This is a genomic window from Flavobacterium sufflavum (genome assembly GCF_004016525.1).
Taxonomy (GTDB): domain Bacteria; phylum Bacteroidota; class Bacteroidia; order Flavobacteriales; family Flavobacteriaceae; genus Flavobacterium; species Flavobacterium sufflavum.
Genome location: NZ_SACJ01000006.1, coordinates 115343 through 172163, shown reverse-complemented (window position 1 = coordinate 172163; position 56821 = coordinate 115343). Strand labels below are relative to the sequence as shown.

The 56821-nt window shown below is 33.1% G+C and carries 67 protein-coding genes and 1 pseudogene (2 of these 68 cut by a window edge); 41 read left to right on the top strand and 27 right to left on the bottom strand.

Annotation, left to right across the window (positions count from 1 at the left end; all coding sequences use genetic code 11):
• The 4 genes from EOD40_RS11555 to EOD40_RS11540 all read left to right on the top strand — a co-directional run.
• Positions 1-21: the 3' end of an isocitrate lyase/PEP mutase family protein gene (locus tag EOD40_RS11555; protein ID WP_128195677.1), read on the top strand. It extends 807 nt beyond the left edge of the window; 21 of the gene's 828 nt are visible here — the last part of the coding sequence; the start codon falls outside the window, past its left edge; it ends in the stop codon at positions 19-21.
• Between the two features lie 8 nt (positions 22-29).
• Positions 30-515 (top strand): nucleoside deaminase, encoded by a 486-nt coding sequence (locus EOD40_RS11550; RefSeq protein ID WP_128195675.1) that lies wholly within the window; start codon positions 30-32, stop codon positions 513-515.
• Positions 516-581: 66 nt separating this feature from the next.
• On the top strand, positions 582-1106 hold the full coding sequence (locus tag EOD40_RS11545; RefSeq protein ID WP_128195673.1) for a DinB family protein: 525 nt from the start codon (positions 582-584) through the stop codon (positions 1104-1106).
• Between the two features lie 746 nt (positions 1107-1852).
• The gene (locus EOD40_RS11540) at positions 1853-2929 is read left to right on the top strand and encodes a hypothetical protein (protein ID WP_164905476.1); all 1077 of its coding nucleotides are present in this window, start codon (positions 1853-1855) and stop codon (positions 2927-2929) included.
• Here the strand turns inward: EOD40_RS11540 and EOD40_RS17960 are convergent.
• Complete coding sequence (locus tag EOD40_RS17960) at positions 2906-3076, bottom strand: hypothetical protein (RefSeq protein ID WP_164905475.1); 171 nt, start codon at positions 3074-3076, stop codon at positions 2906-2908. The genes EOD40_RS11540 and EOD40_RS17960 overlap by 24 nt on opposite strands.
• A 423-nt stretch (positions 3077-3499) precedes the next feature.
• Here EOD40_RS17960 and EOD40_RS11535 point away from each other — a divergent pair, with 423 nt between their 5' ends.
• From EOD40_RS11535 to EOD40_RS11430, 21 genes are all read left to right on the top strand, one after another.
• Positions 3500-3805, top strand: coding sequence for a helix-turn-helix domain-containing protein (locus tag EOD40_RS11535; protein ID WP_128195669.1), 306 nt, complete (start codon positions 3500-3502; stop codon positions 3803-3805).
• A gap of 146 nt (positions 3806-3951) precedes the next feature.
• Positions 3952-4863 (top strand): transcriptional regulator, encoded by a 912-nt coding sequence (locus tag EOD40_RS11530; protein WP_128195667.1) that lies wholly within the window; start codon positions 3952-3954, stop codon positions 4861-4863.
• Positions 4793-5458 carry a P-loop NTPase family protein gene (locus EOD40_RS11525; protein ID WP_128195665.1) on the top strand — a complete coding sequence of 222 codons (666 nt, stop codon included), beginning with the start codon at positions 4793-4795 and terminating at the stop codon, positions 5456-5458. The genes EOD40_RS11530 and EOD40_RS11525 overlap by 71 nt, the downstream gene beginning before the upstream one ends.
• A gap of 65 nt (positions 5459-5523) precedes the next feature.
• Positions 5524-6153, top strand: a complete 630-nt coding sequence (locus EOD40_RS11520; protein WP_128195663.1) for a hypothetical protein — start codon at positions 5524-5526, stop codon at positions 6151-6153.
• A 162-nt stretch (positions 6154-6315) separates the two neighbouring features.
• On the top strand, positions 6316-7026 hold the full coding sequence (locus EOD40_RS11515; protein ID WP_128195660.1) for a DUF3800 domain-containing protein: 711 nt from the start codon (positions 6316-6318) through the stop codon (positions 7024-7026).
• Positions 7026-7511 carry a hypothetical protein gene (locus tag EOD40_RS11510; RefSeq protein ID WP_128195657.1) on the top strand — a complete coding sequence of 162 codons (486 nt, stop codon included), beginning with the start codon at positions 7026-7028 and terminating at the stop codon, positions 7509-7511. The genes EOD40_RS11515 and EOD40_RS11510 overlap by 1 nt, the downstream gene beginning before the upstream one ends.
• Before the next feature lie 445 nt (positions 7512-7956).
• Positions 7957-8328, top strand: a complete 372-nt coding sequence (locus EOD40_RS11505) for a hypothetical protein (protein ID WP_128195655.1) — start codon at positions 7957-7959, stop codon at positions 8326-8328.
• 395 nt (positions 8329-8723) lie between these two features.
• Entirely contained in the window at positions 8724-9329 is a 606-nt protein-coding gene (locus EOD40_RS11495; RefSeq protein WP_128195653.1) for a heavy metal-binding domain-containing protein, read from the top strand.
• Between the two features lie 56 nt (positions 9330-9385).
• A complete protein-coding gene (locus EOD40_RS11490; protein WP_128195651.1) occupies positions 9386-9898 on the top strand; it encodes a DUF3347 domain-containing protein in 513 nt (170 codons plus the stop codon).
• A 1-nt stretch (position 9899) separates the two neighbouring features.
• The gene (locus tag EOD40_RS11485; RefSeq protein WP_128195649.1) at positions 9900-10358 is read left to right on the top strand and encodes a heme-binding domain-containing protein; all 459 of its coding nucleotides are present in this window, start codon (positions 9900-9902) and stop codon (positions 10356-10358) included.
• A gap of 17 nt (positions 10359-10375) precedes the next feature.
• Positions 10376-11656, top strand: a complete 1281-nt coding sequence (locus EOD40_RS11480; RefSeq protein ID WP_128195647.1) for an efflux RND transporter permease subunit — start codon at positions 10376-10378, stop codon at positions 11654-11656.
• Between the two features lie 11 nt (positions 11657-11667).
• Positions 11668-13605, top strand: coding sequence for an efflux RND transporter permease subunit (locus EOD40_RS11475; protein WP_128195645.1), 1938 nt, complete (start codon positions 11668-11670; stop codon positions 13603-13605).
• A complete protein-coding gene (locus EOD40_RS11470) occupies positions 13592-14848 on the top strand; it encodes a TolC family protein (RefSeq protein ID WP_128195643.1) in 1257 nt (418 codons plus the stop codon). The genes EOD40_RS11475 and EOD40_RS11470 overlap by 14 nt, the downstream gene beginning before the upstream one ends.
• Entirely contained in the window at positions 14845-16092 is a 1248-nt protein-coding gene (locus EOD40_RS11465) for an efflux RND transporter periplasmic adaptor subunit (protein WP_128195641.1), read from the top strand. The genes EOD40_RS11470 and EOD40_RS11465 overlap by 4 nt, the downstream gene beginning before the upstream one ends.
• Complete coding sequence (locus EOD40_RS11460) at positions 16092-17312, top strand: efflux RND transporter periplasmic adaptor subunit (protein WP_231129618.1); 1221 nt, start codon at positions 16092-16094, stop codon at positions 17310-17312. The genes EOD40_RS11465 and EOD40_RS11460 overlap by 1 nt, the downstream gene beginning before the upstream one ends.
• A gap of 175 nt (positions 17313-17487) precedes the next feature.
• Entirely contained in the window at positions 17488-17964 is a 477-nt protein-coding gene (locus EOD40_RS11455) for a DUF3659 domain-containing protein (protein ID WP_128195639.1), read from the top strand.
• Between the two features lie 207 nt (positions 17965-18171).
• Complete coding sequence (locus tag EOD40_RS11450; RefSeq protein ID WP_128195637.1) at positions 18172-18735, top strand: Crp/Fnr family transcriptional regulator; 564 nt, start codon at positions 18172-18174, stop codon at positions 18733-18735.
• Positions 18736-18806: 71 nt separating this feature from the next.
• Positions 18807-19913 carry an MBL fold metallo-hydrolase gene (locus EOD40_RS11445; RefSeq protein WP_128195635.1) on the top strand — a complete coding sequence of 369 codons (1107 nt, stop codon included), beginning with the start codon at positions 18807-18809 and terminating at the stop codon, positions 19911-19913.
• A gap of 11 nt (positions 19914-19924) precedes the next feature.
• The gene (locus EOD40_RS11440) at positions 19925-21148 is read left to right on the top strand and encodes an MFS transporter (RefSeq protein ID WP_128195634.1); all 1224 of its coding nucleotides are present in this window, start codon (positions 19925-19927) and stop codon (positions 21146-21148) included.
• A gap of 1437 nt (positions 21149-22585) precedes the next feature.
• The gene (locus tag EOD40_RS11435; protein WP_128195632.1) at positions 22586-23008 is read left to right on the top strand and encodes a DUF6943 family protein; all 423 of its coding nucleotides are present in this window, start codon (positions 22586-22588) and stop codon (positions 23006-23008) included.
• A gap of 28 nt (positions 23009-23036) precedes the next feature.
• Positions 23037-23216, top strand: a complete 180-nt coding sequence (locus tag EOD40_RS11430) for a hypothetical protein (RefSeq protein ID WP_128195630.1) — start codon at positions 23037-23039, stop codon at positions 23214-23216.
• Positions 23217-23299: 83 nt separating this feature from the next.
• Here EOD40_RS11430 and EOD40_RS17955 read toward each other — a convergent pair whose 3' ends face one another.
• Positions 23300-23467 carry a hypothetical protein gene (locus EOD40_RS17955; protein ID WP_164905474.1) on the bottom strand — a complete coding sequence of 56 codons (168 nt, stop codon included), beginning with the start codon at positions 23465-23467 and terminating at the stop codon, positions 23300-23302.
• Positions 23468-23472: 5 nt separating this feature from the next.
• Positions 23473-23631 carry a hypothetical protein gene (locus EOD40_RS11425; protein WP_196781436.1) on the bottom strand — a complete coding sequence of 53 codons (159 nt, stop codon included), beginning with the start codon at positions 23629-23631 and terminating at the stop codon, positions 23473-23475.
• 119 nt (positions 23632-23750) lie between these two features.
• Here EOD40_RS11425 and EOD40_RS11420 point away from each other — a divergent pair, with 119 nt between their 5' ends.
• The gene (locus EOD40_RS11420; RefSeq protein ID WP_128195628.1) at positions 23751-24020 is read left to right on the top strand and encodes a hypothetical protein; all 270 of its coding nucleotides are present in this window, start codon (positions 23751-23753) and stop codon (positions 24018-24020) included.
• Positions 24021-24255: 235 nt separating this feature from the next.
• On the opposite strand, the gene EOD40_RS11410 is transcribed toward EOD40_RS11420, so the two are convergent.
• From EOD40_RS11410 to EOD40_RS11400, 3 genes are read right to left on the bottom strand one after another with little or no spacing between them, the layout of a single operon-like run.
• Entirely contained in the window at positions 24256-24477 is a 222-nt protein-coding gene (locus tag EOD40_RS11410; protein WP_128195625.1) for a hypothetical protein, read from the bottom strand.
• Between the two features lie 11 nt (positions 24478-24488).
• Positions 24489-24884 (bottom strand): DUF5675 family protein, encoded by a 396-nt coding sequence (locus tag EOD40_RS11405; protein WP_128195623.1) that lies wholly within the window; start codon positions 24882-24884, stop codon positions 24489-24491.
• A 4-nt stretch (positions 24885-24888) separates the two neighbouring features.
• A complete protein-coding gene (locus EOD40_RS11400) occupies positions 24889-25647 on the bottom strand; it encodes a hypothetical protein (protein ID WP_128195621.1) in 759 nt (252 codons plus the stop codon).
• Between the two features lie 276 nt (positions 25648-25923).
• Between EOD40_RS11400 and EOD40_RS11395 the strand changes: the two genes are divergently transcribed.
• The 5 genes from EOD40_RS11395 to EOD40_RS11375 all read left to right on the top strand — a co-directional run bounded on the left by EOD40_RS11395 (position 25924) and on the right by EOD40_RS11375 (position 30076).
• Entirely contained in the window at positions 25924-26127 is a 204-nt protein-coding gene (locus EOD40_RS11395; protein WP_128195619.1) for a hypothetical protein, read from the top strand.
• Positions 26128-26466: 339 nt separating this feature from the next.
• Complete coding sequence (locus EOD40_RS11390; RefSeq protein WP_128195617.1) at positions 26467-26739, top strand: hypothetical protein; 273 nt, start codon at positions 26467-26469, stop codon at positions 26737-26739.
• 237 nt (positions 26740-26976) lie between these two features.
• Positions 26977-27960 (top strand): helix-turn-helix domain-containing protein, encoded by a 984-nt coding sequence (locus tag EOD40_RS11385; protein ID WP_128195615.1) that lies wholly within the window; start codon positions 26977-26979, stop codon positions 27958-27960.
• A gap of 119 nt (positions 27961-28079) precedes the next feature.
• On the top strand, positions 28080-29153 hold the full coding sequence (locus tag EOD40_RS11380; protein WP_128195613.1) for an alkene reductase: 1074 nt from the start codon (positions 28080-28082) through the stop codon (positions 29151-29153).
• Positions 29153-30076 carry an NADP-dependent oxidoreductase gene (locus EOD40_RS11375; protein WP_128195611.1) on the top strand — a complete coding sequence of 308 codons (924 nt, stop codon included), beginning with the start codon at positions 29153-29155 and terminating at the stop codon, positions 30074-30076. The genes EOD40_RS11380 and EOD40_RS11375 overlap by 1 nt, the downstream gene beginning before the upstream one ends.
• An 85-nt stretch (positions 30077-30161) precedes the next feature.
• Here the strand turns inward: EOD40_RS11375 and EOD40_RS11370 are convergent, their stop codons facing one another.
• Positions 30162-31610, bottom strand: coding sequence for an FAD-dependent oxidoreductase (locus EOD40_RS11370; protein ID WP_128195609.1), 1449 nt, complete (start codon positions 31608-31610; stop codon positions 30162-30164).
• Between the two features lie 220 nt (positions 31611-31830).
• On the opposite strand from EOD40_RS11370, the gene EOD40_RS11365 reads away from it, so the two are divergent.
• Positions 31831-32832, top strand: coding sequence for an LLM class flavin-dependent oxidoreductase (locus EOD40_RS11365; protein WP_128195607.1), 1002 nt, complete (start codon positions 31831-31833; stop codon positions 32830-32832).
• A gap of 162 nt (positions 32833-32994) precedes the next feature.
• Here the strand turns inward: EOD40_RS11365 and EOD40_RS11360 are convergent, their stop codons facing one another.
• The 11 genes from EOD40_RS11360 to EOD40_RS11310 all read right to left on the bottom strand — a co-directional run bounded on the left by EOD40_RS11360 (position 32995) and on the right by EOD40_RS11310 (position 41602).
• A complete protein-coding gene (locus EOD40_RS11360) occupies positions 32995-33276 on the bottom strand; it encodes a YXWGXW repeat-containing protein (RefSeq protein WP_128195605.1) in 282 nt (93 codons plus the stop codon).
• Between the two features lie 120 nt (positions 33277-33396).
• A complete protein-coding gene (locus EOD40_RS11355) occupies positions 33397-33867 on the bottom strand; it encodes a nuclear transport factor 2 family protein (protein ID WP_128195603.1) in 471 nt (156 codons plus the stop codon).
• A gap of 128 nt (positions 33868-33995) precedes the next feature.
• Positions 33996-34517: a hypothetical protein gene (locus EOD40_RS11350; RefSeq protein ID WP_128195601.1), complete on the bottom strand. Its 522-nt coding sequence runs from the start codon at positions 34515-34517 to the stop codon at positions 33996-33998.
• A gap of 10 nt (positions 34518-34527) precedes the next feature.
• Positions 34528-35004, bottom strand: a complete 477-nt coding sequence (locus EOD40_RS11345; RefSeq protein WP_128195599.1) for a hypothetical protein — start codon at positions 35002-35004, stop codon at positions 34528-34530.
• On the bottom strand, positions 35001-35687 hold the full coding sequence (locus tag EOD40_RS11340) for a peptidoglycan DD-metalloendopeptidase family protein (protein WP_128195597.1): 687 nt from the start codon (positions 35685-35687) through the stop codon (positions 35001-35003). The genes EOD40_RS11345 and EOD40_RS11340 overlap by 4 nt, the downstream gene beginning before the upstream one ends.
• Positions 35688-35787: 100 nt before the next feature.
• Positions 35788-36528: an acyl-[acyl-carrier-protein] thioesterase gene (locus tag EOD40_RS11335; protein WP_128195595.1), complete on the bottom strand. Its 741-nt coding sequence runs from the start codon at positions 36526-36528 to the stop codon at positions 35788-35790.
• Positions 36529-36562: 34 nt separating this feature from the next.
• Positions 36563-37486: a tRNA (adenosine(37)-N6)-dimethylallyltransferase MiaA gene (miaA, locus tag EOD40_RS11330; RefSeq protein WP_128195593.1), complete on the bottom strand. Its 924-nt coding sequence runs from the start codon at positions 37484-37486 to the stop codon at positions 36563-36565.
• Between the two features lie 85 nt (positions 37487-37571).
• The gene (locus tag EOD40_RS11325; RefSeq protein ID WP_128195591.1) at positions 37572-38933 is read right to left on the bottom strand and encodes an exonuclease domain-containing protein; all 1362 of its coding nucleotides are present in this window, start codon (positions 38931-38933) and stop codon (positions 37572-37574) included.
• A 54-nt stretch (positions 38934-38987) separates the two neighbouring features.
• Entirely contained in the window at positions 38988-39653 is a 666-nt protein-coding gene (locus EOD40_RS11320; protein ID WP_128195589.1) for a YggS family pyridoxal phosphate-dependent enzyme, read from the bottom strand.
• A 12-nt stretch (positions 39654-39665) separates the two neighbouring features.
• Positions 39666-40559, bottom strand: coding sequence for a 3-hydroxyacyl-CoA dehydrogenase family protein (locus tag EOD40_RS11315; RefSeq protein WP_128195587.1), 894 nt, complete (start codon positions 40557-40559; stop codon positions 39666-39668).
• A gap of 77 nt (positions 40560-40636) precedes the next feature.
• Positions 40637-41602, bottom strand: coding sequence for a Gfo/Idh/MocA family protein (locus EOD40_RS11310; RefSeq protein WP_128195585.1), 966 nt, complete (start codon positions 41600-41602; stop codon positions 40637-40639).
• Between the two features lie 122 nt (positions 41603-41724).
• Between EOD40_RS11310 and EOD40_RS11305 the strand changes: the two genes are divergently transcribed.
• On the top strand, positions 41725-42366 hold the full coding sequence (locus EOD40_RS11305; RefSeq protein WP_128195583.1) for a protein-L-isoaspartate(D-aspartate) O-methyltransferase: 642 nt from the start codon (positions 41725-41727) through the stop codon (positions 42364-42366).
• Positions 42367-42377: 11 nt separating this feature from the next.
• Here EOD40_RS11305 and smpB read toward each other — a convergent pair whose 3' ends face one another.
• Positions 42378-42833 (bottom strand): SsrA-binding protein SmpB, encoded by a 456-nt coding sequence (smpB, locus tag EOD40_RS11300; RefSeq protein WP_128195581.1) that lies wholly within the window; start codon positions 42831-42833, stop codon positions 42378-42380.
• 70 nt (positions 42834-42903) lie between these two features.
• On the opposite strand from smpB, the gene EOD40_RS11295 reads away from it, so the two are divergent.
• Positions 42904-43131 carry a VF530 family protein gene (locus EOD40_RS11295; RefSeq protein ID WP_128195579.1) on the top strand — a complete coding sequence of 76 codons (228 nt, stop codon included), beginning with the start codon at positions 42904-42906 and terminating at the stop codon, positions 43129-43131.
• 5 nt (positions 43132-43136) lie between these two features.
• Here the strand turns inward: EOD40_RS11295 and EOD40_RS11290 are convergent, their stop codons facing one another.
• Together EOD40_RS11290 and EOD40_RS11285 are read right to left on the bottom strand one after the other, a co-directional pair.
• Positions 43137-43694, bottom strand: a complete 558-nt coding sequence (locus EOD40_RS11290; RefSeq protein ID WP_128195577.1) for a DUF3575 domain-containing protein — start codon at positions 43692-43694, stop codon at positions 43137-43139.
• 128 nt (positions 43695-43822) lie between these two features.
• Positions 43823-44677, bottom strand: coding sequence for an aldose 1-epimerase family protein (locus tag EOD40_RS11285; RefSeq protein WP_128195576.1), 855 nt, complete (start codon positions 44675-44677; stop codon positions 43823-43825).
• Between the two features lie 156 nt (positions 44678-44833).
• On the opposite strand from EOD40_RS11285, the gene EOD40_RS11280 reads away from it, so the two are divergent.
• From EOD40_RS11280 to EOD40_RS17950, 6 genes are all read left to right on the top strand, one after another.
• Positions 44834-47092: a M1 family metallopeptidase gene (locus EOD40_RS11280; RefSeq protein ID WP_128195574.1), complete on the top strand. Its 2259-nt coding sequence runs from the start codon at positions 44834-44836 to the stop codon at positions 47090-47092.
• 156 nt (positions 47093-47248) lie between these two features.
• Positions 47249-47935 carry a (d)CMP kinase gene (gene cmk / locus EOD40_RS11275; RefSeq protein ID WP_128195572.1) on the top strand — a complete coding sequence of 229 codons (687 nt, stop codon included), beginning with the start codon at positions 47249-47251 and terminating at the stop codon, positions 47933-47935.
• Positions 47936-48722: 787 nt separating this feature from the next.
• On the top strand, positions 48723-49481 hold the full coding sequence (locus EOD40_RS11265; RefSeq protein WP_128195568.1) for a hypothetical protein: 759 nt from the start codon (positions 48723-48725) through the stop codon (positions 49479-49481).
• A 15-nt stretch (positions 49482-49496) separates the two neighbouring features.
• A complete protein-coding gene (locus EOD40_RS11260; RefSeq protein WP_128195566.1) occupies positions 49497-49889 on the top strand; it encodes a DUF5675 family protein in 393 nt (130 codons plus the stop codon).
• A 50-nt stretch (positions 49890-49939) separates the two neighbouring features.
• On the top strand, positions 49940-50155 hold the full coding sequence (locus EOD40_RS11255) for a hypothetical protein (RefSeq protein WP_128195564.1): 216 nt from the start codon (positions 49940-49942) through the stop codon (positions 50153-50155).
• Positions 50142-50318: a hypothetical protein gene (locus EOD40_RS17950; protein WP_164905473.1), complete on the top strand. Its 177-nt coding sequence runs from the start codon at positions 50142-50144 to the stop codon at positions 50316-50318. Before EOD40_RS11255 ends, EOD40_RS17950 begins: the two co-directional genes overlap by 14 nt.
• 73 nt (positions 50319-50391) lie before the next feature.
• On the opposite strand, the gene EOD40_RS11250 is transcribed toward EOD40_RS17950, so the two are convergent.
• Both EOD40_RS11250 and EOD40_RS18340 read right to left on the bottom strand, forming a co-directional pair.
• Positions 50392-50571, bottom strand: coding sequence for a hypothetical protein (locus EOD40_RS11250; protein WP_128195562.1), 180 nt, complete (start codon positions 50569-50571; stop codon positions 50392-50394).
• 25 nt (positions 50572-50596) lie between these two features.
• Positions 50597-51019 (bottom strand): annotated as a pseudogene (locus tag EOD40_RS18340) (DUF6943 family protein).
• 1 nt (position 51020) lies between these two features.
• Here EOD40_RS18340 and EOD40_RS11240 point away from each other — a divergent pair.
• Positions 51021-51260, top strand: a complete 240-nt coding sequence (locus tag EOD40_RS11240; RefSeq protein WP_128195560.1) for a hypothetical protein — start codon at positions 51021-51023, stop codon at positions 51258-51260.
• Between the two features lie 1238 nt (positions 51261-52498).
• On the opposite strand, the gene EOD40_RS11235 is transcribed toward EOD40_RS11240, so the two are convergent.
• The 4 genes from EOD40_RS11235 to EOD40_RS11220 all read right to left on the bottom strand — a co-directional run.
• On the bottom strand, positions 52499-53398 hold the full coding sequence (locus EOD40_RS11235) for a hypothetical protein (RefSeq protein ID WP_128195558.1): 900 nt from the start codon (positions 53396-53398) through the stop codon (positions 52499-52501).
• A gap of 159 nt (positions 53399-53557) precedes the next feature.
• A complete protein-coding gene (locus tag EOD40_RS11230) occupies positions 53558-55249 on the bottom strand; it encodes an amidohydrolase family protein (RefSeq protein ID WP_164905472.1) in 1692 nt (563 codons plus the stop codon).
• 136 nt (positions 55250-55385) lie between these two features.
• Positions 55386-56120, bottom strand: coding sequence for a hypothetical protein (locus EOD40_RS11225; RefSeq protein WP_128195554.1), 735 nt, complete (start codon positions 56118-56120; stop codon positions 55386-55388).
• Positions 56121-56126: 6 nt separating this feature from the next.
• Positions 56127-56821 carry the 3' portion of a trypsin-like serine peptidase gene (locus tag EOD40_RS11220; protein ID WP_128195553.1) on the bottom strand. The gene runs 73 nt beyond the window's last position, so 695 of the gene's 768 nt are visible here — the last part of the coding sequence; its start codon lies off the right edge, out of view; its stop codon occupies positions 56127-56129.

The following is a 56821-nucleotide window of genomic DNA, read 5'->3' as shown; positions in this document are numbered from 1 at the left end:
TCAAATAGTAATAACTCATAATAAAAACAATGAAAAACGAATACAATGAAATATTCATGCAAAGAGCAATTGAACTTTCTCAAATAGCTTATAAAACAGGTAAGGGCCTTCCAATAGGTTGTGTAATTGTAAAAGATAACAAAATAATCGGTGAAGGACATAATGAAATTTTTTCAAGAAATAATCCTACCGCTCATGGAGAAATGGTAGCAATTGAAAATGCTTGTAAAAACCTAGGTGACTTAGCATTAACAGATTGTGCCATCTATACTACATTGGAACCTTGCCCAATGTGTCTTGGAGCTATTTACTGGGCTAAATTAAACGTAATATATTTTGCAAACTCAAATGAAATGGCTTCTAAAATAGGCTTTAATGATAATTTTATTTTTGACGAAATAAAACTTCAACCTGAAAAAAGAAAAATTCCAATGTTCAAAAAAGAAGATAGAAAAGCAATTAAAATTTTGACAGACTGGAAATCCAATGAAATTCCATCTTCTCAACCATGGTAAAACAAATAGTTTCAAAATAGAATCCAAACCACGCTTTTTATTGGAGATTTTATAAAAAATCAAATCATGAATTTCAACCTTAACAAATCAATCGAAATACTAGAAAGGACTCCAGCTTCACTATATTCTCTTTTAAACAATGTTTCTGAAGATTGGATATTAAATAATGAAGGAGGTCAAAGTTGGTCAGTATTTAATATTATTGAACATCTTATACACTGCGAAAAAGACAACTGGATACCTCGAACTGAAATAATACTTACAAAATCCATTGTAGTACAATTTGAACCTTATGATGGAGTTAGTCAAATTAAAAAGAGTAAAAATAAAACACTTACAGATTTATTAAATGAATTTATTAAAGTACGTTCCATAAGTATTGAAAAACTAAGGGATTTAAATTTTTCAGAAGAACAATTATTAAAAGAAGCAATCCATCCGGAGCTTGGAATAGTTAATTTATCTCAATTACTTTCTACTTGGGTTGTACACGACCTGGATCATCTTGCACAAATATCACGTGTTATGGCAAAACAATATAAAAATGAAGTGGGGCCATGGATTCATTACTTAAAAATTTTAAAAGCATAAAAAGTATGAGCAACCTAATACAACACATAAAGCAAAAACACTCACAATTAGCCTTTCATTAAAGAAATTTTAAAAATACAGAAATGTCCAACTAAATACCACGGGTTTGTCATTTTTATAGCGAAATATCAGTAATTAACACTACTGATATTTCTCGTATTGTAAAACCACAGTTGTCCAAAATGTAAAATAATCATAATTACAATTGATTGTTATATCAGGACTTCAAAATCCAGTTCAAATACATAATTTCTAAACTGGAAAGAATACCTTTTTTAAACTATTCAATTGTATAGTCAATAAATAGCATAAAAAAATTACATTCAATAGTTTTACAATACATGAACAACAAATACCTACTTGAAAAATTTGACATTCTAATAAGTGAAATACAAAATTCAGAAAATATCACCTCTGAATATATGATAACACTTTTATATACTGAAATACCACAAAGTCATATAATTTATGAAGTAGAATTTTCAAATTCAAGCACAAAACAACCAATTCGTATTTCGAAAGGAATAAACAACTTAGATCCTCTTGCCCCCATTCTAAAGAAATCTCGAACAAAACTTCCTGAAGAAATACTAAAATGGATTCCTAATATTGAGAAACAACTACAAATTAATAAAAACACATATAACTGTTTTTTGGATAAAAAAAGTGCAAAATTATATTGTTTAGTTAATTGCAAACTAGAAAGCCATTCCGACCAAGATCTTTTTTTATACTATTGTAACTCGGTGTTAAAAAAAGAATTAGAAACAATCAAAAAAAGAATTAAAGAAGTCGTTGCTTCCTTATCATCAAAGGAAGAAATCCAAACGTTCATACAAAAAAAGCATTCTAACATACAACGTTTATTGGACAAATTACTTACTGAGATTAATCCCAATACATTTGATGAATTATATGAACATTGCAATAATTGCTGTGAAATAAAAGGACTTAAACTTACTTATCAATATCTCGAAAAATTAATCTATTACTTAGAAACAGACCACTATCCATATCTTGACAAAAAAGAGAAAGCATCGAACAAAATCATTTTGGATACCAGAAAGAAAATAGAGCAGCAATATAAGCAGATATGTTCCTATTACAATCAGTCACAACACGACACAAAAGTAGTGAAGCTCATAATTGATAGTCTTTCTAAAATCATAGAAACACAACTATATCATACGGTTACCTATGATGAGTTAAATTATGCTATAGAATTCATAACTAAACTTTTACACTTAGTCAAAAACAAAGAAAATTTAACCTTTTTAATCACACATTTACTCCTTTTAAATTTCAATTCTTTTGATTTCTTCGATTATTATACAGATACAATTATCAAAGAATTAGAGATACAATCATCAGAAATCGAACAAATAAAATTACTATACAAATACCTCAAATCCACTAATCAAAAACAGCTACAAATTCAAAGCAAATTAGTACAAAATCTTCCCTCAACCAAAGAACAAATTGTAGCTTGGATTGAAGAAGAAATTCATTATTTAAATCAAAAGAGAATACTAGAGTCCTATCAACTAGCCAAACCAGAAAATCAGGAAGTAAACGATAAAATACTAACCGGATTATCAGTACCTCAACTCAGTTATTTCTTTGGGTTATTAATTCAATCGGGAATCATCCAACCACCAACACAAAGAGCAGTTTTCAAATTCATTTCGAATCATTTTAAGACCAAAATGACCAATTCAATTTCGGCTGATAGTTTGAATTCAAAATTTTATAATGTCGAAACCACTACAAAGAATGCCGTAAGAGAAAAAATAATCGAATTATTGAATTTTACGAAGTTGTAGTACTTCTTTAAGAAGTCTCCATCCAAAACCTTCCATCCCAAGTAAGTGCTCATTATCAAAAACTAATAAAGCGGCCACACTTGGGATTTTTTTCGCGTTCATAAATTCTTGAAGTTCTGGCGATATAATCTCCTGTGTTGCATTCATAATTTTAAAGTATAAAATTTAAAATCACGTCCCAACTGGAGTTGCTATAAACAAACTGCGTGGGACATCGATCACCAGCCACAGAGGTACCGCCAAGCACCCACAGCTCCGATAAACCGAGCCCACGCATTGCGTAGGCGACAGTTTATTTGTAGAGCTTGTTTAGAATTTTTGGCGGTTTTCTGTGGCTCGAAATAACTTTCGCTAATATGTTGTAAGAGGACAAATCCTCTGTATTTATTTACAAAGCAAATCTAATCATAAAACAAGATAAATACAATTAATCTGGCTTGTTTTAAAAAACTTTTTTTGTCTAATTGCTTTGTTTTTACTGCTATTTGCTGGGGGTTGTACAACCCCCACAACTGTTTTGGTTCAACTTAATTATTTCTCTTTGTCAATAATAATTAAAATCACAACATTATGGCAATTGAAGTTATTACCCGAGAAGACTTAAACGAGTTTAGAAATTTATTGTTAAACGATTTAAAAGAAATTCTTCAGTCAAAACCTGAACAACCCAAACAATGGCTCAAATCTAATGAGGTTCGCAAACTATTAAATATTTCTCCTGGTACTTTACAAAATCTCCGTATTAATGGAACATTATCCTATACCAAAGTTGGCGGGATTATTTATTATGCTTACAGCGATTTATTAAAGGTGTTAGAAGAAAATAAAGTAGATGCAACTGTTACTCTGTTCAATCCAAAATGGTTAGTGAGATAAATTAAACAATCATTGTTTTCTCGTGCATTTGATAGTAAGAGAAAGACAATCAGTGCTGTCAACTAATTTAAAATCTGTGTTAATAGGTTTAATCAGCGTCATCCGTGTGCTAATACTTTGCAAGTGAAACGTACAAAATAAAAACTATGAACTACATAAAGCATCTCACTGGTTTCTTCGAGAAAGTGGCAACTGACAAAGCTCTCAATCCAACACACGTTAGTTTGTATATGTCCTTATTCCAGTTCTGGAATTGCAATCGGTTTAAAAATCCAATAAGTATATCACGTGATGAGGTTATGCGGATAAGTAAAATCAGCTCCAAAGCTACCTATCACAAATGTCTTAAAAACTTACATTCTTTAGGTTATATCAACTACGAACCATCATACAATCCGTTTAAAGGAAGTCATGTTTACCTATTTAATTTTTCAGATGATTTAAAACCGGTTCCTAAAAATGAAAAAACAACAACACCAAAAAATGAACCCGTTTTTGAACTGGTCAATGAACAAGTATTAAACAAGCTTTATACTGGTAGCGGTACAAGTGATAAGACTAGTAATGAACAAGCTCTGGTATCTTATATAAACAATACAAACATACCAAACATTTCAAACGATTTAAAGATTGTAAACTTGGACGAGCAAGCAAAAAAAAATGAAAATGATGAACGTTTTTTAAAAAACGAGACCGTTGAAGAAAAAGAAAAAAGTTCCGCTAAAAAAGAAAAAGAGTTTCTTGTCACTTCGAGCGTGTCATCCAGAGCGCGTCATCTCGAGCGAAGTCGAGAGGCGAAGGACGAGAAGCCTACAATTGAAAATGTCAAAGCTTATTTTCTCAATCAGAATTTCCCGGAACTCGAAGCAATTAAGTTTTTCAATTACTTCTCCAGCAATGGTTGGTTAGTTGGTGGAAAAACCCCGATGGTCAATTGGCAAGCAGCAGCACAAAATTGGATATTAAACGCACCTAAATTCATTTCAAATGAACCACAATCCAACAGAGCAAAACACCTCAACACAGGAACAGACAAAGACTATTCAGAGCCATTATAGCTACACTGAAATAATCGTTTGGTTAGAGAAAAAAGGAGTTGAATTATACGGAAATCATTTCAAAATCCTTGAAAGTGATTATCCCATAATTTATAAACTTATTGCTTATTTTCTAAAAGATGAAGCAACTTGTTTTCAATACAACATCAACCTCAACAAAGGAATTTTACTTTCCGGTCCCGTCGGCTGTGGTAAAACCTCATTAATGAATTTAATGAAACACTTAACGGCAACAGAGCATAAATTCTCTGTTAAACCGTGTCGGGATATTAGTTTTGAATTTATCCAGGACGGCTACCAAATCATTCACAAATACAGTAAGGGAAAACTATATGAATCAGAACCAAAAACTATATGTTTCGACGATTTAGGAACTGAAAACAATCTAAAATATTACGGAAACGAATGTAACGTAATGGCAGAAATTCTATTAAGCCGGTATGATATTTTTACCGCTAAAAAAATCCAAACACATATAACCACAAACCTTTCGGCTTCTGAAATTGAGAATGTTTATGGGAATAGAGTACGTTCACGATTACGTGAAATGATTAATCTTATTGCATTTGATAAAACGATCCTTGATAAACGCTAACTAACCGAAAACGTGCTCAAAGTCTCTCATCTAGTAAGAGATTAAGCAAAGGAAAAATAAAAAAGATGAATCAAATAAATAATTTCTGGAATCACTTCAAACAAAATAATTTCGTTTTTCTACTACTAAACGAAATTCCAAAAGACGAGCTAAAAATACATTTCTATAAATTAATTTCAGTGCTACATCTTTACAATAAAGATCTCAATCTAATAATAAAAAACAAAGACGATGTAGCTGAACTAATCGTTACGGCCAATGGAAATCCTTATCTTTTCAAAGATGTAGAATTGCTGGTTCATCACGCTCCAGTTGTAGAGCGTTGGAAAATAACTGCTTTCCTCCAACCGGAACAAAACACTATTAAATACCAAAACGGTACAGATAAACCATTTGAATACAATGGCATCAACTTAAAAATGAGCGAGATGTATTTTCAACCAATCCAAAATATAGAAAAACCAACCGATTTAGGCATTAAAATATATCTCAAAAACTACATAATCCATAAAGACAATCCAAAACTTCGAGATGTAGTTTATATACATATTGAACATTTAATTGGAGAAAAATCATTTGCTAATGACATTACTTTTATTGAGATTGGACAATTAACTTGCAAGATGAATGATGTTGAATTATTAGACTTGTATAATTTAGCTGATTATATAAATCTTTTCAAAAAACAGAAATAATTTGATTGCTAAAAAAATGATAATAGACATTCTTGATTTGAAGAATAAGTTAATTGAAAACAATATCTTCATTAATAATTTATTCTGTAAATTTCCGCTTTATATAATTCAACCTCTTGAAAGTATTTAATTTGTTGAATTTGTTATTAATTTTCACAATCTATGAATAATAAATATGATTTTTATATCGACGAAAGTTGTCATTTAGAAAATGATAAAATTCCGGTTATGTGTATCGGTTACATTAAAGTACCAATGTCTGATTATGTTGAATTGCAAAAAGAATTCAATCAAATACTGGCAAAGCACAATCAAAAATCAGAGTTAAAATGGAATAAATTTTCAAATGCCAGAACAGCATTATATAAGGAATTGGTAGATTATTTCTTCCGGTCGTCATTACAATTTCGTTGCGTTTTAGTCAAATACAAAGAGCGTCTGAATCATGCCGATTTTAACCAAGGTTCGCACGATAATTTCTATTATAAAATGACCTATTATTTATTACGTCCAAACAATAGCAATGGGGATGAATACAGGGTTTTTATTGATATTCAAAATACACGTGGTAGAGAAAAGCTAAGAAAAATAAACGAAGTTTTCAATAATGAATACAAAGGCAAAAGCCCTTTCAAACAATTCCAACATTTACATTCTCACGATAATAATTTCTTTCAGTTAGCCGATTTCTTTATTGGAGCAATTACTTATAAAACAAGAGTAGTGATGAAAAATATAGAGAATCCAACTCAAAACAGAATGGATTTTATTCAATATTTAGAAACTAAATCGGGTTTTAATCTCGAAGAAGGAACAGAACCCTGGGAAACAAAGTTCAATATTTTTGATCACCAACCTAGAATAAAACTATAATGGATTTATTTAATTTGGATGATCATATACCTAATTTAGGGATTGATCCATCAGCTGAACATTTGGAAGAATTATTTCAATTATTTAAAGCCGATTTTCTGGATAATGAATTTTATTTAAACGATTGCAAAGTAATGATAGATGTTAGAAAATCAAAAGAAAAAGGTTATGAAAAATACCCACACACTTTTGTAAAAATCATTACAAGGGGAGTAAAAGGCAAAAGATGTTTTGATAAAAAAAGAGCCAACAAAATTCATTGGATTAAACCGATACTTGAAAATAAAGATACTGAGGATATTATTTGTTTTCAGTTTTTAGAAGCCGATGGAAAAATAAGGGACTATTTTTGGTTTAAAGAAGGATTTTTTTTAGTTATTATGGAGAAAATAAGACCAGACTATGTAATAGTTTCTTGCTTTCATATTGATGATGACAGGAACCAAAAATACTACGAAGACAAATATACAAAGAGGGTAAAATAAAAATGCCACAACTAAGGTGTTGTGGCCGACCAGGTCCTTTTCCCTAGGGAAATGACTTTGCAAATTTAAGCCATCTTAAATCAAAAAACAAATTTTATATAATTTTATATAATTTTCATAAATTGTAAGAGAATTGATATCTCAAATAATAAATATTTATTACATTATCTCATTCAGATGCACAAAAATCGCTCCTAGTCCAAGTATTCCTAGCATCAATGCTGCCGTTTGCTTCATTTCACTAATTACATTTCCAATAACTAGAACATTCTTTTTTATTTGGTGATAAAAATCAAATTAATTTTGGAGAAACATTAATCTTTTGTTTTAGGATTAATCTTATCATAACTTTTTAAGAAAAAACCTAATGAATGTACTTTTTTTAACAGCTTGTTAGTGAACAATTAATATAATTTGATTAATTTTGATTCAAATTGAACTGGAAATGAAAAAGTTTCACATTATAGTAATTGTATTATTTGGTTTCTTATTGATGCCAGGTAATTCTTTTGCCTGTGAAATGAATTCATCTAAACATTCTTCTACAAAAGAAACATCCTCAAAAATGGAAAAAGATGATTGTTGCAAAAACGACAATCATTCCAAAACGAGTAACCAAGATGGTTGCGGAGGAAAATGCAAGCATTCTAAATGCAGTTGCGCTACTTCTTGCAACAGCAGTACTGTTCTCATCAATGAATCGAAATTTAATAACAATCTTTTTAATTTCGCTTCTGAAAAACAAAAATTTTACAACTACGAAACCTCCATTTCTTCTGGTTTCAATTCTTTATGGCTTATACCAAAAATAAGCTAAATCCCAAAGCTGATAGCCATAATTGTATCTAATTGACAATTCTTATTGGATATCCAAATCATTTATTTTTCGGTTAATTTCAATTTCAAAAAGATGGCCTTGCTATGATTCATTTTGTCATTGACTAATTAATTCAATTCCAAAATAGTTCCATACAATGAACTCATTAAAATAAATAATGATGGAATGACTATGACGATTTTTTTATGTCTAAAAGCTAGGAAATGAATCAATTATAATAAGTAGTTTTCAATAATTATTTTTATTGAAAGCCTATGCAAAATGCTAATTGGTTAAGTAAAGAAAATACAGTTAAAATCTCTTACTATGACTCACAAATGTTGAGTTGTTGTAAAACAATAAAATAATTCTCAAATAATTAAAATAGTAAAAAAATGAAAACAATAATTATCCTACTAAGTGCATTATTTGCATTTAATTCAAGCGTAGTAGCGCAAAAAGCTACAAAAAATGAGGAACAAAAAATTGTTTATACTTGTCCTTCACATCCTGACGAAATGAGTTCAAGCTCTGGAAAATGTCCAAAATGTGGAATGGAGTTGACAAAAATCACTGAAAAGATTAGTACCCACGCTTTAAAAGGAAGTCAGCCTATGAGTAAAATGATGACAAGATATGTTTGCCCAATGGACAACTCAACTTCTGATAAACCGGGAAAATGTTCTAAATGTGCAATGAAGATGGTAAAAATTTCCGAAAAAATAGAGACCAATCCTCTAAAAGGAAGTCAACCTAAAAGCAAAATGGTTGCAAAATACGTTTGCCCTGCAGATGGTTCAATGTCAGAAACTGGAGGTAAATGTTCTAAATGCGGAACGGGAATGGTAAAAATCACCGAAAAAATAGATACTCATCCTCTAAAAGGAAGTCAGCCTAAAAGTAAAATTGTGACAAGATATGTTTGTCCTATGGATGGCTCAACTGCTGATATTAAAGGAGAATGCCCTAAATGTGGAATGGAAATGATTGAAAAAAAGTAAAAGTCTAACAACAAAAAATGTTGTCAATAACAAATAAACAATTTTAAAATAATAAAATGAAAAATATAATTCTTTCAGCCCTAGCAATGGTACTCGTGTTGGTTTCTGTAAATGCCCAAACCCAAAAAGTACAAACCAAATTTTCAACATCACAAATTGTGACTAATTATTTGGCTTTAAAAAATGCTTTAACCAAAGATGATGGAAAAGCAGCTGCCAAAGCAGGAAAAACTTTGTATACCACATTCAATGCCGTAAAAACAAATACAATTGATGCAAAACTCAAAAAAGAGTATATGGATATAGCCGAAAGTGCCAAAGAACACGCAGAACACATTGGAGATAATGCAGGAAAAATTGATCATCAAAGAGAACATTTCGTTTTGTTAAGCAAAGACATCAACGATTTGATTAAACTTTTCGGGGCTAAACAAAAATTGTATCAGGATTATTGCCCAATGGCAAATGAGGGTAAAGGTGCAATCTGGATAAGTGAACTAAAGGACATTAAAAACCCTTATTATGGTTCTAAAATGCTTAACTGTGGTTCAATAAAAAAAACTTTGTAAAATGAAAATTAGCATTAAAAGAATAGCCGTCATAAGTTTAATTCTTTTTTTGTTGATGCAGTTATATCAACCTGCTCGTAATTTAGCTTACGAGCAGGATTTAACTGCAAATTTTACAAAAGTATATAATGTACCTAAAAATGTTAAAACCATTTTACGAACCTCTTGTTATGACTGTCATAGCAACAATACCAATTATCCTTGGTATTCCTATATTCAACCAGTGCGAATGTTAATGGACAGTCATATAAAAAAGGGAAAGAAAAATTTAAATTTTAATGAATGGGGAAATTATTCTTCAAGAAAACAGCAGAATAAATTAGATAGAATTGTCAAACAAATAAAGTCCGATGAAATGCCTTTGGCATCATATACTTTAATTCATAAAAATGCAATACTTACACCTACTCAAAAAAAGGAAGTAATCAATTGGATTCAGAAGACTACAGATAGTCTTTAATCAGAATAATAAACATTATGGTAGAAAAATTAATAACATTCTCACTAAAAAATCGATTTGTTGTCCTGCTTATTTCAGCCTGTTTATTTGGTTGGGGTATCTATAGTGTACAGCAGAATCCTATTGATGCCATTCCTGATCTGTCAGAAAACCAGGTTATAGTTTTCACAGAATGGATGGGAAGAAGTCCACAAGTTATAGAGTCCCAAGTAACCTATCCTTTGGTTTCTAATCTTCAGGGAATTCCTAAAGTCAAAAACATTCGGGGAGCATCTATGTTTGGAATGAGCTTCGTGTATATTGTTTTTGAGGATGATGTCGATATATATTGGGCAAGAACCCGGGTTTTAGAAAGATTAAATTATGCACAACGATTATTACCACAAAATGTAGTTCCAACATTAGGCCCCGATGGTACAGGGGTTGGTCACGTTTTTTGGTATCATTTAGATACTAAAGGTATGGACTTGGGAGAGCAAAGAGCCTTGCAGGATTGGTACGTGAAATTTGCATTGCAAACGGTTCCTGGTGTTTCTGAAGTAGCTTCATTTGGAGGTTTTGAAAAACAATATCAATTAGTACTAGATCCGTTAAAAATGCAGTACTACAACGTGAGTATGATGGAAGTAATGAATGCTGTCAAGGCAAATAATAATGACGTTGGAGGGCGGAAATTTGAAATGAGTGATATGTCCTATATCATAAGAGGATTAGGCTATATCAAAAACATAAAAGATGTTGAAGACATTGCCATTAAAAACTATAATTCCGTTCCGGTAAAAGTTAAAGATATTGGTTCAATCCAAATGGGTGGCGATTTGCGTCTGGGAATTTTTGATGAAAATGGAAACGGAGAAGTGGTAGGTGGAATTGTAGTAATGCGTTATGGTGAAAATGCGGATAAAGTAATCACTGCTGTAAAAGAAAAAATGAAAGAAGTCGAAAAAGGATTGCCTGACGGCGTTACTTTTAAAACATCCTATGATAGAAGTGAATTGATTGAAAAAGCAATAGAATCAGTTAAAGGTACATTAATTGAAGAAATGATTGCAGTTTCAATAGTGGTGCTGTTTTTTCTTTTTCATTGGCGAAGTGCTTTGATTATACTTATTCAATTACCTATATCTGTAGCTATTGGCTTTATCTTACTGGAAGCATTTGGTATTTCATCTAACATTATGTCATTAACGGGTATTGCTCTGGCAATTGGTGTTGTTGTCGATGATGGAATTGTAATGGTGGAGAATGCGTATAGGACAATTTCGGAGAAACAGGAAGAAATAGGTAATAATCAGTAATCTGAAATAAGATGAAAAATAAAATTAAAAATATATTTAAAAAAGAAAACGATCCGTTATCTTCTGAAGATAAGTTGAAACTTATAGAAAGTTCATCTAAATTAGTTGGTCCGGGTGTTTTTTACTCTACAATAATTGTTATTGCCTCCTTTTTGCCTGTATTTCTTCTCACAGGAATGGAAGGTAAGCTATTCGGACCATTAGCATGGACTAAATCGTTTATACTGATAGTGGATGCTTTTTTAGCGATTACACTTGCTCCGGTACTAATTAGTTTTTTACTAAAAGGAAAACTTCGTCCTGAAAATAAGAACCCAATAAATAAAAAATTGGAAAGTATTTATACACCCATTTTAACACTTTGTTTAAAATGGCGAAAAACAGTATTGGCAATCAACATTGTGGCGTTATTAATTGGTGTATTGATGTTTACTCGTTTAGGTTCTGAATTTATGCCTCCGTTAGATGAGGGTTCCATTCTTTTTATGCCGGTAACCTTGCCGGACGTATCAAATTCAGAAGTAAAAAGAATTTTGCAGGTTCAGGACAAATTGATAAAATCAATTCCCGAAGTGGCTCACGTTTTAGGAAAAGCAGGAAGAGCAAACACCGCAACAGATAACAGCCCTATAAGTATGATAGAGACAATTGTTTTGCTTAAACCACATAACGAATGGAGAGAAGGTAAAACGAAAGCCGATATTGTCAATGAAATAAACAATAAACTGCAAATCCCTGGTGTAACAAATGGCTTTACACAGCCTATTATCAATCGAATAAATATGCTTTCTACAGGTGTCAGAACCGATGTTGGAATAAAAATCTATGGGGCAAGTTTAGATACCATTAATGTTTTGTCACAAAAAATAAAAAAAGCATTAGAAGGAACTTCAGGAGTAAAAGATTTGTATGCCGAGCCAATTACGGGTGGAAAATATATAGACATAGAAGCTAAACGGGAAGTAATAGGCAGATACGGACTCAGCATCGATGATTTAAATAACGTAGTTGAAGCTTCTATTGGAGGAATGAAACTTACTACAACCATTGAGGGAAGACAACGTTTTTCGGTAAACGCAAGATATGCACAGGAATACCGAAACAGCATTGAGGCCTTGAAAAAGCTACAAGTACAAACGATGGAATTTGGCCCAATTCCATTAGAAACGGTTGCAGATGTGAAAATAAGTGATGGTCCGCCAATGATAAACAGTGAAAACGCAATGCTTCGTGGCACTGTATTGTTTAATGTTCGTGACCGTGATTTAGGAAGTACAGTCAAAGAAGCACAAAAAAAACTCAATACTATGATGACTAAAATGCCTAAAGGCTATTATGTAGAATGGAGTGGTCAATGGGAAAATCAAATCAGGGCAAACAAAACATTAAGTTTGATATTACCAATTGTTGTTGTGATTATTTTTCTCATTCTATATTTTACCTATCGTTCTATGAAAGAGGCATTGATTACAATGATAACAGTCCCGTTCGCATTAATTGGTGGAATTTTTATGGTTTATTTTTATGGAATTAATTTATCTGTTGCTGTTGCCGTTGGTTTTATTGCGCTATTTGGTTTGGCTGTAGAGACTGCAATGCTTATCACTATTTATCTAAATGAAGCGATGAATAAAATGGTCGAAAAATATGGAAACAGCAAAGAAACAATCACAGAAGAAATTTTAAGAGAATATATCATTGATGGCTCTGCTAAGAGATTGCGTCCAAAACTGATGACAGTTTCCGTTTCTCTGTTTGGATTAATACCCATCCTTTGGGCAACAGGAACAGGTGCCGATGTGATGCTTCCTATAACGGTTCCGCTTATTGGAGGTACAATCACTTCTACTATTTATGTATTATTAGTAACACCGGTTGTTTTCGAAATGTCAAAACTTCGTGAATTGAGAACAAAAGGTAAAATAGATCTTATAGATGCAAAACATTAAATTTTATTTCGTTGCAAGTTGTTTGATTTTAAGTACTACTATAGCCGCTCAAACACTTTCGTTGGATGCTGTTTTGAATACAATCAAAACAAATAATCCACAATTAAAAATGTATGATGCCGATATTCAAAGTATGGATGCTCTGGCCAAAGGAGCCAGAAGTTGGATGGCGCCACAAGTAGAAACAGGTTTCTTTATGACTCCTTACAATAGCAAAATGTGGAAAGCCAATGAAATGAGTCCAGGTATGGGGAATTATATGTTGGGAGTAACCCAAATGATACCTAATACTTCTAAGCTAAATGCAAATGAAAATTTGATGAAAGCAATGTCCTCGGTCGAAAGTGAAAATAAAAACTTCACGCTGAATCAATTAAATGCGTTAGCCAAAACCTATTATTATGAATGGATAATCATTAAGAAAAAGACAAAAATAGCCCAAGACAATCTTTTACTTTTAGATTATATGATTAAAAGCATGGAAATACGCTATCAGTATAATATGGATAAATTGCCATCATATTATAAAGCCAAATCTCAATATGCCACATTGCAAAGCATGATTGTTATGTTGGAAAATGATGTCTCTCAGCGTAAATACATGCTCAATACCTTAATGGCACGCGATAAAAAAGAAGATTTAGAAATTGATTCCAATTACGAGATTAAGGATTTTAATCTCTTTGAAACAGATTTATCTTCTTATATCAATAACCGTAGTGATATTAAAGCGATCGATAAAACCAAGATTATTAACGAATTAAAAATTAAGGCTCAAAGAGCCGAAACAAAACCGGAATTTGGAGTAAAATACGACCACATGTTTGCTTTTGGGAATCAGCCACAGCAATTTTCGTTAATGGGAATGATTACTATTCCGATGTCGTGGTCAACCAAAATGAATAAAGCAAATATGGAAAGTTATCGCATTAAAAACGAAAGTTTGGAATGGCAAAAACAAATGATTGCCAATGAAGCCAGCGGAATGATAAAAGGAATGAATGCTGAGTTTTTAAATTTAAAAAAGCAATACCAAATTACTCAAGATAATATTATTCCTGCTTTAAAGCGAAACTATGATACAGCAATTTTAGCTTGGCAAAACAATACTGGAGATTTATTTGTGGCTTTAGATGCTTGGGAAGCCTTGAACATGACTCAAATAGAAGCGTTAGACAAATTAAAATCAATTTTGACTACACAGGTAGAAATCGAAAAACAACTTGAAACTGAAAAATTATGAATAGATATTTAAAATATGGAATATTATTTTTAGTCATTTTTTTTGTCGGATTTACGGTTTATTTCTTTGCTGTAAAATCAGACAATCATTCTGAAATGGAACATAAAAATGAGATTTATACTTGTTCGATGCACCCTCAAATTATCAGAGATAAACCAGGAAATTGTCCTATTTGCGGAATGACTTTGGTAAAAAAAATAATTGAAAATCAGAATGGAGAAGATAATTCAATTAACAATCTTTTGAAGCAGACCGATAATTTTATCGTCGGAAATTATCAAACCACAACGGCAATAGACACCACCTTAAGCAGTGAGATAAATTTACCTGGAATCGTAGCATACAACCCAAATTCATCGGTAAACATCGCAGCTCGAATAAGCGGGAGAATTGAGCACATATATGTCAATTATAAATACCAAAAAGTAAATAAAGGACAAAAACTATTTGATTTATACAGCCCGGAATTACTGACTGAGCAACAAAACTTCATTTATATGATCATTAATGATGCTGAAAATCCTTCGATTATTAATGCATCCAGACAAAAACTCTTGCTTTATGGGATGACTCTAAACCAAATAAATACGCTGTCTAATTCAAAAAAAGCAAACCCTCTAATAACAATTTATAGTCCTGCTTCCGGGATTATTGACGGAACAGGAACGATGGATAACACAACTAGTCCTGAAATGCAAAATCCAACTAACAACACCGCAGTACTGGATATCAAGGAAGGAAATTATATAAAAAAGGGGGAAATCATTTTTAAATTGTTAAGTACAGATAAAATATGGGGAGTATTCAATGTTATTCAAGGCTATAATAGCATAATCAAAACCAACCAAACTATAAAAATTACCACCGAACTGGATAAAAATGAATCCATAAATGCAAAAATAAATTTTATCGAAACACAATTAAACCCGGTTGATAAAACCAATAGAATTCGGGTTTATTTAAATAATAATAAATTAAAATTACCTATTGGTTTGCGATTGCAGGGCGTTGTAAAAACAAACGAAGTAAAAGGGATTTGGATACAAAAAGAGTCAATGGTAAGCATTGGAAACAAGAAAATAGTTTTCTTAAAAATGGAAAATGGTTTTAGGGCATCTTCCATAAAAACAGGAATTGAAATGGATGATTTTGTTCAAATTATGGAGGGTATTTCAATAAAAGACACCATCGCCAAAAACGCACAATATTTAATTGACAGCGAAAGCTTTATTAAAACCGAATAATGATGAAGACAATAAAAACAATAAGTTTACTATCAATATTATTTATGATAATAGTGGCTTGTAATTCTAAAAATAAAGAAAACCATAGCAAACACAAAAAGGGTGCAGCAATAACATTTTACACCTGTTCTATGGATCCACAAGTTAAGGAAGATAAACAGGGAAAATGCCCCATTTGCCATATGGAGTTAACACCAATGAAACAAGATGACACAGAGACTAATGAAATAAGTTTAAGCAAACAGCAAATACAACTGGGAAATATTACCACCCAAACTATTTCAGAAACTAAAAACAACTTAGAGCAAAATTATACAGGAGTATTGACTATTAATCAGGAAAAAATCAAAACCATTTCTGCAAGAGCAATGGGACGAATTGAAAAGTTATATTTCAAAACCGTTGGTGATTATGTGATTAAAAACCAGGCTGTATATCAATTGTACAGTGAAGATATTGCTATTGCCAAACAGGATTATTACGCAGCATATAAACAACTGTCAATGCCGGGCGATTTTGGAAAAAATGCACGAAATATGCTCAATGCAGCAAAACAAAAACTGTTGTTCTTTGGATTAACCAATACCCAAATTGAAAGCTTAAAAACCAGTAAACAGCTTTCTCCTTATACCATTTTTTATAGTACCGCCAGTGGAACAATATCTGAAATAAGCACTACCGAGGGCAGTTATGTAATGGAAGGTTCTCCCATCATTAAATTAGCCAATTTAAATAGCCTTTGGTTAGAAACACAGGTTAACGTTAACTATGCTAAAAATCTAAAAATAGGCCAGAAAGCCCAAATCACATTTACCGATTTTCCTGATAAAACCATAAATGCACAAGTTTCATTTATCAATCCCGAAATAAACCCCGATACTCGTCTGCTTTTAATCCGATTGGAAATTCCAAATCCAAATTTACTCTTGAAACCGGGAATGCAAGCTGTGGCAAAATTAACCGAATCTAATATAAAAGGATTGTATATTCCGGTTGATGCAGTTATCAGGGAAGAAAATGCTTCCTATATCTGGGTTGAAAAAAGACCCGGAGTATTTGAAAACCTAATGGTTGAAACAGGAATCGAAACCAATGGGATGATAGAAATCAAATCTGAAATAGATAGTACAAAAAAAGTAGTGATTACAGGTGCTTACGCCATAAACAGTGAATATAAATTCCGCAAAGGAAGTGATCCGATGGAAGGAATGAAGATGTAATACTTAAAGCTGGTAAGCGAAGAAAATACCGTAAATTTAATAAAGAATTCTAATTAGGTTTCTTTGATTATAAATACTTAAAAACATAGAAAATCAATACTTAAAAAAATCGGGCAACAACGATACTGAAGACCGGGCAACAGCGGAACTGACGACAATTAAACATCTATTTATTATGAAAACACAAAAATCAATTTTGACAAAGACAGTTTCATTACTAACAATGTTTTTAATGGTAATCTCTTTAAGTACTAACGCACAAACAAAATCAAACTCCGAACCATCTGAAAAAATTCATATCAATAAAAAGGGAGAAATTTACGATTACAATTGGAATAAATTAGGATTTATTACCAAAGAGGATATCGTAAAAAACAGTAAAGGTCAGACAGTATATTTTATTGATGATAACGGGAATGTGGTTGATTCTAAAGGGAAAAAGTTAGGTATGGCTAAAAAGAATGGTTCATACTACAACATAAAAGGTGAAAATGTACTTAATGTAGGAAAAACAGAAAAAGAAAAATGTGAAATACTGGATGCAAAAGGTCATAATGTAGGTAGCGTACATGAAAATTATAAACTCCATGCCTGTGCTGCCCATTGCTTGATGTTGGAGAAAAAGATGAATCCCGAAAAATCTAAAAAATAATTTTTAAACAAATGGTTCGAGGCAAATCGGGCCATTTTTTTTATGGAATACTAATTTCTTTGAAAACTTTCTTATTAAGATTGCTAAATTAAACTAAAGAAAAAATTGAATCAAGAACCGTTTTTAATGCTGGTTCGTTTCAGAAACCAACTAATTAATTGACAAATTAAAATTGACTAACTTTGAGATAAAATTTAAAATTTGTTAATGAAATCAATATTTCAATATTTTCAACTTTATAATTCTCTTTCAAAAGAAGCTGAAAATGCTATTACTGAAATATGTTCTATTATAGAAATCAAAAAAAATCAAGAATTACAAACCTTTGGCCATACTTGCAAAACTATTTATTATATAAATAAAGGAACTGCAAGAATTTATTATTACAAAGATGGAATTGATATTACTGAAAGCTTCGCTTTTGAAAACAATATTATAGCAAGGGTTGAAAGTTTATTTACAGGAAATCCATCCCGAAAAGCAATCCAAATTTTAGAAGACAGTGAAATAGTAGCTATAAATGCCACTCAACTTTTTAAATTGTATGATACCTATCCTGAAATTGAACGATTATTTCGAAAAATATTTGAAGTTGCTTATGTAGATACAGTAAATAGAATTGAAGGAATTCAATTTCATTCAGCCGAAGAAAGATATAATGCTTTAATATCTGAAGAACCAAATATTTTAAAAAAAGTTCCTTTAAAACATATTGCATCTTATTTAGGAATTACCCAAGTTAGTTTGAGTAGAATAAGAGCGATTAAGTAATTATTTATCTTATGTTAAAGGATTAGTGTTTTGAAGTGTCGAAATTTGTGAAATAAATAATCAATCATAAAATGACACCCACAAAAAACATTAATACTGAAACACTTCGAAATTGGCTAGAAACAGGAAAAGAGGTTTCAATAATTGATATTCGTCCCATCCAGGAACGAGTAGAGTGGTATATTCCACAAAGTATTCATATTAATGCTTACGATAAATTAAAAGCAAATGATAAATCTGCTTTTCAAGGATTACATCTTGAAAAACACATTCCTGTTGTTGTAATTTGTGCAGGTGTTAAGACTAGTTTAATTGGAGCTGAAATATTGCAAAACCAAGGTTTTGAAGCCTATTCTTTAGAAGGTGGGATGAAAGCTTGGAGTCTATCCTGGAATACTGCTAAAATTACTTTTCCAAATTTTGAAATCATACAACTAAGACGAACAGGAAAAGGCTGTCTTTCTTATATTGTGATTTCCAATAATGAAGCAATTATTGTTGATGCTTCGCTTTCTACAGATATTTATGAGCAAATTTTAGAACAAGAAAATCTGACTTTAAAATGTGTAATTGAAACGCATATTCATGCAGATCATATTTCAAGATCAAAACAATTAGCAGAAAATAATACAGTTCCCTTATTTCTTCCACATCCAAACAAAGTGATTTTTGATTTTGAGCCAATAAACAACAATACAATTTTAGATTTAGGAAGTATAAAAATTAAAGCGATAAAAACTCCTGGGCACACCTTGGAAAGCACTACATTTCTAATTGATGAAAAAGTGCTATTATCAGGCGACACTCTATTTACAAATGGTGTAGGAAGACCTGATTTAAAAGCCAATAACAACGAAGCATTAGAAAAAGCAAAAAAACTGTATCAATCATTACAAATGGTTTTGGCACTTGATGAAAATACACTTGTTTTGCCATCACACACCAGTCAACCGGTTGATTTTGATAATCAACCCATTCAGACTACAATTGGTTTTGTAAAAAAAAATGTGGCAATGCTACAACTAAACGAAAAAGATTTTACGGATATTATTTTACAGCGTATTCCACCAACACCAACTAACTATTTGGAAATTGTAGCATTAAATTTAAAAGGAGATTTAGGAGATATAAATCCAATTGATTTAGAAGCTGGGGCAAACAGATGTGCAATTTCTTAAACCACCCTACAATGGAAATAAAATTAGGATTAAAAGAAAACTGGAAACAATTTTGGTTATTGGTTTTCATCAATGCACTTGTTGGTGGAATGATAGGTCTGGAAAGAACATTATTACCCGAAATTGCCGAAAAAGAATTCCATCTTACTTCAACTTCTGTCATTTTATCATTTATTATATTATTCGGATTATTTAAAGCAATAACCAATTATTTTGCCGGAGCATTAGCTCATAAAATAGGTAGAAAAAAACTGCTTTTATACGGCTGGATAATTGGAATTCCTGTTCCTTTTATTCTTATTTATGCCAACAGTTGGAATTGGATTTTATTTGCAAATATTTTATTAGGTATCAATCAAGGCTTAACTTGGTCAAGTACTGTAGTAATGAAGATGGATTTAGTTGGCGAAAAACAACGGGGTTTTGCAATGGGGTTAAACGAATTTGCAGGCTATGGTACTTTAGGGCTTGTTGCTTACATAACAAGTCTAATAGCCGATAATTATGGATTAAGACCTTATCCTTTTTATTTAGGAATTGCAATTGTTATTCTTGGAACGGTATTAACGTGGTTCTTTGTAAAAGATACTGCCGGACACGTTAAAAAAGAAACGCAAATAAATAATACAATTCCACTATTAAAAAACATTTTTATAGAAACAAGTTGGTTACACAAAAATTTGGGTTCTGTCACTCAAGCAGGATTAATAAATAATTTGAATGATGCAATGATTTGGGGTATAATCCCAATTTTATTAGCACAAAGAGGATTTGGAATTGCCAATATTGGAATAATTACAGCTACTTATCCAATTGTCTGGGGGCTAGGACAATTAATAACAGGAAAGCTTTCAGATATCTATTGCAAAAGAGATTTGCTGTTTTGGGGAATGTTGTTACAAGGTTTAGCCATAGTATGTTTGATTTTCTCAACATCCATTTTTCATTTTGTAATTATTTCGGTCTTATTAGGGATTGGGACAGCGATTGTATATCCAACATTTTTAGCAAGCATAGCCGAAGACACTAATCCGGAACAAAGAGCAAAAAGTATTGGAGTATTCCGTTTTTTGAGAGATTTTGGTTATGTGATTGGTGCTGTATTAACCGGTATTTTGACAAATTTATTCAGTATCGAGTTTTCAATTGGCTTTATTGGAATACTAACCATTATTTCGGCAATAATCATTATTTACAGAATGTCTTGCAAAATAAAATCCAAAAGACTTTTTTAAAAAAGCATTCATAAAGCTCAAATCTGTCTCTTTCGATTACTTTGTTACAATGAGAACAATCTTTTTCGTTCGCTGATAAAAAGACGTTTTACATTCAAATTGCCACTCCTGGCCAACGCTCTAAAAAAAATTACTGTCATGGTTATTGGTGCAATAACTCGTATGCTCCGCAACTCATGCCAGTAATTTTTTTTCCAAAGCTTCTTTACATAATGTGGCATTATAGTGCATAAACAAAATCCCTATCCAAAAGAAGTTACCGTATGCACTATAATAACATTATGTAAAAAAGCCGCTCACCCAACGCGCTTGCCAGTGGCTTCAGGACAACATTTTTTGCAGCTCCCATCGCACCAGCCAGCTACAAAAAAAAACGTCCTTCGCCACTGTCTTTAACAATGTTCTGTATTTCATCTGAAACTTTACGGTTATTATTGCTTTTATGAACGTTTACATTCACTGTTTTTATCATCTTGGCGGTTACATAGGAAGTATTTTCATTGCTTTTATAAGTAATAAAATGGCTTTATTTTTTCAGTTTATTTGCCTATGGTAAAAGCCATTTTATTACCCACAAAACCAAAATCCCCAGCAAGAGTATTATTTTTTATTTGCCAGAACATCAAAATACATTGTTTCCGCGATAGCTGATGCCTTTGTATTACTAAACCAAATACTTCTGAACACTAAAAGCTGTACACTAAACACTATTTCTGGCACCAGCTATCACAAAAACAATCAGAACATCCCGATAAACAAATAAAAAAATAATACCCTTGCCTGCGCTGTTGCCCCATCGCACTAGGTAAGTTTTAGCTAGGTAAGTTTTAGCATTGTTTTTTGAAGATGCTTTACATTTCCAGATTAACATTCCGACTAAACATTAACAACTGCTTACTAAACACGACTCAAGCATCCTCAAAAATCAGATGAGAAGAAAGAGTATCAAATTTTCAGCCGGATGAAAAACGTTTTTATTATTTGAATTTGGATTTTCATCCGTCCAAAAATTGGATACCCTTTCGGGAATACTCCTGCAAAAAAACAACACTCATTCCTTCAAAATTTCATCCAAATCAACAAGGGATTTTTGATTAGATATTCAAAATAAAAAATAAAAAAAAAGAGCAAAGCTAAGTTCCAGGTATTCAAAAAAGCAAGTTCAAGCCCTCCGGGTTTCATAAAAAATCTCCACCCTTATTTTTCCAGTTCACTATTTTGCTGAACACTAAAAACTGCCTACTATACACTTCTACTTAGGGTAGTATTTTTTCTGAAAAACCTGCTTTTTTGAAACCTTCCACTAGAAGAATGGCTTTCTTTTTTTTCTTTTTCTTTTGAAATGATTTATTGGTGCAGAGCGTAGCGAGGCACTCAGGCATTCATCAGAAACAACAAAGGAATTTAGAAGAAAAGCTAATCCTTAAATCCGAAGAGATGATGAATTTTATCGTTAAAACCCACAAAAAGGACTTTGTTTACAACAAGCCACACTTTTTCATTCTTAACAAAGGAATGAACAGCGGAAAACCACAAAATGAGCCATTCACAAACAGCTTTGTAATAATCTTTGATAGTACAGCCGATTGTGAAAATATGTATTGGATAGCATACAGTTTGTGGAAATCTAAATTTTGGCACCAACATTTAGTAGGTTCTGTTATTTCGTTTTTACGCCTTCCTGATTTCAAAAAAGAGTTTTTTCCAAAATCAAAATTATTAATGCAAGAACACGAAGAACATCTAAAGCAAATTGCAGCTTTAAAACTTTTGGAATTAAAAGAAAAGCAATTTCACGAAAATATAAATCTCATAAACGATATGCGTAGAGTGATTTTGCATCGCTACTGCAATAGATAATTCATTTATTAACTCTAAAATTACTCCTATGAGCATTTTTTTATTATTCCAAACAGATAATTGGAAATCAAGAGCATCAAGAGTTTTTTTTGGTGCTTTTGACAGCAGAAACAAAGCAATTGACTTTGCAAAATACAATCATTTGTACTGCCCCAATTCCGAAGTAGTGGTTGTTGAGGTTCAACTTAATCAATTTGGTGAAATTTAACAACAAAAAGCCTGGTCGTGAGATCAGGCTTTTTGTTGTTTAGGTAAAGTCTATCAATCAAAAGAAGTCATTAGTTGCATTGATTATTTGCAAACTCCACAAGAACCTCCTTCTTTAGCACAATGTTTACAATATTTACAGTTTTTACAAGCTGAACAGCTTTTAGAGCCTGAACAGCCTCTACCTGAATAAGCATAGGCAACGCTAGATAATGTAACTACAATTGTACCAATAAGTAATAGTTTTTTCATAATGATTATTTTTTACTTCTAGTTGTACTATAAGTTGTTGAGGGGCTTTTAGTAGCAGTTGATTTACTTACATATCTACCTGTTTCTGCACTTTTGTATTGTTTTTGTTGTGCAGTCATTGAAATGCCAAAAGCTAATGCGAATAACAAAATAATTTTTTTCATGTGTCTATGATTTTATAGTTAAATCCAAATGTAAGAAAAATTAAGTGATTTTTGTGTCCTATTTTATTTTAAGTTGCATTTAGATCTTGCGGTCATTATTAATTTTAAAATAGTATAGTATGACTAGTTCAGATGTTAAACAAAAAATTGATTCGATTTCTTATTATCAAAACAGGTATTTCCATTGTGGAGCCTTGAAAATTTGCGAGGATATATTAAGTTCAAATAATTTTTCTAAGAAAGTCCAAACAGACATTAGAAATATTTATTTAGAACTTAAGAAACTAAGTGAGCCTTGGGGTTATTGGGAAAAAAGAACCTCCCCTGATCTTGGTATGCTCAATATCATAACGGACTGTTTGAATTCGATTTATAGATTGATGGAATAAAACAAAAAAGCCTGATCTACTGACCAGGCTTTCATTTTGTTTAACCCAAAGGTCACCACAACTAGAGTTAAACTATTTTTTGTGCTTCTTAATGAAAATTTTGAGTACCAAAGATATTGTAAAACTGACAATTGCCCCAACTGTGGCAAGAATTATAGTTTTCAGAACATCTTCCGAATGTAAATTCGGCAAAATACTCAAAAATGTACCGCCAGCGGTACCAATTACAGTCGAATTACTGTGATCCATCGACTTTTTCGGTTGTCAATTGGCTAATTGCCGAAATAACACCTCCAGCAACCGCCAAATAACCACCAATAGAAGTTACAACAACTGGTAAAACTATTGGTGCTGCCAAAATTGTTCCACCAACTGCAGCCATGGCCAAACCAATATTTCGAAGCACTTTAAAAAACTTTGGTGTGGGAGCGGTCGCTCTCTCTATAATTTTATTCATAATCTTAATTTCTAGGATTGAACAATCAATTCAACGCTTTCCTTATTATCCAAAGCTTGATAAACAAAATCCTTTAGCTTGATGAAAGCTTTTCGGGACATCAAACCTAATCCAGGTCCAGAAAGTTTAGTTACCGGAGCAATACAGCCTTGTAATTCTCTTTGGGCATTATTAGCAGGATGAAAAAGAATAAATTGTCTATTGGGCACATCCACTAATTCCAAATGCCATTTATACTTTGCACTGTATCGCTTTCTAATAAAATATTTCCCCTCTGGAATGCAGGAAACCTTCGTTTCGTTCATCTTCCACGGCAATTCAATGGTATTACAAATCAATTTGCCTTCGCATTCGAGTTTACCATTCGTTCCATCAGGGAAATAAGTTCTAGTTAAAAATAAAACCATCTTCTTAGACACCTCCATCAACTGCAATAAGCGATAACGGGTTGTAAGCACCGTTTTTCAACGAATACATGCTGCCATTTACCTCTTGGTAAAATTCCAAACCTAAAGCCAAAAACAGAGGTTTAGTACTGTTAGGTGTAACCGTATTCACATGACTAATAACAGCTGTAGGTGTAGCATCCCAGGCAGTAATTGCTGTTTCCGAATGTTGCTCTACAAAAGTTTCATTTTCAAAATCAACTTCAACACCTGCTGAAATAATTTTGAAGTGAGTAGTTCCTCCTGGAGCAGCAATCATATTCGATGGAATAAAGGGTGGAATATCTACCGATATTTCACCACTAACCCTGTTGATACCTCCAGTAAACGGTGCAAACAAACTGGTGCCTAGTTTTCCACGAATATTGAATTCAAATCCGGTTAACAATTCTGCTTCACCATCAATCACATTTCTCAATCCGCGTTCACTCGTTGTATCCGCCTGAATCACTTTAACCATAGATTGCGTCAAACGACTCACCATTCGGCTATCAGAAGAATTCAAAAGCAAAACTCTAAGAGCTGTTCTCAAAATCTTTCCTGCTTTACCTGCTCTTCCAAATTCAGAACCGTTTTCACGTGTTCTTTGAAAAGCTGGGTCACTTGCAATTCTACTAGCGTCAATACCGCCTTTTTCTCTTGCTAAGTGTCCATCTTGCGTTTTGTAAAAAGTAATATCCCCGATAGTACCTTTTAATTTAATTATGCCTTTTTGCCTTGCCATAACTTCAAAATTTTATTTAATGAATCAGTGAATAATTCCTTCAATCATCATCTTGTTGCAACATCTCCTGATTGATTTTCAAACAAATTTTAAGTTATTTTAGAACAATAAAAAGGGGAGGGTGTTCGATATGTCCTAAAACGACGTAAATGACTAAATAGAGCATAAACAATCCTTATTGAATGTCTTGAAATAATGATTAAATTGCAAAAGTTTTTAAAAGAGTAGCAAACTATCAAAAGTATAGCATAGCCTACTCAAAGCTATAGATAGAGTATGAAAACGCCAATAAAGAGAATATGCATCTATCCAAAAGACATTGAACGCATCACAGGCAAAAGTTACAGACAAAGTGCTAGAATGTTGCAAGCAATTAAAAAGAGCCTTAATAAGCTTGAAAATGAGTTAGTAACCATTGAGGAGTTTTGCCAGTATGCAGGTTTGAAAATTGAACAAGTAGAACCGCTAATTTTTGGATGAAAAGAACAAACCAAAAAATAGAGAATAAATTTCCCTAGAATCCCCAACTAGTTTAATAACTAGTTCATTTTTTAGTATGAATTATAATGAATTAATTGTAGATGCATTTGGTCAATACCTTATTAATCAGTAAATTTACAGTATTAAGATTTAGTGATATTTGTATCTGTTTAAAGGAGCAAAATCGAGACCTTTATGTTTTAGACTAATATATTTCGTTATATATCAACGCATTGAGAATTAAGTTCTAATCCCTCATCGCCCACAAAACTTCTCAAGAAATTGGGAAGTTTTTTTTTGTCTTTATTTTTACAAAAACTAATAGTATTCCTCTTGAGTATGGATATAGTAAAATTTAAAATCACTCCTAAAACAATAAAAATTGAAGTACGAAATTCAAATAACTATATTTTTGATTTCAATACCGCTGTAGACATTGACAAAGAAGACAAAGACGTATTGTTAAAACTGCATAATGCATTGGTATTGTTATTCAGGAAAGAAAATGTTCCAGAAACTAAAAACCACATTTCGCCAAATCAAACCAATATACTTGATCAGATTAACGCAATAAGTGATTCAAAAGAGGGCAGGACAATGAATCTTAAATAAGAATCGTTATAAGCTAAAAAGCATAGTGACTATTAGTTGTCTCTATTGGTCTTTTTTCTTAAAACTGCGTCCTCTGGGCTCATCACCCACCAATAAACTCCTTAAGAAATTAAGGAGTTTTTTTATGTTTATATTTCATGGGATTTTAGAGATTAATTAATAAAAAATAATTAGCAAAATAAGATTAGGATATAATTATTTGCGTTAATTTAGTTTGTTGATGATTTATTTAAATATATGATTTTTGAATTTACAGCAGCCCCAGGTTTTGATTTTATAACACAGTTTTCAGAACAAATTAATGTTCCTGTGAGGGATAATGTTTTGGAAATTCCAAAGAGCATGGGAGAGGGTTATGTGCGTAAAGTGGGGTTTGGTGATGATTTCAAATTGACCATTCATAGTTATATCTTGAAGGAAGAATTAATTATAAAACGTAATCCTGCTATAAAGACTAATAATGTACGCACCATTTTCTTTTATAGTAATAAAGAAGATTTAGAACTTAAATATAACAAAGAAGAAAATATACCATTTTTACAAAAAAATGATTCTTCAATTCTGCTGTCTACAAATGATTTGCGAACAGAAATTCGTTTTCCTGCTGGCAGTAACATTCAATATGTAGTAGTTGGTATTACTGCCAATAGATTACAATCAATTCTATCAATTGAAAAACCTAATGGTACAATAAAAACCATTACAGCAGAAAATGCATCCTTTCTCTTTTTCGAAAGTTTGGATTCTGAAATGCAATTGCTTCTTAAAAACATTGTATCAGTTGACATGAATAATTCTATGAATAATTTTTATGTCCAAATTAAGGTACAGGAATTAATGTATTTGCTTTTTAGTAAGCTGTCGCTGAGGGAAAACACGACTTTTAGGAATGTAAATAGTAACGATGCCGAAAAACTTTTGGTCATTCGCAACGAAATATTGAGTGATCTTAGTACTCCGCCAATTTTAAGTGAACTAGCCGGTATCGCTTCGATGAGCGAAACGAAACTCAAGCAGCTCTTTAAGCAGACATTTGGAGATACAATTTATAATTATTATCAGAAGGCCAGGATGGAAGAAGCCGCTTTTCTGCTGAAACTGGCTAAACATTCCGTTTCTGAGGTTGGCTACGAGTTGGGATTTTCAAACCTTAGCCACTTCAGCCGATTATTTGAGAAGCAGTACGGGATTACACCCAAGAAGTTCTCCTATACTACATAAACGTCTTTACTTTGATATTAAGTATTATCTGTCGGATAGGACTATTATTGTGTCTTTTTTGGTTATTTTACCTGTTAAGTAACTTGTAAATTTGTCGTATAATTTTAAATATGATAAAAATGAAAAAGTTATTTACTCCTTTTGAGAAAGGCTCCTTGAAATTAAAAAATCATCTGGTAATGGCGCCAATGACACGTAGCAGAGCTATAGGCAACCTTCCCAATGAACTAATGGCAATCTATTACGCACAACGCTCCGGTGCAGGACTGATCGTTACTGAAGGTACTTCTCCAAGTCCCGAAGGTTTGGGTTATCCCCGTATTCCCGGAATCTATTCTGAAGCACAGGTTGCGGGCTGGAAAAAAGTCACGGATGCAGTACATCAAAACGGATCAAAAATTTTTCTGCAGCTAATGCATACCGGACGTATCTCCAATGTTGCGAATCTACCTGACGGATTACAACCGGTTGGCCCTTCTAATATTAAGGCAGCCGGCGAAATTTTTACAGATTCTCTTGGTATGCAGGAACATTCTGTTCCTGTGGCTCTTACTCAGGAAGGCATAACCCGTGTTATTGCCGATTTTGTAAATGCTTCAAAAAATGCAATTCTTGCCGGTTTTGATGGAGTAGAACTTCATGGTGCTAATGGATATTTGCTGGAACAATTCTTGAATCCGAATGTAAATAACAGGGAGGACAAATACGGTGGGAACATAATAAACAGAAGCCGTCTTACATTAGAAATTACCGAAGCAATTGCTGCTGCCATTGGTCCGGATAAAGTAGGTATTCGTTTTTCTCCGTTTTCCCAATTAAGTGATCAAGGAGCTTACGATACAGAAGAAGTGCATCAGACATATACCTGTCTAAGTAGTGAATTGGATAAATTAGGGATTGCTTACATCCATATTTCAACCAATCCGGAAATTCCTGAAAAAACATATAAGGCAATTCGTGAAGTATTCACCAATACTATCATAATCTGTAACGGTCTCACTCCGGAAACAGCAGAAGAAAAGCTGTTGGATAACTCTGCAGACCTTGTTGCGTTTGGTCGTGGATTCCTTGCCAATCCTGATTTTATTAGCCGTATCGAAAAAAACGTTCCCCAGAATGATGTAGACTTCAGCACATTGTATTCTTCGGGCGAAGCAGGCTACACTGATTATCCACTTTACACTTCAAAATAATGAAAGCAATTCAATACAAAGACTATGGAAGTTCGGTTGTGATTGAACTGGTTGAGGTTTCGATACCATCGATCCAGAGTGAAAATGATGTTTTAATCCAGGTTAAGGCAGCAGGGGTGAATCCGATAGATATGAAAATACGCATGGGATTTATGAAGGAAACCCGTCCCGTGGAAATGCCCTTTATACCGGGTGGTGAAGCTGCGGGAATAATTGTTGCCGTTGGAGCGGGTGTATCCAAATTTAAAATAGGTGATGAGGTTATCGCCCTTACAAGGAAAAACGCTTATGCACAATATGTAACTGCAAACGAAAATTTTGTTTTGCTGAAACCGAAAAGCCTGTCCTTCGAAGAAGCAGCTTCAATAATTGTCACTTTAGGAACTGCACAATCAGTATTATTTACAGAAGGAAAATTAGAAAAAGGCCAAAAAGTTTTAATCCAGGGCGGTGCCGGTGCTGTTGGAGGTGCTATGGTGCAAATGGCAAAAGCTGCTGGCGCTTACGTTATTGCAACCGCATCCGGAAATGGTGTGGCGTTAGCAAAAAGCCTTGGTGCCGACGAAGTGATTGATTATAAATTACAGGATGTGACCAATATTGCTAAAGATGTTGATTTGGTGGCAGATACCGCTGGTGGTGATACTCAGAGAAAGCTTTTTCAGATTTTAAAGCCTGGTGGTAAACTATTGAGTATCGCCACACCACCATCACAGGAGCTGGCAGGGCAATACAGTGTGAATGCCTATTTTGTAGCTTCTGATATATCGTCTAAGACGTTACAAAACGGAATTGAATTAATAGAAACCGGAAAATTCCAAACAATTGTTTCTAAAATATTTAAGCTTGAAGAAGCGGCAGTAGCCCAGGATTTTTTAACAGCTGGTGGAGTAAATGGGAAGGTTATTCTCCTTGTAGAGTAAAAGAAATAGTATTTTTAGCAAACAAAAAGACTGTTCTATAAAGGCAGTTTTTTTGTTTGTAGACTTTTTTTATAAGCAAATTTCATTATTTCTTTAAAGAACGTCCTCTGGGCTCATCGCTTTCATGAAGCACAATATCAGAATGCAGGAACTGTGCAGCATCTGCTGAATCTTTTACTTTAGTAGCAGAGCGTTCTAGCATTTCCGCTTCAAACTCAGTTAATACACTTTCCCTTATTCCGGTTTTTCGCCATTCAGATAAAGGTCGGCATCCTTTGAAAATTCTTCGGGCCAGCTTGAGTGCATCCAACAGTGCCTGATTTGCTCCCTGTCCTTTGAATGGACTTATGGGATGAGCTGCATCTCCAATTAGAGTTACTTTTCCCGCTTTCGCTAACAATTCCGAACTGAGTAATTCCCGGTCATAAACAGGATAGCCAGAAATTTGAGCTTCTAAAGTCATTTCTAAAATTTCAGGTATAGGACTATGCCACTGCGTTCTACGACAAGCTTCTTCTTTGAGTGCTTGAGGTCCTTGAGCGCTTAACTCTTTAGCCTCTTTTTCTGTCATTGGAAAGCTAAGCTGCCACATTACTGAGTCTGAATTGTAAGGCATGATGTAGATTCGTTCATTGCCATTGGCGGTTTGAAATACAGTAGCCGAGTCCAGTAAAGGATTGTTAAGACTTTCGAGAGCACTTAAAGGACAAATACCCAAAATTACAATACAATCCAGATAACGCAAAGGAGTAGTATCTTCGCCAATCAATATTCTTCGCACCGAACTGCGAATACCATCGGCTCCAACGACAAGATCTGCTTTGTAGCTCTTTATTTCCCCGTTCACTTGAAAGTTGAGATCAACAGCGTCATCCTCAGATTCTTTGAAATCTACTAATTGATGTCCCCAATGTACTATATTCTGTTTGCCAAGCTGCTGAAGTAGTGCTAAACGTAAAGATTGTCGTGCAATATGCACATTGGTACGTTTCTGAAAGGTTTTAGCATCCGAGGCTATCCACTTTCTGACACCCCATTCGCCAATAACTTTTCCATCAGTAGTATGAACCAAATGTCTTGTAGAGATCACTCTGTCATCCAACGAAAAAATACCCAATCCCTCAATTGCTTTACTGGCTTGTTGCAACGTAAGTCCGTAGCCCTGAGATCGAGCTTCGAAGTTGGTGTCACGTTCAAAAAGGGTAAAGGGAATTCCGCGATGCAAACAAGCAACGGCAAGAGCCACTCCGCCAATACCAGCGCCAACAATAGCAATATGCGGGTAGTTTTCTGTATCCGCTTTAGGAGGGCTGATAGCAGAAATCAAACCGGATCCGGAACAATTCAAACAGGAGTGTAGATGCCCCTTAGGACGAATAGGAGCTGTTCCTTCACCATTCGTTTTTTCAAATTCCTCTAAGGCTGTTTTATAGCGAAGTCGCGCTTTATTGCTGAGTCCTCGGCTTTTTTTACCTCGTCCCTTACATTCGGGACAGATAGTCCAGTTTGCTTCTTCGTTTTTTATTTTTTCCAATTCCTTTTTATTTAAGTTGAAAACTTATGTTTTTCAATATTTTACCACTTTTTAAAACTGTGTAAATTTAAGACAAAAAGGACTATCAAAGAAACAGTATTATTTTGATACTTTTTAGGTTATTTTCATAAGTCTCTATTTAACTTTCTATTAGTATTTGATATTCTTGAAAGCATTTTACAATTCTTACTTTTGTATATACAAATAAGATGATGATTTTATGACTGCAAATAGACTTTCGCAAATAAAAATATCCGTTCTTGATTTAGCTATAGTCAGAGACGGAGGAAATGCAGCCGATACTTTTAAAAATAGTTTAGAATTAGCCCAACATGTAGAAAAGTGGGGTTATAACCGATTTTGGCTGGCTGAGCATCACAATATGAAAGGAATTGCCAGTACTGCTACCGTGGTGTTAATTGGTCATATTGCTGCCGGAACTTCAACATTAAGAGTTGGGTCGGGAGGAATTATGCTCCCTAATCATGCGCCTTTGATAGTTGCCGAACAGTTTGGAACTTTGGCTACGCTTTTTCCTGACCGAATTGATTTAGGCTTAGGACGCGCACCAGGAACAGATCAGTTTACAGCTGCTGCTTTAAAAAGAGACGAATATGCAGCTATGGAATTTCCGGCTAATGTAGAAGAATTACAACGCTATTTATCGGAAGGAAATAAAAGTGGGAGAGTAAGAGCCTTTCCCGGAGAAGGTTTGGATATTCCAATATGGATTTTAGGTTCCAGCACTGATAGTGCTTATTTAGCCGCTTCTTTAGGATTGCCTTACGCTTTTGCCAGTCATTTTGCACCTGCACAATTGCATAACGCATTAGCTATTTACAGGAGAAATTTTAAACCATCGGAACAATTAAAAGAACCGTATGTAATAGCTTGTGTGAATGTAATAGCTGCCGATACTGATTATGAAGCCGAGCGATTAGCAACTTCGTTTAAAAAGTTATTTCTGGGAATCATCACAGGAAACAGACAGCAGCTCAAAGAGCCGGAAGAACCTGATGAAGATTTTATGGATCCAATGGAAGAAGCTGCACTACAGCAAATGATTCAGTATACTTTTATTGGAGATCCGGAAAAAATAAAACAAGAATTAGAAAAATTTATTGAAATTACTCAAATTGACGAATTAATGGTTGCTACCGCTGTTTATGAACACGAGGCGAGATTACATTCTTATGAAATTTTAGGAGAATTGAATAAATAGTGTTTACCTATTTAAAATGATGTTTTTTGTTGGTGAAAATTTCATCAGTTTGGGCGTCCTTAGCTTCCGCAGTCGAGTGTCAAATGTTTTGAAGAATGTTAATAAAACAAGCTTGTGAAAATCGTTTTCACAAGCTTGTTTTAATTGAATTAAACTATTTTATCATCTTCTTTCCCAACGATACCCACGATCGTATTTTTTCCATTCTCCTTTTCTATGACCACGTGCGCTATTAGGGTTAGCCCAATAGCCTTTTTTTTGGATGTAAACATTACGGGAACTGCTCCATACCCAGCCACCTTCAATCCAAATATAGTTAGGATACGGTCTTGGAGAGATGTTGACTTCAACGTAAGTTGGCGGTTCGGCAACATATCCAACACTACAACTATTGATTGTTAATGTAAATCCTCCTAAAAGGATTAAAAAAATGATTTTTTTCATGACTCATGTTTTTAATTTATAAATCCTTTTTTGGGTTGAAGTATTAAAGTTAAGATTTTTAAATTAAAACGTTTTAAATCAGTGATTTATTGTGTTTTTAAGATTGTATGAAATTTGATTTCAGACAGCTTCTTTGTAGTTTTTAAGTGAAAACTTGGCTTTGTCATGAATTTTCTTTTGCATATAACCAGTCCAGCCAAAAAGAAATCCTGAAAAACCAAATGCCTGTTTTGCCCAATTCCAAATATTGAAATCGTCATTTTGTTTGATAATGAGTCCGTCTTTAAAATGAAATTCAGATTTAATGATGTTCTTTATTTGTCTTTTGTTTTTTCCAAAAGTATAAATAGCTGTCCATTGTGCTGTTCCCTTATAAGTATTGCTTTTAATAATCGTATATTCTATAGCTAAGTTTTCTTTACTCTTTTCAATCAACATTTTCCACATTTTAGGAACTTCCATGCCTTTTAGTGTGCCAAAAATGGGGTCGTGAAATTTTACATTTGGACTATAACAGCTTTCCATTTCTGAAATCGCTCCATTGGCAATTGAAGTATATAATTGATGAATTATTTTTTCTGATGGAGTCATATTTCAAACTTATAATTTAAAATGCGTAGTTTGTATTTTAGATTAAATGTAAGAATATTTTTTGTTTTGAATATTTTTTTTAGAATAAATATTGTGATATTATTTTGGATAAACCAAAATTAGTATGCTTATAGCAAAGTAATTTCTTTGTTAGTATCAAATATGTTTTTGCTTTTTTCGCAGCTGCTTGTGTAATAGGATTTTTTGTTGAGAGCCGTAAAATTACCGGTTTGACTACTAAAATTATCCGATTTCCCTTTGATGTTGAAGCGTATCGATGCGATGTTTAGCTTTTTGAGTTTGTTCATCTCGGCAGCTGTAAATGTAAAATAGGAATTAAGCCTGGTATCACTGTTTTCAAATAATCCTTTATCGCTACAACTGATATAGCTGTTATCGCTAAGATACACATACACTGTCCCTGAAATAATAAATTTAGGATTCGTCGTAGCAGCCGAGAGTTTCAATATACCACCACTTTCCGTTTTAGCCACTTGTACCTGAACTTCACCACCAAGAGCATAATTGGTACTTATAAAATTCCAATTAGGAGTGGCTTTGTATTGTTTATTGCCTTTTAGAGTCATTATTTGCTGACTTGTGGCTGTAATCGAAATGAATAAAAGAAGTAGTAGTATTTTTGATTTCATTTTGAGATTTTTATTGGTTGTATGTAAAAGGATCTACCCAATCGGAAGTTTTTATCGCTGAAACCAAATTGTCCGAGTTCATAAAAACACGCAATTCTTTGTTGGCTACTTTTTTAGTATACAAAGCTCTAAAGCGATACACTGTTGTTTGGTCATTGGTGTTTAGGTATACTTCAGCTAATTCCAAATCTTTAAAAGTTCCATACCATTGTCTGTATTTGGCACAGGTTTTAGAGAGTTTTTCGATAGTAATATTATTGATAACTGATGTTGTAGCTTCGCTGCTTGTAAAAGGCTTAAATTTTGACGTATTGCAAGTCGATAGAACGCGTTTTCCTAATTCGTAGGCTTTGTTTTTCTGACTGTTGTTGACTTGACTTAAAGCCAGTTTTACAATTTCATCAGCTTTAGGCTCACTTTGATGTGCTTTTTTTGATTTACATCCTACCACTGCAATTAAGCTTAAGATTACGATCAGTTTTTTCATTTCAATTTTTTTATTTTTAATAATAGATTAGGGTCGGGGCAATTTTCTAAATAAAAATCCAAATCAGATTCACGGCAAACACCAGGATAATCACCATTATAATTCTCAATGTTTTTGATGATTTGAAAATGTAAATGTGGTGCATAATCACCATTTTCAGATGGATTTCCCAAGCTTGCTAATTGTTGTCCTTTTTTAAAAGGCATTCCTGTTTTTAGATTTTCTATGCTTTTTAACGACAAATGACCGTATAAAGTATAAAAGGCATCATTTTCTAATTGATGTTTTAAAATAATTGTAGGGCCATAATCTCCAATTGTAGCATTATTTTTAAAACTATGTATCCAGCCATCCAGCGGACAAATTACCGCTGTTCCCGCCTGAGTCCATAAATCAATTCCAATGTGAATGTTGCGTTCTTCTGTATTGTTATTTTTAAAAAGTGAACTTCTTTGATATAAATTTCGTTTTTCCAGATAACCGCCAAAAGCTATTTTTGAATCGAAAAATTGTCGTTGTTCCTGAATATAAGCTTCAAGTGTAAGATGATTTGTGGTATTAATCTTTACCAAAGCAACATTAACAACCGATAAATCCAGAGGGAAATAATCCTTGTCCGAATTGGCATTAGCCAATAGATGAATGGGTTCTGTATTTTTGAAAAGATTTTTGATGATTGTCATTATTTTGGAAGATTAAAATAAGACAAAAAAAGCCAAGCTAAAAAATCCAGCGTGGCTTTATAACTTTTAATTAGGAAACTTTAGGATTATTTTTGGAAATTTATACCAAATTCAATTGCAACGCAAAGCAGTTTTTATCTTCTTTGGTAATGCTAAAAACAATGACATCGTCTGAAATATTTTCGTGAATCATTACTTCATCACGTAGTGAAAGTTCTTTCATGAAATTCATTTCGAAGCTTTTAATTTTTTGTTTTAAAATGATATTTTCATCCACTAAATCCATACACCATTCCAGATATTTGACATTGTTGACATGATTAACAATATCCAAATCAGATAAAATAACGGTTTTACTAAAAACTTCTTCTTTCTCAGGATTAATGTCAATTTTTGAAAATCCTTCCTGGGTAGCTTTTACATCCGGGAATAATTCAAAATGATCGTGTGCCAATGTTAGTAGTTCAGGACGACGTTTTTTAGTATTGAAAACTGCCCAAAATGTCTCGCAACCCACAATCTTTTTGTCATTGACATACATTTCTAAAGCACGTACCGAACGTGAATTCTCCAAACTGTTAATCCAGGTTTTTACCGTTACGGTATCTTTCCATTTTGGCAAATCGCTAATTTCTACTCTCATTCGGCTTAAAACCCAGGCCTGGTCAAATTCCTGCATGTCAGAAAAACTGATGCCTCCAATTTCAGAATGTGCCGCTGCGGTAAGCTGTAGCAAATTACACAATTCTGTATATTTTAAGCTTCCCGAAGGCAAACATTGGGTGAAATTGATTTCGAAGTCTTTGCTTAATATGGAAGTGAAATTAGAATCTATTGGCATGGAGATTTATGATTTCAGGTTAACGATTTTAGGTTTAGGATTTTTGTTTCAAATTGACATAATCAATTATTTGATATATTGGTGTTTCAAAATGAAACCATTTGGTGTTTTCATCTCGTTTGAACCAAGTGAGTTGGCGTTTTGCAAAACGGCGTGTGTTTTTTTTGATTTCTTCGATGGCAAATTCTAAAGTGAATTCTTTGTCGAAATAACTAAATAATTCCCGATAACCAACGGTTTGTAGCGCATTTAACTTCTTATTTGGATACAAATTCTTCGCTTCCTGAAGTAAACCTTCGCCCAGCATGATGTCAACTCTCTGGTTAATGCGGTTGTACATGACATTTCTTTCGGCTTCGAGACCAATGAGAATAGGAGTGAAGTTTCTTTCGTTTTTCTTTTGACTTAAAAAAGAAGAATAAGGTTTTCCTGTTCCTATACAAACTTCTACAAATCGCATCATGCGTTGCGGATTGAGTAAGGTTTGCGGATTTTCGGCACTAATTTTTTCGAAATAATCAGGATCCAGTTTTTTAAGCTGTTCTTGTAAATAACCAATGCCTAGTTTTTCATAATTGGCATTGACTTCTTGGCGTACAGCCGAGTCAATTTCGGGGAAATCGTCAAAACCTTTCAAAATTGCATTGACATACAAACCTGAACCACCCACTAATACTACATAATCATTGGTTTTGAACAATTCTTCAATGGTTGCAATGGCTTCTTTTTCGAAATCGCCTACGGTATAATTTTCAAAAATGGATTTGTTTTGAATAAAATGATGTTTTGCTGCAGCCAATTCTTTTTGATTAGGAACTGCAGTCCCGATGGTCATTTCCTTAAAAAACTGACGGCTATCACAAGAAACAATTTCGCAATTGTAATGATTGGCTAATTGAATACTCAAAGCAGTTTTTCCTATGGCTGTTGGCCCGATTATGGTAATTAGGTGTTTCATATTTGGTTTCTAAGGAATACAGCGTTGAAAACAAAAATTTTAATAAGTTTTGTGCTTGTGTATTAATAACGATAGATGCTTTCTTCTAAAAATGAATAATCTTTAAGGATTTGTTTTTTCTAATGTAAGCTTGAATAATTCGTTGTGTATCCCGATTGCTTTCCATTGGAATCAGGATGTTTTTCAGGATGTCGACATTGGTAATCTGATAGTTCAAATCATAAAAAGCATAGCCTTTATAAACACCATTTTCGACTAAAATTGCACTCCTTTCATTGATATTTCTTCCCCGGTCAATAACAATCATGTTTTTATTGTCAAAGCTGTTTTTATCAATGAAACTTTGAATTCTTTCGTTGTATTCTGAGCTTGGAATTTTACCCACACAGGCACCGTCACATTCGTTAATAGTGTGCTGAAAGCAATGGGTTTTGGTTTCATATAAGCCGGTTAATTTTTGGCACAAATGATAATTGGCAGTAATACGAAACAGGGCGTTTTTTCCATCGGCTGCGTTGGTATAAGAAAGAATTTCTTTTTTTCTACCATCCGTTTTTTGAAGTTTCAAACGCAAATAACCCTCGCTGTCTTTTTCAGGATAAATAGCCCAGGAAAAATGATTCTTGCGTGCCATTCGGTTATAAATGGGTTTGTTTATTTTAATTTCCTGCGCTTCTTTTATCAGTGCGATGAGTTCGTTTCCGGTTTCTTCATAAGTTACGGTGAAAACTTCGGCTTGGATTTTTTTAGCGCTTCGGGTTATTCCTGTAAAATGCTGATTGACTCTTTTTTTGATGTTTCGGCTTTTGCCAATAAAAATGATTTTACCTTCTTCATTATGAATGTAATATACTCCTGTTTTTGAAGGTAAACTTCCAATAATATCTAATAGTTTTGGCGCAATACCTTTTTGTATTTCCGACTTGATTAAGCTGGTAATGATTTCTTTTTCAAGGTCTTTGTCTAATAACATTTTGAATAACTTTACCGTAGCCATGGCGTCACCACTGGCACGATGTCTGTCGGCCATAGGAATTCCTAAAGCACGGACTAATTTTCCCAGACTATGCGAAGTTTGTTCAGGCAATAGTTTTTTGGATAATTCAACGGTACAAAGCGTTTTTATATTAAAATCATATCCTAAACGACGAAATTCAGTTCGAAGAATGCGATAGTCAAAATCGGCATTATGTGCGACTAAAACGCAACCTTCTGTAATTTCGATGATGCGTTTAGCCACTTCATAAAATTTAGGAGCCGAACGCAACATAGCATTGTTAATCCCAGTTAATTTTACCACAAATGGCTGAATTGGGATTTCAGGATTCACTAAACTGATGAATTGATCAACAATTTGATGACCATCAAACTTATATATAGCAATTTCAGTAATTCCTTCTTCGTTGAATTGCCCTCCGGTAGTTTCTATGTCTAATATTGCGTACAAAATAAGTATTCAGTTTGTAGTTTATAGTTAGTTGTTTGTGGTTTTTGCATTAAATTATCTGCCTCCAAAGATACTACTTCCTACTCGAATCATCGTGCTGCCGCATTCAATAGCTAATTTATAATCGCCGGACATTCCCATTGAAAGAGATTTCAGATTGCAGATTTCAGATTTCAGATTTTGATTAGCATCAAAAATAGATTTCAAATGCGTGAATTCTTTTTTGATTTGTTCTTGATTATCAGTAAAAGTTGCCATTCCCATTAAACCCACAATTCGGATATTTTTAAATCCTTCTTTGTTATTTTGAACGAAATTAAAAATCTCGTTTAATTCCTCTTCATCAAGTCCGAACTTACTTTCTTCTTCGGCGATATAAATTTGAAGTAAACAATCAATTACACGATTGTGTTTTTGAGCTTGTTTGTTGATTTCCTGCAATAATTTCAAGCTATCCACACCATGTATTAGATTCACGTATTCCGCCATGAATTTTACTTTATTGGTTTGAACGTGACCAATCATGTGCCATTGAATATCTTTAGGCATTTGTTCCCATTTCTCAGTCATTTCCTGGATTTTGTTTTCACCAAAAATTCGTTGACCCGCATTATAAGCTTCCATTAAATCAGCAACGGGTTTGGTTTTAGAAACTGCTACCAGCGTTACGTGTTCAGGCAAATTGTTTTTTATAGACAGTAAATTTTCTGCAATTGACATTGTTGTAATTTTTTAATTCTGCTGAAATTGTTTCGAAACTTTCTCTGCTTTTTTATTTTCGCTATAATCATAAAATCCTTCTCCTGATTTCACGCCTAATTTTTTAGCATTTACCATATTGACCAAAAGTGGGCAAGGAGCATATTTTGGGTTTTTAAAGCCATCATACATCACATTCAATATCGATAAACAAACATCAAGTCCAATAAAATCAGCCAGTTGTAAAGGTCCCATTGGGTGTCCCATTCCTAATTTCATCACGTTGTCAATTTCGCTTACTCCGGCTACTTTGTTGTATAAGGTTTCGATGGCTTCATTAATCATCGGCATCAAAATTCTATTAGCAACAAAACCGGGATAATCGTGAGCTTCTACAGCTGTTTTTCCTAATTTGGATGCTAATGTCACAATGAATTGGCTTACTTCATCGCTGGTATTGTAACCGCGAATGACTTCTACCAAAGGCATTATTGGCACAGGATTCATAAAGTGCATACCAATTACCCGCTCCGGATGAGCAACAACTGATGCAATTTGAGTAATAGAAATAGAAGAAGTATTAGTTGCAAAAACAGTGTTGTGAGAACAATATTCGTTCAGTTTTTTGAAAATTCTAAGTTTTAAATCAAGATTTTCGGTTGCGGCTTCAATTACTAAATCAGCGCCAACCACACCATCTTCAATATCAGTGTAGCAAATAATATTCGAAATGGTTTTCATTTTATCTTCGGCAGTAATGCTTCCTTTGTTTTGCATTCTGTCCAAATTGGTAAAAATAGTGGTCATTCCTTTTTCCAAAGCGTCTTCGGAAACATCAATCAATTTTACGGTAAAACCATTTTGGGCAAAAGTATGAGCAATTCCGTTACCCATACTTCCTGCGCCTATTACTGCTACTATTTTCATTCAGTATTCGATTTATATTTAAAAAATAAAAGTTACGAAACGTAACTTTTAAAATTCAATCTTTTATATAAAATTATTTATTTTTTAAAACAAGCTATAATTTGGTAAGCCACTCGCAATGCTTCTGTTGCTTGATCTAAAGTTACAATTGGAGTCGTATTAGTATTGATTGCATCGGCAAATGTTTCTAATTCGTCTAAGATGGCATTGTTTTGTTGTACTTCAGGATTCGAAAAATAGATTTGTTTTTTTACTCCTTCTGCATTTTGCAAAATCATATCAAAATCTCCGGGAACTTCGGGAGCGTCTTTCATTTTTACGACCTCACATTTTTTCTCTAAAAAGTCAACTGAGATGTAAGCATCTTTTTGAAAGAAACGCGTTTTACGCATGTTTTTCATCGAAATTCGGCTTGCTGTTAAATTGGCAACACAACCATTTTCAAATTCGATTCTAGCATTAGCAATATCCGGTGTGTCACTGATAACTGAAACACCGCTGGCGCTGATGTTTTTTACTTTCGAATTGACAACACTTAAAATAACATCAATATCGTGAATCATTAAATCCAGAACCACAGGAACATCTGTCCCACGGGGATTGAATTCGGCCAAACGATGCGTTTCTATGAACATCGGATTTTCGACCATATTTTTGGTGGCAATGAAGGCAGGATTAAAACGCTCTACGTGTCCTACTTGCCCTTTAACATTGTATTCGTTAGCTAAAGCAATGATTTCTTCGGCTTCTTCGATAGTATTCGAAATGGGTTTTTCGATAAAAACGTGTTTTCCTGATTTGATAGCTGCTCTTGCACATTTGTAGTGTGAAAGGGTAGGAGTTACAATATCGATTACGTCTACAGCGTGAATTAATTTGGCAATAGTGTTGAAGTTAGTGTATCCAAATTCTTTTGATATTTTTTCGGCGTATTCCTGATTTTCATCATAAAAACCAACTAATTCATATTTTTCAGATTGTTGTAATAAACGCAAATGAATTTTTCCCAGATGACCAGCACCTAAAACCCCTACTTTTAGCATGATAATGTATTTTTAACAAAAGTAGGAAATTCAAATTAAAATATAGAAAAATTGATTTGGATTTTGGATGTTGCTTTTTGGATTTTTTACTGCTATTTTTACAAAAAAATAATCCCCCAACATTGAAAGATACAGCCAAACATCAAGGACTTCGCAATCAATTAGTAAGCACTTTACAAGAAAAAGGAATTACTGATTTACGTGTGCTTGATGCGATAAAAAAAATCCCAAGACACCTTTTTTTAAACTCTAGTTTTGAAGCTTATGCTTATCAGGATAAGGCATTTCCTATAAGTGCAGGACAAACTATTTCGCAACCTTATACGGTAGCGTTTCAAACTCAATTATTAGAGATTAAAAAAGATCACAAGGTTTTGGAAATTGGAACAGGTTCGGGTTATCAAACGGCTGTTTTGTGTTTGATGGGTGCTAAAGTATATAGTATAGAAAGGCAAAATGAGTTATTTAAGAAAACTTCAGTTTTACTACCTAAGTTAGGAATAAGACCTAAGCATCTTACCTTTGGAGACGGATATAAAGGTTTGCCAACTTATGGACCTTTTGATAGTATAATTGTTACTGCCGGTGCGCCTTATATTCCGCAACCTCTGATGGCTCAGTTAAAGATAGGCGGAAGGTTGGTTATACCAGTTGGTGAAGAGGTACAGGTGATGACCTTGCTTATTCGAAAAAACGAAACGCAGTTCGAAAAACACGAATTAGGGAAATTCCGATTTGTTCCTTTATTAGAAGATAAAAATTAAAGCTTTTAAAATTAATTAAAAGCTTTTTTTATTCTGTCCAAATCTCGTTTGGTATCTTGTTCTTTCAAAGATTCGCGTTTGTCGTAGTTTTTCTTACCCTTACAAAGACCAATTTCCAGTTTAGCAATTCCTTTTTCATTAGTAAATAAACGCAAAGGGATAATAGTTAAACCTTTGGCTTGTACGCTTCTGGCAAGACTCTTTAATTCTCGTTTGTTTAAAAGTAATTTTCGTTCGCTTCTGGATTTGTGATTGAATTGGTTTCCAAAGGCGTATTCTTCTATGTAGGTATTAATGGCAAAAAGTTCAGTACCGTTAAATTCACAAAAACTTTCGGTAATATTGGCTTTTCCTAATCGGATAGATTTGATTTCAGTTCCTGCCAGCACAATTCCAGCAGTAAATTTTTCGATTATTTCATAATCAAATCGGGCTCTTTTATTAAGTATGTTGACTGTTTTTAGCATAGGAATGCAAATGTAGGAACAATTACTAAAACTCCACAATTTTTTAGTGAAATTGATATAAATTTGCTTTATGGAAAAACAAACTTCAAACGATCCGCTTCACGGAATGACTTTAAAAGCAATACTGGAAAAATTAGTTAATTTTTATGGATTTGATACTTTGGGCGAATTAATAAAAATCAAATGTTTTACAGATAAACCAAGTATCAAATCAAGTTTGACTTTTTTAAGAAAGACCGATTGGGCCAGAAAAAAAGTCGAAGAATTGTATGTTAAATCTTTGTCTAAATTTGATTGAAGGATTTAATTTAATTTATAAGAAATCATGATTCCACCTCTGTACGGAAGCCATTCACCACTTTTATTGTAATGTTTGACTTTTTCATATCTTCCGGGTGTACCATCAGTGTAGTATCCCTTATAAAAACCTTGGTGCCATCCACCACCTAAGAAAGCATCTAAGACGAATTTGTCATTAAGTTTTTTTTGATAACCTATTGTTGCTCCTATACGATATCCCAGTCCTTCTTCGTATTGATTAGTTCCCCAGTAATTCCATTTTTGCAATTTATAAATATCTGGACCAGCATGAAAACCTGCATATACGCCATTGTATTTTTCTTTAAAATGATAGCGGTATTCAGGTGTTAGCATGGCAGTTTGCATTGGTTTTCCATCGAAAGATTTCCAAAAGGAGGCAAAAATATCAACACTAAAAGTTGATTTAGCTCCGATACTTGTTTCTATTCCAACCTGAGGAACTCCAACTAAAGCCGAAAGTCCGTTAAGTTTTATGTAGGTTTGAGCTGTAATAGTCAATTGAAATAGAAGAAAGAAGGAAAGTGAAATTACTTTTTTCATGGTGTTTTTATCTGACAACTTTTTATTTGTTGTTGTCAATTTGGTCACAAATATACGTTTTCATACTGTAATATATTTATTATAATTGTGTTAATTTTAAAGTTAAGTTTGCTGAAAAACAGAAGGTTTTAAACAATCTCTATCGTAAATTTTGAATTAAAAATTTCATTTGCTTCGATAATTTGAATTCCTTCTTTTTCGAAAATATTTCCTGCTGAATCATTGGTGTCTGAATAGCCATACCAAGGTTCGATACAAAGGAAAGGAGAGTTTTTTTTGGTCCAGATTCCTAAGTGCGGGAAACTTTGATAATGTACTTTTATCAGTGGGATTTCGTTTTTTAGAATAATTAAGCTTCTTGATTGTAGTTTTTTAAAAATCAAAGCATCGTTTTCAAACAATTTATAGTTTAGTTTGACTAGGTTGTTTTTTGTTTCTAAAATTTGGGTTTTATTCGAAATTAAATCATTCTCCAGGAGGGTGTAAATTAAAGCTTCTTCTTTTTCGAATTTAAGTTCGTATTCTTCAAAATTTCCATTTAAAGCAAAAGCAGGATGAGCGCCAATGGAGAAAGGCAATTGTGATTGATTTTTATTGATTACTTTGTATTCAATGTTGAGTTTTTTTTCTTCTAATGAATAATGTATTTGCAATTCAAAGTCAAAAGGATATATTTTTAATGTCTCCGCTGATGATTGAATTGAAAAAGTAACACTATTTACTTCTTTATTAATTAATTCGAAATTCATGTCTCTGGCAAAACCATGTCTTGACAATTGATAAGTAGTATTGTTAATTTGGAAAGAATTATTTTTAAGCATTCCTACAATGGGAAATAAAATGGGTGAATGTTTTCCCCAGAAGTCAGGATTTCCTTCCCAGATGTATTCTTTATTGTCGTTGTTAGATTGTAGTGAAAATAATTCAGCTCCTTTATGATTGATTTTTGCCGAAATATATGCGTTAGAAATTGTAGTTGTCAAAATGTAATTGTTTTTAGGTAAATTTAATGTTGTAAATATATTCAATAAAATTTATTTAAGAATTTGGAATATAAAATCTTAAAATTTAATTAAAGCCAAATTTTATATTAAAAGTGAGTGATTTTTTTTATTAATTTGTTTCAAATTGGAAAAAACATGAAAAACATTCGATTCGAAGCTATTTTTCAAATAGCAATATTTTTAGGTACTGTATTCTTAAATGCCCAAGAAACTTCAGTTGTAAAACCTATTTCTAATTATAATTATCATGATGCTTTTGCACCATTTTTTTATTCTAAAAATGGAACAACAACACGTTCCGCAAGTGGTCAGCCTGGAGTTGAATATTGGCAAAATCGCGCCGATTATAAATTGACTGCAACCTTAAATGATAAAACTAATGAAATTGTTGGTACCGATGTTATTACTTATACCAATAATAGTACGGATGTCATGTCTTTTTTGTGGTTGAATTTGGAACAAAATTTATTCAAAGCAGATTCCAGAGGAGAAGCAATAGTTCCTGTTACGGGAAGTAGAAGTGGAGGGCAAGGGCAAATTTTTGATGGAGGTCATAAAATTAAATCGGTTAAAATAATTAAAATTGATAATAAGAAAGTTAATGATGTAGAAGTCAAGTATCTTATAAGTGATACCCGTATGCAAATTTTTCTTCCTGAAGAGTTGAAATCAAAAGGAGGGAAAGTAGAGTTTAAAATCGAGTTTTCATATATTTCTCCTAATGAAGGTTCGGATAGAACAGGTGTTTTAGAAACTAAAAACGGCAAAATTTTTACTATTGCGCAGTGGTATCCTCGCATGTGTGTGTATGATGATGTTAGGGGATGGAATACAAATCCTTATTTAGGAGCTTCAGAGTTTTATTTGGAATACGGTGATTTTGATATTGCTATTACAGCTCCTACTAATCATATTGTAGTTTGTTCAGGAGAATTGATGAATCCAAAAGAAGTATATTCTGCTGAAGAATTTAAGCGATTTAATGAGGCTAAAAACAGTGATAAAACGGTGGTGATTCATTCGTTAAATGATATGCAGGCATCAAAAAGTTCAGCAACTACAGCTACTAAAACCTGGCATTACAAAATGAGTAATTCACGTGATGTTTCCTGGGCTTCTTCAGCTGCTTTTATTTTAGACGGAGCTCAAATTAACTTACCAAGCGGCAAAAAATCGTTGGCTTTATCTGCTTATCCTGAAGAGAGTGCCGGGAATGAAGCCTGGGGGCGCTCGACAGAATTTGTGAAACATTCGATAGAAAACTATTCTAAAAGATGGTTTGAATATACTTATCCGGTAGCGACAAATGTAGCTGGGAATGAAGGTGGAATGGAATATCCCGGGATTGTTTTCTGTAGTTGGAAATCCAAAGGAAAAAGACTTTGGGGAGTTACAGACCATGAGTTTGGACACAATTGGTTTCCAATGATTGTAGGGTCTAACGAACGTTTGTTTGCCTGGATGGATGAAGGTTTTAATACTTTTATTAATTCGTTAAGTGATATTGATTTTAATAATGGAGAGTTTAAAGAAGAAAAAGACGATATGCACGAAAGTGGTGCTTCCTATACTGATCCTGAATTAGAACCAGTTTTGAGTTCGCCAGATAATATGAAGGAGGCTAATATTGGCGATTTGTGTTATTCTAAACCAAGTTCAGGATTAGTGATTTTAAGAGAGCAAGTGCTTGGAGAAGAACGTTTTGATTTGGCTTTTAGAACTTATATTAAGCGTTGGGCATTTAAACATCCGCAGCCAGATGATTTTTTTAGAACGATGGAAAATATAGGAGGAGAGGATTTGAGTTGGTTTTGGAGAGGTTGGTTTCAAAACAATTGGCGTTTTGATCAAGGCGTAAATTCTATAAAATATGTAAAAAACGATCCTAAAAAAGGTGTTTTTATAAGTATTGAAAATTTCGAAAAAATGCCAATGCCAGTTATTTTAGATGTTAAATTGAAAAGCGGAAAAGTAGATCGAGTAAAATTACCGGTTGAAGTTTGGCAAAAAAATGTGGAATGGACTTTTAAACACAATTCTACAGAAGAAATAGAAAGCATTACTCTTGATCCTGATCATGTATTCCCGGATAGTAATGAAGCTAATAATATCTGGACTGCTGATAAAGGTGTGGTTGAAAAAGATGTGGTTTATGATGCTTATTTAGGTACATTTTCTAATTCAAGAATGCCAATTAAAATTGTTGTATCAGAGAAAAATACCTTGTTGAATGTAGAAATTACTGATTATCCGGAGTTTTCAGTAAATGCTGTTGGAAAGGATGAATTCGAATCGAAACGTGCCGGTTTAAAATTTAAATATAATGAAGATAAAACAGGATTTGATATGATTATTGGGGATTCAAGAACAATTCCTTTTACAAAAGAGAAATAATTAAAAGAATATTTTAGTATCAAACGGCTATTGAGGGTTCTCAGTAGCCGTTTTTATTTATTCGAAATTATATCAATAAAATCTTTGTTTGCTAAGCCTAAAAAAATGTACTTTTATTGCTTTTTATTTGATTATTAACTTTACAAAACATTCATTTTGGATAAAAAGATTACAATTGCAATTGATGGATTTTCTTCAACCGGGAAAAGTACTTTAGCGAAACAATTAGCGAAGGAATTAGGTTATGTGTATGTAGATACAGGGGCTATGTACCGTGCAATTGCTTTTTTTTCGATGCAACATGGATATATTAATGCCGATTTTTTTGATAAAGAATCATTAATAAATAGTTTGCCAGCGATTCGTCTTCATTTTCAGTTTAATGCCGATTTAGGTTTTGCTGAAATGTATTTGAATGATGAGAATGTTGAAAAAGAAATCAGAACAATTGAAGTTTCCAACTTTGTGAGCAAAGTAGCCGAAATTCCTGAAGTCCGAACTAAATTAGTCGAACAACAGCAGGAAATGGGTAAAAATAAAGCTGTTGTAATGGATGGCAGAGATATTGGAACTGTCGTTTTTCCTGATGCCGAACTTAAAATATTCATGACAGCATCTGCGCAAACCCGTGCGCAAAGACGTTTTGACGAATTGATCCAAAAAGGAGATACGGTTACTTTTGAAGAGGTATTTAAAAATGTAGAAGAGCGCGATTATATCGATACGCATAGAAGTAGTTCTCCATTAATAAAGGCTGATGATGCGGTGGAAATTGATAATTCTAATCTTAGTCGTGAGGAACAATTTGAGTTGGTTTTGGATTTAGTCAGACAAAAACAGTAAGTATACAAAACGTATCAAATAATAAAAGCCGTAAAACTTATGTTTTACGGCTTTATTCGTTAAGCTTTCAGCGGAGAAAGAGGGATTTGTCTCTTTCAAAAATCACCAATAAAATCAATACTTCGCAAAGCATGTTATTTAAGTGACTCCTCGACTGACACCTCTTTATAAGGATACTATTATTCTAAATTCAAAGTAGTCAAATATAAGCATAATTGTTTGAATATTAAAGTGTCAAGGCTAAAAAATGAACTAGTAGTTTAAGTGTTTAGTTATGCGTATCCTGATTAAAATTTGTTTGAAGTACTTTTCAATTTTAACCAAAAATCAAGTGAGTTACTTGTTCATATTTTATACCTGAATATGTACAGAACTCATCAATTGTTAGGAACTCATTTTCGAGCTTGTTGAGGTCTTTTTTTATTTTTTGCATCAATCTGGTACTTTGACGATAACTTTTTCCTGTTATGCGTTGTATGTCCTTTGGATAGATGCAAACCCTCTGATTGTTCATTTTCATACTTTATCCTTAACTTTGATATAGCTTTGCTATACTTCTGACGTGCAGAAATTATTTTGCAATTTAGTTATAATTCTTCATACTTATTTATCGTGTTTTTAAGTTCATTTTGGACACTTATGCCATTTTTGGACATATGGTACACTCGTAGTTTTTCCTTTTGAAAAATGCTTTGTAAACTTTGTTTTAATCATTCAAAATGTGGTTGCAACTGATTGGTAGAATGAAGTAGTTTTTAGATGAATGTTGAATTAAATTTCAGAAATTATGGCAAGGCAAAAGGGCATAATTAAATTGAAAGGTACTATCGGGGATATTACTTTTTATAAAACGCAGGATGGACATTTGGCGAGAGAAAAAGGCGGAATTGACGCTAACAGAATCGCAAATGATCCTGCGTTTCAAAGAACTCGTGAAAACGGTTCTGAATTTGGAAGAGCGGGGAAAGCGGGGAAGTTGTTGAGAACAGCTTTACGTGTATTGTTGCTAAATTCGGCGGATAGTCGCATGGTGAGTCGTTTGACTCAATCTATGGTCAAAGTTATTCAGGCAGACACAACGAGTGAACGTGGATTAAGAAACGTGATTGACGGTGAAGCCGAATTGTTAACTGGATTTGAATTTAATATTCGAGGGAAATTGGGAACCAGTTTGTTTGCTCCATATACCGGAGGTATCAACAGGGTTAGCGGTGAAATCTCGGTGGATATTCCATCGTTTATCCCGTTGAATATGATTGCGGCTCCCGGAGGAACTACCCACTTTAAAATAATTTCAGCCGGGCTTGAAATTGATTTTGAAGCAGAAACTTTTGTGGAACAACATTCGGAATCAGCAATTACGGCTTGGGATTCAGCGGCTACAGCGGTAATTAGCCATGTGAACACTGTTACTCCTAACAGTACTAAACCACTATTCCTGGCTTTAGGATTGGAGTTCTACCAAGAGGTAAACGGAAGTATGTACTCTTTGAAAAATGGAGCTTACAACCCTTTAGCGCTTATCGTAGTTAATGGAGGTGTGTAATCTGAAGTTCGAAGTATGGTTTTGTTTTTAACTAGAACTTATTTCCCTGAAGGAACAAATGGTAAACTCGAATGCGAAGGTAAATTAATTTGTAATACCATTGAATTGCCTTGGAAGATGAACGAAACGAAGGTTTCCTGTGTTCCTGAAGGGAAATATTTTATAAGAAAGCGATACAGTGCCAAATACAAATGGCATTTGGAATTGGTGGATGTGCCCAATAGAAAGTTTATTCTTTTTCATCCTGCTAATAATGCTCAAAAGGAATTGCAAGGCTGTATTGCTCCGGTAACTAAACTTTCTGGACCTGGTTTAGGTTTGATGTCCCGAAAAGCTTTTACCAAGTTAAAAGACTTTGTTTATAAAGCTTTGGACAATAAAGAAAGTGTCGAATTGATTATTGAATAGAGATCCTTCTCCCGAAAAGTCGGGATCAGGATGACAAATTGGAAAAGATTATGAAAAAAATTATAAATAGAGCTTCAGCTCCCACGCCAAAGTTTTTTAAAGTGCTTCGAAATGTAGGTTTGGCATTAGCTGCCGTTGGAGGAACTATTTTAGCTGCTCCAATTGCTCTGCCTGTAATAGTAACAACTATTGGAGGTTATGTTGCTGTAGCCGGTGGTGTTTTGTCGGCTGTAAGCCAGCTTACTACAACTGATGACAGCCCATAACCATACCTTGATGGGAACTGCCGGAGGCACATTTTTAAGTATAGTACCTAATATTCAATCTGAAGATATTGTAAAAACGGCTGTCTTGGCCACAGTTGGAGCGGTTGTCAGTTTTATGATTTCGTTACTGCTTAAAAGCCTAAATAAGAAGCACAAAAAATAAGTTTAGCCCTAGTTGTGGTGACCTTTGGGTTAAACAAAATGAAAGCCTGGTCGTGATCAGGCTTTTTTTGTTTTTAGATTTCACCAAATTGATTCAGTTGTACCTCAACGACTACCACTTCGGAATTGTGGCAGTATAAATCGTTGTATTTTGCAAAGTCAATTGCTTTGTTTCTGCTGTCAAAAGCACCAAAAAAAACTCTTGATGCTCTTGATTTCCAATTATCTGTTTGGAATAATAAAAAAATGCTCATAGGAGTAATTTTAAAAGTTAATTAATCAGTTTTTCTTGCAGTAGCGGTACAAAATAACCCTACGTATATCGTTAATAAGATTGATGTTCTGATGGAACTGTTTTTCTTTTTGTTCCAGGAGTTTTAAAGCCGCTACTTGTTTTAGATGTTCTTCGTGTTCCTGCATCATCAAACAAGCTTTTAGATTGAATTCTTCTGAAAAATTTTGAAGGCGTAAAAAGGGAATAACCGAACCTACTAAAAATGGATGCCAAAATCTGGTTTTTCATAAGCTGTAAGCCACAAAATAAATATTCTCACAATCTTCGTCATTTTGAAAAATGATTACAAAACTATTGGTAAATGGCTCTTTTTGGGGTTTACCGCTGTTCATACCTTTGTTAAGAATGAATAAATGTGGCTTGTTGTAAACCAAGTCCTTTTTGTGGGTTTTAACGATAAAATTCATCATGACTTCGGATTTAAAGATTAGCTTTTCTTCTAGTTTCCCTGCTGTTTCTGATGAATGGCCAAGTGCCTCGCTACGCTCTGCACCAATAAATTTTTCAAAAGAAAAAAGAAAAAAAGAAAGCCATTCTTCTAGTGGAAGGTTTCAAAAAAGCAGGTTTTTCAGAAAAAATACTACCCTAAATAGAAGTGTTCAGAAGGTAGTTTTTAGTGTTCAGCAAAATAGTGAACTGGAAAAATAAGGGTGGAGATTTTTTATGAAACCCGTAGGGCTTGAACTTGCTTTTTTGAATACCTGGAACTTAGCTTTGCTCTCTTTTTTTTATTTTTTATTTTGAAATATCTAATCAAAATTTCCTTGTTTGTTTGGATGAAATTTTGAGAGAATGAGTGTTGTTTTTTTGCAGGAGTGTTCTTGAAAGGGTATCCAATTTTTGGACGGATGAAAATCCAAATTCAAATAATAAAAACGTTTTTCATCCGGCTGAAAATTTGATACTCTTTATTCTCATTTGTTTTTTGAGGATGCTTGAGTCGTGTTCAGTAATCAGTAGTTAGTGTACAGTCGGAATGTTAATATGGAAATGGGAAGTATCTTCAAAAAACAATGCTAAAACTTACCTAGTGCGATGGGGCAGTAGCGCAAGCAAGGGTATTATTTTTTTATTTGTTTATCGGTATGTTCTGATTGTTTTTGTGATAGCTGGTGCCAGAAATAGTGTTCAGTGTACAGTTTAGTATTTAGAAGTATTTGGTTTAGTAATACAAAGGCATCAGCTATCGCGGAAACAATGTATTTTGATGTTCTGACAAATAAAAAATAATACTCTTGCTGGGAATTTTGGTTTTGTGGGTAATAAAATGGCTTTTACCATAGGCAAATAACCTGAAAATCTAAAGCCATTTTATTACTTACAAAAGCAATGAAAATACTTTCTATGTAACCGCCAAGATGATAAAAACAGTGAATGCAAACGTTCTTAAAAGCAATGATAACCGTAAAGTTTCAGATGAAATACAGAACATTGTTAAAGACAGTGGCGAAGGACGGTATTTTTTTGTAGCTGGGTGGTGCGATGGGAGCTGCAAAAAATGTTGTCCTGAAGCCACTGGCAAGCGCGTTGGGTGAGCGGCTTTTTTACATAATGTTATTATAGTGCATCCTAAAATTTCATTGAGAGTAGGACAGTTCTTCATGCACTATAATGCCACATTATGTAAAGAAGCTTTGGGGAAAAAAATTACTGGCGCAAGTTGCGAAGCGTACTTGTTTTTTCTAAAAACTGTGCCAGTAATTTTTTTTTGGAGCGTTGGCAAAGGAGGGGCAGTTGAAATGTAAAACATCCTTTTTATCAACGACCTAAGAGAGACCGATTGTCCTTCGTTTTTATTGGAAAACTGTTTTGAAATGGATAAGAGACGAGTGAATTAAGATGTTAAAGTATTTTTACGTTGAAATTGCAATCTTTCGATATTAGATTTAACTTTTAGTTCTTGTTGTATTATTCGCAAAATGATCTATTCTATCTGACATAGAAACTGTTTTAGCCTTTCCTTTAACCATTGTCTCTGCTACAAAAACGATCTGACCTTTTTTATTAGCAAAATAATCTGACTGAAGTAATCTAAAATGTCCTTTTCTAAAATGTGGTATTTTTGATATTGGCGAATTTTCAGTCTCTCTAATTTTTTCGGATAATTGGAACGTTAAGTTTCTAGCTGACTTATCTTCTCCTCTGTCGAATAAATTATTTGGAACACCTTCTGCAACACAATCTGGGAAACAGTTCATATAAGCAATTGTATTTATCGCAAGGCGAAACATTTTTGAATGCAAAAGTGATAATACGTCATCTTTCTTGTTTACCTCCGCATAGAATTTATCCGACATACGACCTCCATTTTCGCTAAGTGAATAGTATAGTTCAATACTACCATCATTTTCGAGACTTAAAGAAAATGCCAGTCCATCTGCTTCATAGGGTAAATGCAATGCAAATTTATAAACTACACTCTTTTTTTGCTCTTTTGAATATAAATGAATAACATCTTTACTTTGCCCTTTTTCATAGAGGAATTTTTTAATTCCTTCTAAATCAGATAAGGGAACTTTTTCAAGAAAGTCCCTTAAATGTTTATCGAGGAAGAAAATATGCAATAACATACCTTTATTGTCATTTCTCCATAATTCTAATCCGGATATTATTAGACCTCTCGACTCTGGAGTTTCAAAGGCCTGTATTGGAGCAGTTAAAATATTTTGTCGAAGTAATGAAAATATTTGATCATCTGTAAGGTACGGTGTCAATTTTTTCTGTGTTCCATAAAGGTGGTGCCAAAAATATTTTAATGGTTTGCTATAATATACTCTTCTAGCCATATCAATTCTTTTTAAATTAAGTAACGTGTCGAGTTATTACAAAAACTTTATTAACTGTATTACTTCGAAGTTAGAAACTTCGGAGAGCTGAGAGCTGATTTTTTAATAGCTTAAAGCCGTGAGACTTCGAGCAGCGGATATATAACAGTATAATCAATGTTACTCTATTAAACTCATTAAATATTGTCTGCCTGCTGGTGACAAATAATCACTTGCTGTTTTTTCTAGAAAATTATTAATGCTTAAGAAATTTATAAAATTTTGAGAAAAGAAACCTTCTATATTACCCCTTAAATGACTGTCTTGAAACATATCTACTAAAAGTTCATAGTACTTATTTTGTTCATTAATCATTCCAATCATATCCCAATCGGTACCAAAACAAATCTTATTTTTTAAAGGAAATTTTCCATTATTGAAATTATCAATTAGATTTTGGAAAAATCTATCTCGTTCATGATGTTTATTGCTAATAATTTTCCTTAAATGACCAACCTCACAATAAGCAAATTCATATTCTTGGCAAAGTTCGACTACTATTCTGGCGTAACAATCTTCGCTTAACCATTGTCGAGGATTTGAGTACCATCCATGAAAATTATGATTTCTAATCTTTGGATCTCCACCTCCTGCATGACCAAAGCAAATTCTCAGGTTAGGATACTTTCTTAAAACATTACGCCAATTTTTAGGATCACAATTTAATCCATAACCTTTTTTCGCTTGGAAACCTTGAGGGGTACAGTGTGTGAAAATAGGGATTTTTTCAGATTGACAATAACTAAAAAAATTATTAACTCTTTCTTCCACTACGGGGTCTAAATTATTAATAGGTTTGTATCCCATTGGCGGATAAAACTTAACACCTATATTACCAGCAGCAATACCTTCCTGAAAAGATGTCATTGCATTTTCATTTAATGGATTGAATGCAGTAAAACCAAGTAATTTACCATCCGATTGACTTACCAATTTCATCATATTATTGGTTTGAACCGGATTAAAAGGATAGAAAGTATACCCTTTTTCATAGGAAGCACACATATCCATCATGTAATGAACTTGTAAGACCAAATTTGCTTTGCCATAACCTGAAGTTGCCTTTTGATATATTTTTACCTCATCATCAAGCATTGTTGCTAGAAAATTAATCACCGGAATATCATCACAATCTAAATATTGCTGCAGTTCTTTATTTATCTTGGGCTGGCATAATTTTTCTAAAGCCCAAATAATAGTGTTTTGGTATGTTTTTTCAAACTCTTTTTTTTGATTGTTATCAGCATTTATTGCATGGGACTTCATATAATTTTCTAGAAAAGCCTTCCTGAAATTATCTGAATTGAATTTACTTTTGTTAGCTGTTGATTCCTTGTCTTTTATTTTTTCTAACTCTAAGATTGAATTAAATAAGAGGCTTTCCTGAAAAGCTTGACTTAAATCAGAGGACTTGTTATCTCTAGCAATTAATTCTAACTTTTGTCTCGTTCTATACAGAAACCAATCTATTATTTCATGGGATTCCATATTTTTAAGAAGATTTTTGTTGGTAATAAAATTAGCTTCATCACTGCCAAAATCATCTGTTAATGCATACAAATAATTTGCTAGTGGACCAGCAATTAGACCTACCAGAAATATCGGTTTAATAATTGCCTCAAGTGGTAAATATCTCGCATTAAAAAGATGTATGTGAGCATCAACGAGGCGTCTAGGTTCAATTTTTAAAGAGCCTAATACACAATTTTTATCGTTATTAGGGGTGTTAAAAGATTCAAGTAAAAATTCTACGACAGGTATTAGTGCTAGTGAACCTAAACTTGTTGTTTTTAAAAAATTTCTTCTATGCATGTTCATATTTAAGAATGTATTAAGCGTGTTAAAACTAAAAAAGTAGCCTTTAAGATGGACTAAAGGATAATTAACTAAATGACCTGAAGAAAAAGAGTGTTTTTACTTTTAAATTTGTGAATTGGAAATTTCAATTTTAGTCTATAATAATTTGAGTACCTACAGAAACTGGTTTTCTAACAAATTTACCATATGTCGCAGCAACAGGGCAACTTGCCATGATACGCCATTGATTTTTGATTATTACACCAAAGTTGATCTGTGATAAAAAGAAAGGTTTGTTTTGAATATTTAAATTACTATATAAATCTTTAGAACCAGCAATGCCATAAGCACTTAAAATACTAAACAATTTTAAGTTTTCTTTTTCACCGAATACATCAATATACATTTGCCCGCCTAATTGGCAATTAAAAGTAGCTTCTTCACTGAGAGAGCCAAGAGCAGGAAGCTGAAAACCTAACTTAGGGTTAAAAGCAAAACAAATTGTAGCCCAATCATTTTGGCCATAACCAAAAATTGTAGTCGCATTTAAAACACCATTACCACCCCCATTAACAAGGGATTCAATAGTTTGATCTTCTACAGTATTTTCTTTAGCGGAATTGATATGGGATCCTAAACTAACTCGAAATGCCCCTATTTTATCGGAAACTAATTCACTATAAAAATTCACTTCATCAGATTGAAATTGAAATACGTTGGACTTAAATAACTTGAAACCCTCTTCAGGAGCACTAAGATGCCAAAATGTATTCGATTTGTCAAGTACAAAAGAAGATTTAGATTTAGTTCCTTCCTTAAAATAAAGGAATTGCGCTGACGATACCATTGAATAAAATAAAAATGGGATAAGTAATTTTGTTTTCATAATTTTCTATTTAGCTATGTATTGGTTAATCCATTTTAAAAAATCAGTATCCATTTTAGCAGAAATATTAAAGCAATTATTAATATAACCTTCATTTCCCCCATGATGTATTCCTATAATTGTGGGTTTATCATTGTCTATAAGCCATAAAGGTGCTCCACTATCTCCAGTACAAGTGAACATGTTGTATCCAATTAATGACATTTTATCATCTAAATATAAATCATTAATAGTGCATTTTTTATCAATTTTTGTATTTGTCATATCGCATGGAAATCCTGTTAGATGTACTTCTGATGTTTTAGTTTTAATGTTATCAACTTTGTCAAGTTGAAAATGACCAAAATAATAAGCTTTGATTTTATTTGGATTTTTAAATTTAATTATAGCAATATCAGTCAAGGGATTTAATTTCGATTTATAAGTATAAATTATAAACTCTTTTTTTTTTAAATACATATTTTGATTATTGTTAGCAGGATTATATAGAGTTATACCTTTTATCATTCCCTGTCTAATTACATTATGATGGGCGGTAATCAAAACATCAGGTGCGATAAAAGAGCTTGTACTAGAAAAATTTCCAAATATTCTGTTAAACGTCTGATGTATTACATAACTGTATGGAGAAACCTTATTTTGATCTTCATTTAAAATAATACGCTCTTCTCTTTTTTCTACAGGTCCACAGGGTTTGTCAC

What these genes read in the sequence shown, in the direction of transcription:
- EOD40_RS11475 (WP_128195645.1), top strand. Translation starts at nt 11,668, where the DNA reads ATGAAAAATAAAATTAAAAATATATTTAAAAAAGAAAACGATCCGTTA.
- EOD40_RS11450 (WP_128195637.1), top strand. Translation starts at nt 18,172, where the DNA reads ATGAAATCAATATTTCAATATTTTCAACTTTATAATTCTCTTTCAAAA.
- EOD40_RS11525 (WP_128195665.1), top strand. Translation starts at nt 4,793, where the DNA reads ATGAACCACAATCCAACAGAGCAAAACACCTCAACACAGGAACAGACA.
- EOD40_RS11385 (WP_128195615.1), top strand. Translation starts at nt 26,977, where the DNA reads ATGATTTTTGAATTTACAGCAGCCCCAGGTTTTGATTTTATAACACAG.
- EOD40_RS17950 (WP_164905473.1), top strand. Translation starts at nt 50,142, where the DNA reads ATGACAGCCCATAACCATACCTTGATGGGAACTGCCGGAGGCACATTT.
- EOD40_RS11400 (WP_128195621.1), bottom strand. Translation starts at nt 25,647, where the DNA reads ATGGCAAGGCAAAAAGGCATAATTAAATTAAAAGGTACTATCGGGGAT.
- EOD40_RS11480 (WP_128195647.1), top strand. Translation starts at nt 10,376, where the DNA reads ATGGTAGAAAAATTAATAACATTCTCACTAAAAAATCGATTTGTTGTC.
- EOD40_RS11445 (WP_128195635.1), top strand. Translation starts at nt 18,807, where the DNA reads ATGACACCCACAAAAAACATTAATACTGAAACACTTCGAAATTGGCTA.
- EOD40_RS11240 (WP_128195560.1), top strand. Translation starts at nt 51,021, where the DNA reads ATGACTTCGGATTTAAAGATTAGCTTTTCTTCTAGTTTCCCTGCTGTT.
- EOD40_RS11250 (WP_128195562.1), bottom strand. Translation starts at nt 50,571, where the DNA reads ATGAGCATTTTTTTATTATTCCAAACAGATAATTGGAAATCAAGAGCA.
- EOD40_RS11435 (WP_128195632.1), top strand. Translation starts at nt 22,586, where the DNA reads ATGATGAATTTTATCGTTAAAACCCACAAAAAGGACTTTGTTTACAAC.
- EOD40_RS11495 (WP_128195653.1), top strand. Translation starts at nt 8,724, where the DNA reads ATGAAAACAATAATTATCCTACTAAGTGCATTATTTGCATTTAATTCA.
- EOD40_RS11535 (WP_128195669.1), top strand. Translation starts at nt 3,500, where the DNA reads ATGGCAATTGAAGTTATTACCCGAGAAGACTTAAACGAGTTTAGAAAT.
- EOD40_RS11550 (WP_128195675.1), top strand. Translation starts at nt 30, where the DNA reads ATGAAAAACGAATACAATGAAATATTCATGCAAAGAGCAATTGAACTT.
- EOD40_RS11320 (WP_128195589.1), bottom strand. Translation starts at nt 39,653, where the DNA reads ATGTCAATTGCAGAAAATTTACTGTCTATAAAAAACAATTTGCCTGAA.
- EOD40_RS17955 (WP_164905474.1), bottom strand. Translation starts at nt 23,467, where the DNA reads ATGAAAAAACTATTACTTATTGGTACAATTGTAGTTACATTATCTAGC.
- EOD40_RS11520 (WP_128195663.1), top strand. Translation starts at nt 5,524, where the DNA reads ATGAATCAAATAAATAATTTCTGGAATCACTTCAAACAAAATAATTTC.
- EOD40_RS11355 (WP_128195603.1), bottom strand. Translation starts at nt 33,867, where the DNA reads ATGACTCCATCAGAAAAAATAATTCATCAATTATATACTTCAATTGCC.
- EOD40_RS11280 (WP_128195574.1), top strand. Translation starts at nt 44,834, where the DNA reads ATGAAAAACATTCGATTCGAAGCTATTTTTCAAATAGCAATATTTTTA.
- EOD40_RS11340 (WP_128195597.1), bottom strand. Translation starts at nt 35,687, where the DNA reads ATGACAATCATCAAAAATCTTTTCAAAAATACAGAACCCATTCATCTA.
- EOD40_RS11430 (WP_128195630.1), top strand. Translation starts at nt 23,037, where the DNA reads ATGAGCATTTTTTTATTATTCCAAACAGATAATTGGAAATCAAGAGCA.
- EOD40_RS11425 (WP_196781436.1), bottom strand. Translation starts at nt 23,631, where the DNA reads ATGAAAAAAATTATTTTGTTATTCGCATTAGCTTTTGGCATTTCAATG.
- EOD40_RS11395 (WP_128195619.1), top strand. Translation starts at nt 25,924, where the DNA reads ATGAAAACGCCAATAAAGAGAATATGCATCTATCCAAAAGACATTGAA.
- EOD40_RS11265 (WP_128195568.1), top strand. Translation starts at nt 48,723, where the DNA reads ATGGCAAGGCAAAAGGGCATAATTAAATTGAAAGGTACTATCGGGGAT.
- EOD40_RS11440 (WP_128195634.1), top strand. Translation starts at nt 19,925, where the DNA reads ATGGAAATAAAATTAGGATTAAAAGAAAACTGGAAACAATTTTGGTTA.
- EOD40_RS11260 (WP_128195566.1), top strand. Translation starts at nt 49,497, where the DNA reads ATGGTTTTGTTTTTAACTAGAACTTATTTCCCTGAAGGAACAAATGGT.
- EOD40_RS11360 (WP_128195605.1), bottom strand. Translation starts at nt 33,276, where the DNA reads ATGAAAAAAATCATTTTTTTAATCCTTTTAGGAGGATTTACATTAACA.
- EOD40_RS11420 (WP_128195628.1), top strand. Translation starts at nt 23,751, where the DNA reads ATGACTAGTTCAGATGTTAAACAAAAAATTGATTCGATTTCTTATTAT.
- smpB (WP_128195581.1), bottom strand. Translation starts at nt 42,833, where the DNA reads ATGCTAAAAACAGTCAACATACTTAATAAAAGAGCCCGATTTGATTAT.
- EOD40_RS11255 (WP_128195564.1), top strand. Translation starts at nt 49,940, where the DNA reads ATGAAAAAAATTATAAATAGAGCTTCAGCTCCCACGCCAAAGTTTTTT.
- EOD40_RS11455 (WP_128195639.1), top strand. Translation starts at nt 17,488, where the DNA reads ATGAAAACACAAAAATCAATTTTGACAAAGACAGTTTCATTACTAACA.
- EOD40_RS11235 (WP_128195558.1), bottom strand. Translation starts at nt 53,398, where the DNA reads ATGGCTAGAAGAGTATATTATAGCAAACCATTAAAATATTTTTGGCAC.
- EOD40_RS11510 (WP_128195657.1), top strand. Translation starts at nt 7,026, where the DNA reads ATGGATTTATTTAATTTGGATGATCATATACCTAATTTAGGGATTGAT.
- EOD40_RS11350 (WP_128195601.1), bottom strand. Translation starts at nt 34,517, where the DNA reads ATGAAATCAAAAATACTACTACTTCTTTTATTCATTTCGATTACAGCC.
- EOD40_RS11490 (WP_128195651.1), top strand. Translation starts at nt 9,386, where the DNA reads ATGAAAAATATAATTCTTTCAGCCCTAGCAATGGTACTCGTGTTGGTT.
- EOD40_RS11345 (WP_128195599.1), bottom strand. Translation starts at nt 35,004, where the DNA reads ATGAAAAAACTGATCGTAATCTTAAGCTTAATTGCAGTGGTAGGATGT.
- EOD40_RS11405 (WP_128195623.1), bottom strand. Translation starts at nt 24,884, where the DNA reads ATGGTTTTATTTTTAACTAGAACTTATTTCCCTGATGGAACGAATGGT.
- EOD40_RS11515 (WP_128195660.1), top strand. Translation starts at nt 6,316, where the DNA reads ATGAATAATAAATATGATTTTTATATCGACGAAAGTTGTCATTTAGAA.
- EOD40_RS11465 (WP_128195641.1), top strand. Translation starts at nt 14,845, where the DNA reads ATGAATAGATATTTAAAATATGGAATATTATTTTTAGTCATTTTTTTT.
- EOD40_RS11295 (WP_128195579.1), top strand. Translation starts at nt 42,904, where the DNA reads ATGGAAAAACAAACTTCAAACGATCCGCTTCACGGAATGACTTTAAAA.
- EOD40_RS11230 (WP_164905472.1), bottom strand. Translation starts at nt 55,249, where the DNA reads ATGCATAGAAGAAATTTTTTAAAAACAACAAGTTTAGGTTCACTAGCA.
- EOD40_RS11380 (WP_128195613.1), top strand. Translation starts at nt 28,080, where the DNA reads ATGAAAAAGTTATTTACTCCTTTTGAGAAAGGCTCCTTGAAATTAAAA.
- EOD40_RS11505 (WP_128195655.1), top strand. Translation starts at nt 7,957, where the DNA reads ATGAAAAAGTTTCACATTATAGTAATTGTATTATTTGGTTTCTTATTG.
- EOD40_RS11460 (WP_231129618.1), top strand. Translation starts at nt 16,092, where the DNA reads ATGATGAAGACAATAAAAACAATAAGTTTACTATCAATATTATTTATG.
- EOD40_RS17960 (WP_164905475.1), bottom strand. Translation starts at nt 3,076, where the DNA reads ATGAATGCAACACAGGAGATTATATCGCCAGAACTTCAAGAATTTATG.
- EOD40_RS11390 (WP_128195617.1), top strand. Translation starts at nt 26,467, where the DNA reads ATGGATATAGTAAAATTTAAAATCACTCCTAAAACAATAAAAATTGAA.
- EOD40_RS11335 (WP_128195595.1), bottom strand. Translation starts at nt 36,528, where the DNA reads ATGCCAATAGATTCTAATTTCACTTCCATATTAAGCAAAGACTTCGAA.
- EOD40_RS11530 (WP_128195667.1), top strand. Translation starts at nt 3,952, where the DNA reads ATGAACTACATAAAGCATCTCACTGGTTTCTTCGAGAAAGTGGCAACT.
- miaA (WP_128195593.1), bottom strand. Translation starts at nt 37,486, where the DNA reads ATGAAACACCTAATTACCATAATCGGGCCAACAGCCATAGGAAAAACT.
- EOD40_RS11545 (WP_128195673.1), top strand. Translation starts at nt 582, where the DNA reads ATGAATTTCAACCTTAACAAATCAATCGAAATACTAGAAAGGACTCCA.
- EOD40_RS11310 (WP_128195585.1), bottom strand. Translation starts at nt 41,602, where the DNA reads ATGCTAAAAGTAGGGGTTTTAGGTGCTGGTCATCTGGGAAAAATTCAT.
- EOD40_RS11315 (WP_128195587.1), bottom strand. Translation starts at nt 40,559, where the DNA reads ATGAAAATAGTAGCAGTAATAGGCGCAGGAAGTATGGGTAACGGAATT.
- EOD40_RS11290 (WP_128195577.1), bottom strand. Translation starts at nt 43,694, where the DNA reads ATGAAAAAAGTAATTTCACTTTCCTTCTTTCTTCTATTTCAATTGACT.
- EOD40_RS11375 (WP_128195611.1), top strand. Translation starts at nt 29,153, where the DNA reads ATGAAAGCAATTCAATACAAAGACTATGGAAGTTCGGTTGTGATTGAA.
- EOD40_RS11225 (WP_128195554.1), bottom strand. Translation starts at nt 56,120, where the DNA reads ATGAAAACAAAATTACTTATCCCATTTTTATTTTATTCAATGGTATCG.
- EOD40_RS11365 (WP_128195607.1), top strand. Translation starts at nt 31,831, where the DNA reads ATGACTGCAAATAGACTTTCGCAAATAAAAATATCCGTTCTTGATTTA.
- EOD40_RS11470 (WP_128195643.1), top strand. Translation starts at nt 13,592, where the DNA reads ATGCAAAACATTAAATTTTATTTCGTTGCAAGTTGTTTGATTTTAAGT.
- EOD40_RS11485 (WP_128195649.1), top strand. Translation starts at nt 9,900, where the DNA reads ATGAAAATTAGCATTAAAAGAATAGCCGTCATAAGTTTAATTCTTTTT.
- EOD40_RS11410 (WP_128195625.1), bottom strand. Translation starts at nt 24,477, where the DNA reads ATGAATAAAATTATAGAGAGAGCGACCGCTCCCACACCAAAGTTTTTT.